This is a genomic window from Undibacterium sp. TC9W (assembly GCF_049339865.1).
Lineage (GTDB): Bacteria > Pseudomonadota > Gammaproteobacteria > Burkholderiales > Burkholderiaceae_D > Undibacterium.
In genome coordinates, this window is the sequence record NZ_JBMPPJ010000035.1 from 1 (window position 1) to 43300 (window position 43300).

43 protein-coding genes are annotated in these 43300 nt (G+C 51.3%); 31 read left to right on the plus strand and 12 right to left on the minus strand.

The annotated features are described in order from the left end of the window. The first annotated feature begins 184 nt into the window (after positions 1-184). Entirely contained in the window at positions 185-592 is a 408-nt protein-coding gene (locus ACO0LN_RS28620; protein WP_422979869.1) for a hypothetical protein, read from the plus strand. 24 nt (positions 593-616) lie between these two features. Further along, complete coding sequence (locus ACO0LN_RS28625) at positions 617-1135, plus strand: hypothetical protein (RefSeq protein WP_422979871.1); 519 nt, start codon at positions 617-619, stop codon at positions 1133-1135. 72 nt (positions 1136-1207) lie between these two features. Here ACO0LN_RS28625 and ACO0LN_RS28630 read toward each other — a convergent pair whose 3' ends face one another. Then, entirely contained in the window at positions 1208-2398 is a 1191-nt protein-coding gene (locus tag ACO0LN_RS28630; RefSeq protein ID WP_422979873.1) for an MFS transporter, read from the minus strand. Positions 2399-2506: 108 nt separating this feature from the next. On the opposite strand from ACO0LN_RS28630, the gene ACO0LN_RS28635 reads away from it, so the two are divergent. From ACO0LN_RS28635 to ACO0LN_RS28675, 9 genes are all read left to right on the plus strand, one after another. Then, positions 2507-4198: an ABC transporter substrate-binding protein gene (locus ACO0LN_RS28635; RefSeq protein WP_422979875.1), complete on the plus strand. Its 1692-nt coding sequence runs from the start codon at positions 2507-2509 to the stop codon at positions 4196-4198. A gap of 288 nt (positions 4199-4486) precedes the next feature. Further along, positions 4487-4885, plus strand: coding sequence for a hypothetical protein (locus tag ACO0LN_RS28640; RefSeq protein ID WP_422979877.1), 399 nt, complete (start codon positions 4487-4489; stop codon positions 4883-4885). A 166-nt stretch (positions 4886-5051) separates the two neighbouring features. Further along, complete coding sequence (locus tag ACO0LN_RS28645; RefSeq protein WP_422979879.1) at positions 5052-5396, plus strand: hypothetical protein; 345 nt, start codon at positions 5052-5054, stop codon at positions 5394-5396. A gap of 190 nt (positions 5397-5586) precedes the next feature. Continuing rightward, the gene (locus ACO0LN_RS28650; RefSeq protein ID WP_422979881.1) at positions 5587-5997 is read left to right on the plus strand and encodes a hypothetical protein; all 411 of its coding nucleotides are present in this window, start codon (positions 5587-5589) and stop codon (positions 5995-5997) included. A gap of 36 nt (positions 5998-6033) precedes the next feature. Then, positions 6034-6888, plus strand: coding sequence for a hypothetical protein (locus tag ACO0LN_RS28655; RefSeq protein ID WP_422979883.1), 855 nt, complete (start codon positions 6034-6036; stop codon positions 6886-6888). A 26-nt stretch (positions 6889-6914) separates the two neighbouring features. Continuing rightward, positions 6915-7142, plus strand: coding sequence for a hypothetical protein (locus tag ACO0LN_RS28660; RefSeq protein ID WP_422979885.1), 228 nt, complete (start codon positions 6915-6917; stop codon positions 7140-7142). A 255-nt stretch (positions 7143-7397) separates the two neighbouring features. After that, entirely contained in the window at positions 7398-7634 is a 237-nt protein-coding gene (locus tag ACO0LN_RS28665; RefSeq protein ID WP_422979887.1) for a hypothetical protein, read from the plus strand. Beyond that, positions 7627-7863 (plus strand): hypothetical protein, encoded by a 237-nt coding sequence (locus tag ACO0LN_RS28670; RefSeq protein ID WP_422979888.1) that lies wholly within the window; start codon positions 7627-7629, stop codon positions 7861-7863. The genes ACO0LN_RS28665 and ACO0LN_RS28670 overlap by 8 nt, the downstream gene beginning before the upstream one ends. Positions 7864-8105: 242 nt before the next feature. Beyond that, on the plus strand, positions 8106-10052 hold the full coding sequence (locus tag ACO0LN_RS28675; RefSeq protein ID WP_422979890.1) for a PDZ domain-containing protein: 1947 nt from the start codon (positions 8106-8108) through the stop codon (positions 10050-10052). A gap of 288 nt (positions 10053-10340) precedes the next feature. On the opposite strand, the gene ACO0LN_RS28680 is transcribed toward ACO0LN_RS28675, so the two are convergent. The 3 genes from ACO0LN_RS28680 to ACO0LN_RS28690 all read right to left on the minus strand — a co-directional run bounded on the left by ACO0LN_RS28680 (position 10341) and on the right by ACO0LN_RS28690 (position 12834). Then, complete coding sequence (locus ACO0LN_RS28680) at positions 10341-10721, minus strand: hypothetical protein (protein ID WP_422979892.1); 381 nt, start codon at positions 10719-10721, stop codon at positions 10341-10343. Positions 10722-10873: 152 nt separating this feature from the next. Further along, positions 10874-11710 carry a hypothetical protein gene (locus ACO0LN_RS28685; protein ID WP_422979894.1) on the minus strand — a complete coding sequence of 279 codons (837 nt, stop codon included), beginning with the start codon at positions 11708-11710 and terminating at the stop codon, positions 10874-10876. 224 nt (positions 11711-11934) lie between these two features. Beyond that, positions 11935-12834: a LysR substrate-binding domain-containing protein gene (locus ACO0LN_RS28690; protein WP_422979896.1), complete on the minus strand. Its 900-nt coding sequence runs from the start codon at positions 12832-12834 to the stop codon at positions 11935-11937. Positions 12835-12951: 117 nt separating this feature from the next. On the opposite strand from ACO0LN_RS28690, the gene ACO0LN_RS28695 reads away from it, so the two are divergent. The 3 genes from ACO0LN_RS28695 (at position 12952) to ACO0LN_RS28705 (ending at position 15895) form a co-directional block, all read left to right on the plus strand. Then, positions 12952-13965 carry an MBL fold metallo-hydrolase gene (locus tag ACO0LN_RS28695; RefSeq protein WP_422979898.1) on the plus strand — a complete coding sequence of 338 codons (1014 nt, stop codon included), beginning with the start codon at positions 12952-12954 and terminating at the stop codon, positions 13963-13965. 88 nt (positions 13966-14053) lie between these two features. Next, positions 14054-15298 (plus strand): hypothetical protein, encoded by a 1245-nt coding sequence (locus tag ACO0LN_RS28700; RefSeq protein ID WP_422979900.1) that lies wholly within the window; start codon positions 14054-14056, stop codon positions 15296-15298. Positions 15299-15391: 93 nt separating this feature from the next. Next, a complete protein-coding gene (locus tag ACO0LN_RS28705; RefSeq protein ID WP_422979902.1) occupies positions 15392-15895 on the plus strand; it encodes a hypothetical protein in 504 nt (167 codons plus the stop codon). A 172-nt stretch (positions 15896-16067) separates the two neighbouring features. Here the strand turns inward: ACO0LN_RS28705 and ACO0LN_RS28710 are convergent, their stop codons facing one another. Further along, on the minus strand, positions 16068-17786 hold the full coding sequence (locus ACO0LN_RS28710; protein WP_422979952.1) for a PHB depolymerase family esterase: 1719 nt from the start codon (positions 17784-17786) through the stop codon (positions 16068-16070). 578 nt (positions 17787-18364) lie between these two features. Between ACO0LN_RS28710 and ACO0LN_RS28715 the strand changes: the two genes are divergently transcribed. The 5 genes from ACO0LN_RS28715 to ACO0LN_RS28735 all read left to right on the plus strand — a co-directional run bounded on the left by ACO0LN_RS28715 (position 18365) and on the right by ACO0LN_RS28735 (position 21705). Further along, positions 18365-19459, plus strand: a complete 1095-nt coding sequence (locus ACO0LN_RS28715; RefSeq protein ID WP_422979904.1) for an alginate lyase family protein — start codon at positions 18365-18367, stop codon at positions 19457-19459. Between the two features lie 86 nt (positions 19460-19545). Next, the gene (locus ACO0LN_RS28720) at positions 19546-19782 is read left to right on the plus strand and encodes a hypothetical protein (protein WP_422979906.1); all 237 of its coding nucleotides are present in this window, start codon (positions 19546-19548) and stop codon (positions 19780-19782) included. A gap of 86 nt (positions 19783-19868) precedes the next feature. Next, the gene (locus tag ACO0LN_RS28725; RefSeq protein WP_422979908.1) at positions 19869-20297 is read left to right on the plus strand and encodes a hypothetical protein; all 429 of its coding nucleotides are present in this window, start codon (positions 19869-19871) and stop codon (positions 20295-20297) included. Positions 20298-20340: 43 nt separating this feature from the next. Further along, on the plus strand, positions 20341-20805 hold the full coding sequence (locus tag ACO0LN_RS28730; RefSeq protein WP_422979910.1) for a hypothetical protein: 465 nt from the start codon (positions 20341-20343) through the stop codon (positions 20803-20805). 120 nt (positions 20806-20925) lie between these two features. Beyond that, positions 20926-21705, plus strand: a complete 780-nt coding sequence (locus ACO0LN_RS28735) for a hypothetical protein (protein WP_422979912.1) — start codon at positions 20926-20928, stop codon at positions 21703-21705. Positions 21706-21791: 86 nt separating this feature from the next. Here ACO0LN_RS28735 and ACO0LN_RS28740 read toward each other — a convergent pair whose 3' ends face one another. Then, positions 21792-22442, minus strand: coding sequence for a DUF1877 family protein (locus tag ACO0LN_RS28740; RefSeq protein WP_422979914.1), 651 nt, complete (start codon positions 22440-22442; stop codon positions 21792-21794). Positions 22443-22997: 555 nt separating this feature from the next. On the opposite strand from ACO0LN_RS28740, the gene ACO0LN_RS28745 reads away from it, so the two are divergent. From ACO0LN_RS28745 to ACO0LN_RS28755, 3 genes are all read left to right on the plus strand, one after another. After that, positions 22998-24236 carry an HD-GYP domain-containing protein gene (locus tag ACO0LN_RS28745; protein ID WP_422979916.1) on the plus strand — a complete coding sequence of 413 codons (1239 nt, stop codon included), beginning with the start codon at positions 22998-23000 and terminating at the stop codon, positions 24234-24236. Positions 24237-24399: 163 nt separating this feature from the next. Continuing rightward, positions 24400-26094 carry a PAS domain S-box protein gene (locus tag ACO0LN_RS28750; protein ID WP_422979918.1) on the plus strand — a complete coding sequence of 565 codons (1695 nt, stop codon included), beginning with the start codon at positions 24400-24402 and terminating at the stop codon, positions 26092-26094. A gap of 2 nt (positions 26095-26096) precedes the next feature. Continuing rightward, positions 26097-27590: a chemotaxis protein CheW gene (locus tag ACO0LN_RS28755; protein WP_422979920.1), complete on the plus strand. Its 1494-nt coding sequence runs from the start codon at positions 26097-26099 to the stop codon at positions 27588-27590. Positions 27591-27607: 17 nt separating this feature from the next. On the opposite strand, the gene ACO0LN_RS28760 is transcribed toward ACO0LN_RS28755, so the two are convergent. Next, positions 27608-28117: a Crp/Fnr family transcriptional regulator gene (locus ACO0LN_RS28760; RefSeq protein ID WP_422979922.1), complete on the minus strand. Its 510-nt coding sequence runs from the start codon at positions 28115-28117 to the stop codon at positions 27608-27610. A gap of 340 nt (positions 28118-28457) precedes the next feature. Between ACO0LN_RS28760 and ACO0LN_RS28765 the strand changes: the two genes are divergently transcribed. Continuing rightward, positions 28458-29765, plus strand: coding sequence for a tetratricopeptide repeat protein (locus ACO0LN_RS28765; protein ID WP_422979924.1), 1308 nt, complete (start codon positions 28458-28460; stop codon positions 29763-29765). A 131-nt stretch (positions 29766-29896) separates the two neighbouring features. Here the strand turns inward: ACO0LN_RS28765 and ACO0LN_RS28770 are convergent, their stop codons facing one another. Then, entirely contained in the window at positions 29897-30811 is a 915-nt protein-coding gene (locus ACO0LN_RS28770) for an AraC family transcriptional regulator N-terminal domain-containing protein (protein ID WP_422979927.1), read from the minus strand. Positions 30812-31089: 278 nt separating this feature from the next. On the opposite strand from ACO0LN_RS28770, the gene ACO0LN_RS28775 reads away from it, so the two are divergent. From ACO0LN_RS28775 to ACO0LN_RS28785, 3 genes are read left to right on the plus strand one after another with little or no spacing between them, the layout of a single operon-like run. Beyond that, entirely contained in the window at positions 31090-31548 is a 459-nt protein-coding gene (locus tag ACO0LN_RS28775; protein ID WP_110258299.1) for a (2Fe-2S)-binding protein, read from the plus strand. A 14-nt stretch (positions 31549-31562) separates the two neighbouring features. Further along, the gene (locus ACO0LN_RS28780) at positions 31563-33809 is read left to right on the plus strand and encodes a molybdopterin cofactor-binding domain-containing protein (RefSeq protein ID WP_422979930.1); all 2247 of its coding nucleotides are present in this window, start codon (positions 31563-31565) and stop codon (positions 33807-33809) included. Between the two features lie 50 nt (positions 33810-33859). Beyond that, positions 33860-34906, plus strand: a complete 1047-nt coding sequence (locus ACO0LN_RS28785) for an XdhC family protein (RefSeq protein WP_422979932.1) — start codon at positions 33860-33862, stop codon at positions 34904-34906. An 87-nt stretch (positions 34907-34993) separates the two neighbouring features. Here the strand turns inward: ACO0LN_RS28785 and ACO0LN_RS28790 are convergent, their stop codons facing one another. The 3 genes from ACO0LN_RS28790 to ACO0LN_RS28800 all read right to left on the minus strand — a co-directional run bounded on the left by ACO0LN_RS28790 (position 34994) and on the right by ACO0LN_RS28800 (position 37515). Next, positions 34994-35302, minus strand: a complete 309-nt coding sequence (locus ACO0LN_RS28790) for a hypothetical protein (protein ID WP_422979934.1) — start codon at positions 35300-35302, stop codon at positions 34994-34996. A 132-nt stretch (positions 35303-35434) separates the two neighbouring features. Further along, entirely contained in the window at positions 35435-36373 is a 939-nt protein-coding gene (locus ACO0LN_RS28795; protein WP_422979936.1) for a hypothetical protein, read from the minus strand. A gap of 203 nt (positions 36374-36576) precedes the next feature. Next, entirely contained in the window at positions 36577-37515 is a 939-nt protein-coding gene (locus ACO0LN_RS28800) for a hypothetical protein (RefSeq protein WP_422979938.1), read from the minus strand. Between the two features lie 519 nt (positions 37516-38034). Between ACO0LN_RS28800 and ACO0LN_RS28805 the strand changes: the two genes are divergently transcribed. Beyond that, positions 38035-38667, plus strand: coding sequence for an MlaC/ttg2D family ABC transporter substrate-binding protein (locus ACO0LN_RS28805; protein ID WP_422979940.1), 633 nt, complete (start codon positions 38035-38037; stop codon positions 38665-38667). 28 nt (positions 38668-38695) lie between these two features. Here ACO0LN_RS28805 and ACO0LN_RS28810 read toward each other — a convergent pair whose 3' ends face one another. Next, positions 38696-39145 (minus strand): hypothetical protein, encoded by a 450-nt coding sequence (locus ACO0LN_RS28810; RefSeq protein ID WP_422979942.1) that lies wholly within the window; start codon positions 39143-39145, stop codon positions 38696-38698. Positions 39146-39715: 570 nt separating this feature from the next. Here ACO0LN_RS28810 and ACO0LN_RS28815 point away from each other — a divergent pair. The 4 genes from ACO0LN_RS28815 to ACO0LN_RS28830 all read left to right on the plus strand — a co-directional run bounded on the left by ACO0LN_RS28815 (position 39716) and on the right by ACO0LN_RS28830 (position 42918). After that, complete coding sequence (locus ACO0LN_RS28815) at positions 39716-41272, plus strand: tyrosinase family protein (protein WP_422979944.1); 1557 nt, start codon at positions 39716-39718, stop codon at positions 41270-41272. A 23-nt stretch (positions 41273-41295) separates the two neighbouring features. Then, positions 41296-42042 carry a DUF2182 domain-containing protein gene (locus ACO0LN_RS28820; protein WP_422979946.1) on the plus strand — a complete coding sequence of 249 codons (747 nt, stop codon included), beginning with the start codon at positions 41296-41298 and terminating at the stop codon, positions 42040-42042. 86 nt (positions 42043-42128) lie between these two features. After that, a complete protein-coding gene (locus ACO0LN_RS28825; RefSeq protein ID WP_422979948.1) occupies positions 42129-42344 on the plus strand; it encodes a VF530 family DNA-binding protein in 216 nt (71 codons plus the stop codon). Between the two features lie 94 nt (positions 42345-42438). Continuing rightward, on the plus strand, positions 42439-42918 hold the full coding sequence (locus ACO0LN_RS28830) for a DUF2947 family protein (RefSeq protein WP_422979950.1): 480 nt from the start codon (positions 42439-42441) through the stop codon (positions 42916-42918). The last annotated feature ends 382 nt before the right edge of the window (positions 42919-43300 follow it).

A 43300-nucleotide genomic window follows, 5' to 3' on the forward strand; every position in this document is an offset into this window, starting at 1 on the left:
GCACCAACCTGACCGCCTCAATCTTGAATTCCTGCGAATAGCGTGCTCGTTTGTTTTGTGACATGCTTCTCTCCTTAACTGAATTTTAAACCCTCAGTAAGGGATACGTTTTATGCGGGCAAGCTCACTTTCGTGATACAGATGCGCATCATTTCACTTCTCTTATCAGCATTTCAGGATAACTATGTCACAGGCGATAGAAACAATTTTCTCACTGATCCTTGGCTTTTTCATTTGGATGATAGTAATCGTCCTATCCAAGGGAGCTTATCCGTTTGGGAGTAGTGGTTTTCTTGAATGGATCATATTTTTTCCATCAATTATCATAGCTGTGGCTCCAGCCGCTTTAAAAAGAATAGAAAAGGGGTCGGTAGCAACTGGTATATTCTTACTGGCTATTTCCCCTATCTTTGGCTTGTTGAATTGTATCCCTTTCTTTTTTTTGGTTTACTTCGGGGAAATGATATATGGAAAAAATGGCTATACAGCCTTTTATTTCGCAGGTATTGTCAATACGCTTCCATGGCTGGTTTTGCTAATTCTCAAATTAAGAAATGCTCAATTACAACATGGGCCAGACGATCAAAACTAACCTACAAAAATAAAGAGAAATCAAATGCTGCAGGCTATCGGTACGATTATTTCACTCATCATCGGTTTTTTTGTTTGGAAATTTACCACGATACTTGGGCAGATATTAGGTCAGGGCATATATCCATTTGGCGCTACGGGAAAATTGGAATACGTCATTTTCTTTGGCCCAATCGTCTTCTTTGCATTTCCAATTGCTATCCTTAGCATTATTAAAAAGTCTCCTGCAAAAGGATTTTTTATATTAGCGATTTCGCCTATTTTAGGGTTCATGAATTTCATTCCCCTGTTTATTATCACTTACATGCTAACGAAAATTTTTCGTCACAACCCATATATTGATTATTATTCAGTTCTATTGTGTCAATTAATCTGGGTCTGCATCTTTTGGGTCAATTTGAAATTAGCTGACAATGGACCTAAGCCTGAGAACCGTACTCTATCAAATCAAGAAACGAAAAAAGCAAAGGACTATTCTAGAATTTTGCAAGTAATAGGATTAGCATATGCTTGCTTTATCGCATATTTTTTGTTCAAACTATGAATTATTTTTACCGTTCTATATCGCTACTTTTCCCATTCCTCACCACCTTAAAATTGATCAAATAACCTCTTCCTACTCCACCCCATAAACCGCCGACACCCGCGTCCCCACCACCAGCAAAAAATGCGTTCCCGCACAGGCACTCAATATCCAGGCCAGCGGCAAGTCACCCACCAATGCGCCGGACAATACCAGGCTCACTGGCATCAGCAGTTTGAATAGCGAACCAGTCAGGCCGGATATGCGGCCTATGTAGCGGCTGTCTGTACTCTCCTGGCGGTAGCCCCAGATACAGACGTTACCGATGACGGTACAAAAGCTGTTGATGGCCAGCGCCAGCAGTAGCAAGGGAATGCTGCTGCCCCAGGCCAGCAAGAGCATGGAACAGGCTTCGACACCCAGTTCCAGTGCCAGCAGGCGGCCCAGGCCAAAGTGCTGGCGCAGGCGGCTGGCGAGCAGGCCGCCGATGACGCCACCTGTGCCTGCCACGCCATACATGAGGCCGACTTCGGCTGCGCTCAGTTGCAACTGGTCACGGGCACGGAACAGGAATAGTACATCCACCACGCCCGCGCTGCCATTGATGATGACGACCAGCCAGGCCAGGTGCCATAGCGGTTTATTGGCGACCAGCACGCGCCAGCCATCGCGCCATTCATTCCAGAAGCCATCTGCATCTGGCTTGCGCACTGGCAGTTGCAAATCCCTGAGCAGCCAGGCGGCCAGCAGCATGGCAAGCATGGGCAGCCACAGGCCCAGGTCCATACGTATGGAGATCACGGCACCAGCCAGCGCCGGGCCAAGGATGCTGAACACCTGGCTTAACACCGTCAAATGGCCTGTGGCAGGCAAGAGCATTTGTTCAGGCAGCATTTCCTTGAGCATGCCCATGCGGCAGATCGCATACAGATAATGCAGGGTCATCAGCAGGAAGGCGGTGATAAAGAAAAAAGACAAAGCCCGCGCACCATTCTCCAGCAACACTGCCTGCATGCCAGTCAGTACGACGATGCCGACAATGGCAAAGCGTGCCCAGCGACCACGGTCTATGCGATCTACCCAAACGCCAATGAACATCGCCAGCAACAGGTTGGGCAGTAATTCAACCGCACGCATGCCCGTCATGACCCCGGCAGATTGCGTCAGTTGATAAAGGATCAGCGGCATGGCAAGCTGGTAGATTTGCGTGCCCAATGAAAAGCTGATGGTCGATGCATACAGGCGGCGAAAGTTGGGATGTTGCCAAAGCGAGGGAGTGGACATGAAGAATATCAAGCAAGGTTGAACAATGCCCACTAGCGTATATCAAAGGCGGAAACACAAAAACGGATAGAATCTGATATTTCTTTCCCCCTTTATTACCGGACAAAGATGCGCCTGCTTGATCACTTCCAGCGTCTGGCCGAATGGCACCCCAGCGCCCATGCGCCCGACCTGGCCCAGATCGCTGCCGCCCTGTGCTGTAGCGAACGCAATGCCCGCTTGCTGCTCAAACGCATGCAGGAACAAGGCTGGATAGACTGGCAACCAGGCAATGGGCGTGGTCATCGCTCACGCCTCGTCCTGTTGAAAGATCATGAAAGCCTGCGCCTGCAAAGGCTGCATCACTTGCTGGCTGACGGCAAGCTCGAAGCCGCCTTTGATGGCCTGCCAAATGCCGGGCGTGAACGCCTGAAGCAATCGCTGCCCGGTTACCTTGGCAGTGGCCGTGCGGGCACTTTGCGCATGCCCTTTTACCGCCCCCTGCATGCACTGGATGCCATCCACATCAACCGCCGTACAGAGCAGCACATCATCATGCAGATTTGCGCTGGCCTGACGGAGTATGACCGCGCCAGCGAACAGATCATCCCGGCACTGGCGCACAGATGGGATGTTAGTGCCGATGGTAGTCACTGGGAATTTATCTTGCGGCCCGGCCTGCAATTCCACGATGGCCGCCCGGTGCGCGCCGAAGATGTGGTCTATACCCTGCAACGCGCCCGCGATACAGACGGCCCCTATCGCGCCATGTTTGCCCACCTGACCAGCGTCAGCGGCACAGAGCGCAGCGTGAAGCTGCAACTCAACAAGCCGGATCATTTACTGCTGCATCTGCTGGCTCACCATGCTGCCGTGATCGTACCGATGGATGATGCGCAGCGCGCAGATTTTGCCACGCTGCCCATAGGTGCCGGGCCTTTCCGGCTGATACGCAATAATGAACACCGGGCCACGCTGGCAGCATTTGATGGTTATTTCCGCGAGCGTGCCCTGCTCGATGAAATCGATTTATGGGTCGTGCCGCATGGCAGCCCGCTGCCGGAAGTCGATCTGCACCTGGCCCATGCCTCGCCTGAAAAAGTACCTGCACCAGCTGATAGCTGGTCGCAGATACGCGCCCTCGAACAAGGCTGCGACCTCGTCATGCTGAACCCGGCACGCGCAGAATTTGCTACTCCTGCCGCACGCCTCGCCATCGGCGCATGGCTGCGCCCCGCAGCGGCTGAACTGGCCGCCAAAGAAACCCGCCCCATGGCCTTTGGCATGCTGCCGCAATGGCGGCATTTACCTGAGCAAACTACGACGACAGCACCCACCCTGCCTGCCCACCTCGACGTGGTGACTTATGAACTCGACAGCCATATCGCTCTTACCCATTGCGTAGCAGACAGATTGCGCGAGGCAGGCGCCGATGTCACCATTCACATCCTGCCCTTTCCCGAATTTGGCCCCTACAACTGGCGGCACTGGGCCGACGTGGTGATTGCCGGTGACGTGCTCGACAATGACATGGAATTTGGCCTGTATAGCTGGCTGGCCGGAGAATCACTGGTCAAGCAGATGACAGACAAAACTACCCGCAACTGGTTGGCGCTAGCCAGCACAAAAATCGCCGCAGAGGCAGACGTGACCAAGCGCGCAGCATTCATCGAAGCCTGCTTCGCCCGCATGGTAGAACAAGCCTGGATACTACCCATGCGCCACACCCGCCACGGCATAGACTATGGCCCGCAACTCGGTGGCGTGACCCTCGCCCGCTGCGGCTGGATGGATTTTCGCAAGCTGTGGTTGCGGCCTTAAAAAATTACAAGTAGGGTGCGCCGTGTGCACCGTTTTTTCAGGGAAATTTATTTTCCCGTCATATCAAACGCGGTGCGCACGGCGCACCCTACCAGCGTGATCACAGGCACATATATCAATAACCCATACGCTGTACATACCAAACATGTAGCAAGCACACACGCATAAGTAAAACGTATCAACCTACAAAGATATCCTGATGATTGTGATCTGGTATTGAATGTGCAATTTTTTAATGCCATGTTAAGCTATGTACATCTTCTCTGATTTGTACAGGCTGTATTCTCCATGACAAACAACGCCGACCTCATCGCCGCAGGCAAACAACGCCTGGCTTATCTTGATATTCTCGACCTCGCTTCAGCGGTTGAAGAAGATGAATTTCGTACCATCACTTACACCTTCACGACACCGGTGGCGACGATACAGCTCATTGATTCAACTCTGGATGGCGACGTGGCCGTCAGCGTTTTTGTCGCAGGTCAGGATACACCCTTATTTCATCTTGAACTCATAGACTGCAAGAACATCAGTGCGGTCGATGACAAGCGCGGCAAGTATCTGGAATTTTTAGGGCGACTGGCGATAGGTGAATATTCACGCGGCAGCTCAAAGAAAGAAGCAGGGTTCAGGCTTTATCTTGAGCCTTTTGTGCGCCTGGAACCTTACTTCAATAGTGGAGCATGATTTTTCGATCAAAAAATAATATGCTCTCTCGTTTGGAAATAAAATGCACCTTTGGTTTTGAGCGTTTACCAGAAATCGTGCGTCACATCCTAAATGCCAATAACAAACATAAAAATCACGCAGGGAATTCCATAGGTATGCCTATCTTTCAGGATAATTTTTCTTCATGAAAAACAATTACAAAGTCACTGTTTTTTTTCTATTATTTTATATAGCAGACGTCCTGCTCCTGACAAACGGACAGCTGATTGGTGTGCATTGGTCTTTCTCTGAAAAAACTGCATTTGGGCGCATGTTGCTACACCCTGAACTGGTGCAGGTCCATTTGTTATTTTCAGCCAGTTTACTATTTTTACTCTTGCTCAAGAATGAAAAAACATACAAGCTTATGTTTGGTATTGCGCTGGCAGCCTGTATCTACGGTTCATACATCAGCTACCATTTTATGATTGGTATAGATTTGTCGTTGATGCTCGTTGCAGGCCAAGTAATCCATACAGTGCGCCGTTAGCGTTTCAAGGTGTTTTCAGTATTTTTTCCAAACCCATTCGTCGTGCTGCTAAAGATGGAAAATAAGCTGGCTCTATTCCAAGATCTATCTGGAAATCGAATTTCAAGTGTATAGATAACTGTAAGGGTTGAAAGCAAACTCCGAAATAGCAACCGGCAATTACAGTGCGAAATTTTCAAAATCAATCCCCATGAAAAAATTTTACAAAGATGCCGTGTTTTTCTTGCTGCTGCATATTGCCTTCATCCTCATCATTGAAGGAACCCGGTTGCTGAGCCTGGACTGGTACTTCGACGAGAACACTGGCCTGGCACGTTTGCTGGCCCACCCAAATGTGGCAGCAGTGCAACTGGCCCTTTCCGGCAGTCTTTTACTCTTGCTGTGGTTCCAGCATGAGAAAAGCTGGAAACTCATGTTTGCCGTTGCCCTGGCAACCTGCATCTATGGTGTATATATCACTTTTGTCTATGCCACAGGCGCGGACTTTTTATTGCTGTATGGCGCAGGTAGAGTCATCGCTTACAGTGCACCTTTAGCGTTTCCAAACGGCCTGGGCATATTTACCAAACCCATCCATCGTGCAGATGAAGATGGAAAATGAACCTGGCCTACACCATGCAATAACCCGAATACCCAGATGCAGGAAAAAACACATTACCGTCACGGCTATCACATCATCGTATGGACAGATATCTTCGATCCCTCACTGACAACACTGATCCAGCGTTGCCCTGAACTGGTTCTCGGGCGGCAAGTAGCAATTGCTGCTTGTGATGGCGGCTCTTACCAGCCTGATCAGGCAAAAATGGCAAGAGACTGGGTAGTGCACAATACACTGGCTGTCAGTCCGCGTGTGCAAGACATAGCCGATTTGCCGACGCCGGGTTTTGATGAGTGGTATGTGTATGAGGCTGAGCCACCTCGTGAGCAGCATGCGGTATCGGTGAATCACTTTGGATTTTCAGTATTTGATGAGCAAAGTGAGCAAGCGCGGGTTTTCTGGTCGCAAGTCGAGAGTTTCCAGCCTTTGCATGTATTGGGGGCTGGTGCAGGTTCCATGTTTGTGCTCAGCCGTGATGAGCAGATTCACAGGCAATTACAAAAGATATTCATCATGCACACTGACATACCAGATCCCGCAGCGTTTTTTCTCGCGCTTGGCGGGCTGCATGATGCCCGGTTTCATGCAAGCGCAAATCCATCTGACAAGACACTGACCTTAGAGGTAGATGACATCAATGCCAACTTGCTAGGTCTGCCTGAATATCCGGGAAAAGAGCTGGCCCTCTTTATTTTCTCAAATGTGGCAGACGTAGATATGGATTATGATGTTGACGATGTCAGCAATTGCCGTATCTACGACATGGAAATAAAAACAGAATGGGATGCACGCAGAAGCACAATGAACATCGCCATATCCCCGGGTGGCAGGCTGTCTTTTCTATTTTCAACTGTAAAACGCGTAGCATACTTCAGCAAGTTTCCGCTTTGAACATTCGCCATACAGAAAAAATCTACATGGAAAACGCCCGCAGCAAGGCACTTATATTTTTGTCGGTTCACACGGTCGCAACCCTGGTATTGAGCCTGGGGCAGATGATGGATGTGCACTGGTTCAACCTGGATGAACATCGACTCAATAAACTTCATCTACATCCAGCGCTTGCAACAGCATCCATCTCAGTGTCGTTGATACTGCTGCTCCTGCTATGGCTGAAAAACGAGCGAACCTACCGCTTCGCGTAAGTCCTGGCACTGGCTGGCTGTATTTTTGGAGCCGTGCTGGCAATAACGAACGGCATACTATTTGGCTTCATGCTTGCTTACGGTGCGGTTTGCATTATTCACCTGTATGCGCCCTACGGTTGGCCTGGTGTGAACAAGATGTTTGCCCATCCTGGCCATCGTACTGATGGAGATGAAAAATAAGCGTGCCTCACATCAGAGTGAAAGAAGCAGATACTTTCACATTGCTGTTATTGAACACGGATAAAAAACTACATGGCCGAGCTATTCCACTGCATTAATGCGACTCCCGTAAAACTGGTTGCTAGCAGCATTGCTTATGAACCGACACCTGTCATCCATATTGATATCTGCGAAGGTGAGCAGGTCGTAGCCGCTGCCCGTATCATGCCTCCTTACCATGGCAGCATGCTGGACAGCAGCATCAATAAAGCAGAAGAAGAGCTTGAGCTGGCTGGCCGGAGAATCACTGATCAATCAGATGATGGATAAAGCAGCCCGCACCTGGCTGGCGCAGGCCAGTGCAGAAATCGCCGCAGAAGCCGATGCAACACAACGCGCCAGCCTCATCGAAACCTGCTTCGCCCGCATGGTAGACCAAGCCTGGATACTACCCATGCGCCACACCCGCCACGGCATAGACTATGGCCCGCAACTCGGCGGCGTGACCCTGGCCCGCTACGGCTGGATGGATTTTCGCAAGCTGTGGTTGCGGCCTTGATTGGCAGTCTCCCAAAAAGCCGTAGAGTGCGCCGTGCATACCGTTGCCTGAGCTAATTTACAGTGACCTGTCTGCTAAGGCTAACTTCCACCTGTCCTAAATAATCGATTTCAGCAATATCTTATAAAGTCGAAAAACAGGCGATCCATTAACAATCGTAATGGACATCATTATATTTATTCGATATCCCCAGGCGTCTCGCCAAGTTATCCTGCTGGTTTATTTCAATATTTGGGCGCATGATGAAACTGGCAATCCGACCACTTGTTATCTTTTTATCCTTAGGTATCGTGCCATGTTCTGCGGCGCTGGCTGCTGATGCCAAGGCGCAAACATCTATCAGCCTGAATGTTGATATGCGCGATGTAGACAAGAAGATAGTACATGCGACAGAAACCATCACCGTGCGCCCCGGCAAGATGACACTGGCTTACCCAAAATGGATACCCAACGAACATGCCTTCGCCGCCATAGACCAGCAAGTGAACCTGCGCATCAGCGGAAACAATAGCGATGTGGGCAAAGCCACGCAAACGATTCCCTGGCGGCGCGATGCGCTTGATTTGTATAGTTACCATATAACGGTACCCGAAGGTGTCAACACGCTGGAGATCAAGACCGATTTCATTACTACGCCCAATGGCGAAACTGCAAAAGGCAGCGCCAGCAATGACCTGGCAGTGTTAAGCTGGAATAACTTGCTGCTTTATGCCTACCCCACGCCAGATACCCAGGTTGCAGACATTACCGTCATGCCCAGTCTGTTTTTGCCTGCAGGCTGGCGTTATGCAAGTTCACTGGAAACTGTCCGTGGCACGCCAGCCGTTGCTGCTGACAGTGCTTTAGTATTCAAACCAGTATCGCTGGAAATGCTGGTAGACGCACCCGTCATTGCCGGAAAAAACTTCAAGGAAATTCCGCTAGCGCCGGGAACGAGGCAGCCGCATTATCTGGATATGGTGGCAGATACTCCCGCCAATATGGACATTAGCCCGCAGCAAATTGAACAGTTAGAAAAGATGATTACGCAGGGCGGCCTGATGTTTGGCAACCGGCATTATCGGTCTTACCATCTTTTGCTCAGCTTGTCTGACCAGATAACTGGCCTGGCGGGAGACCATCATGAATCGCTGGACAGCCGCAGGCCAGCCCGCTTCATGACCGACCCCACCATGCGCCTGGCTTTCGGTGGCTTCATACCACACGATTTTGTCCATAGCTGGAACGGCAAATATCGCCGCCCCGCCGGGGCTGCTACTCCCAATTTCCAGGTTCCGCAAGATGGCGGTGGTTTGTGGGTACATGAAGGCCTGACCGATTATCTGGGCAACCAGCTCACTGTACGCGCTGGCATATGGACACCAGAACTATACCTCGATGCGCTGGCAGAAACCGTTGCACGTTTTGACCAACGTCCGGGCAAGACCTGGCGCAATCTGCAAGACACAGCCACCATGGCAATGATTTTGTGGAATAGCAGTGGCAGCTACAACAGTCTGCGCCGCGATGGCTTTGATTTTTACGGAGAAGGTGGCCTGATCTGGCTGGATGTGGATATGACCATCCGCAACAAAAGCGGGGGTAAAAAATCACTGGACGACTTTAACCGTCTGTTCTTTGGCAATGGTGGTGACACTGACGCCAAGGTCGTACCCTATACCATACCCGAACTGGTCGCCGCTTTGAACTCAGTCGTGGCGGCAGACTGGCAACAATTCTTTGACGAGCGTCTGCTGTCCCTCAGTCCCAACGCACCGCATGGCGGCCTGACTCAGGGCGGTTACCGGCTGGTCTATCGCAGCACGCCCAATACCTTTGCGGCTTTACGTGGCAGCAATGGCTTCCTGTATTCCATTGCGGCGGCGATTGATGGCAACGGCATGGTCAGCGACGTGCTAGCTGATGGCCCGGCTGCACGCGCCGGTCTGGTACCCAACATGAAAATCACTTTGGTCAACGGCAAGAATTATTCCAAGAATGCCATGCAAGAAGCGATACGCCAGGCGCAAGGCACGGCGGAGACCATCACTGTAACAGTGCAAGATGCTGGTAACAGCCGCATAATCAATCTCGATTATCACGACGGCGAGAAATTTCCAGCATTGGAAAGATTGGCTGGAACGACAGACCTCATCACAGAAGCGCTCAAACCACTGGCTGAAAGCAAGAACAGGGATGCCCGTGGATAAACACTCTGCCGGAACTTTTATTTTTCAAATATGAGGTTCATGTTCTCCGGCAGATCTTGGAGGACAAGTTAAGCCGTACAACGCGCTGACGGTTCTCACGCTTCGACGCGGTTACCGTCAGCACGCATATATTATGGCGCACCGCATTAACCGTTTCATTGAAACGCAAAATTTCAGAAAAATAACTGATACATGCGTGATGTATTTTGTCCAAATCGATAAATTTATTTATCTTCCTGCGAAGGATGTTTTACAACGCACCCAAGATACTGAAATTGCATCAAAAAATCAGTCTCTTTTCTTACTCCCCATCAACATGGAAAAATAGGTAATCACTGCCATGACCAGCCAGAAATAAAAGGAACCGCGCACATCCCGCTTCTCTCCTATCCAACGCGTTGTTTCAGGTGCAGTACTCAGATATTCAATATCGACCTGATCATGCTTTTGGTATTTTTCCAGAATGTCTTTTGGCAGTTTTTTATTGACGCTGATTTTTTGATTGTCTGCCGTCGTGAAATTGATCATGGCTTCGTTTGTCACGGTCACATCAGGACTATGTCCACGCGATTTTCGTGTGTGAACGCTTTGCTCATATTTCCGGATTTGTTCAGTCTCGGCGACTTTCCCATGCTTGCTGAAGCTACGGTTTTCGAAAAAACCTGACACAGTCTCATAGCTACTATATGCCAGGAGGATGAGTATGAAAAAATTTGAAAAGAAGCGCGTGAACATAGAATTGATTTTCGATATGGACTAAAGCATGCAAGGCCCATTATCTTACGGTATTTTATTAAGTTCTAAAATGAGTGGCGCAAATATTAAGTAATCACCTTCTCACTTAGCTTCTCACTTAGCTTCTCACTTACTTCGGCCTGCTTCAAAGCCTTTGCCGCCGCCACATATTTGGGCCGCCAGAACCAGAACAGTATCGCCCCCATTGGGAAACCTGCAGTCAGCACGCACGGCGCATATTTGCTCATCGTCATCAAGGCTGCACCAAACAGCTGGAATTGCAGCAGATTCAAACGATATTCGCCAGATGTCCAGTTCATTTGAATTGCGCCTATGCTCAGGATGATGAAGACGATCCACAGCCACTTGCGTTTGGGGATAGGCGTCTTGATGCAGGTGATCAGTGTGACGAGTATGAACAGGGGAATACAGACGGTAGCAATCAATACCAGGTAGTGCAATACCGATTTGCCAGACAATGTGAAGCGGTTCAGTTCTTCTTGCGAGCCATTGGCCTTGTGAACGCTAAAGGCGGTCACGATTAACTGAGTGTCGATGCGTTTCAAGGCCACAAATCCTACGGCCCAGCCATACTTCGTATGGTATTCGACAGTGAAATTGCCGGTCCAGACGCCATTGATGATATTGACTTGTGAACCGATCAGTTCAGTCGATAATATCTCACCACCAGGAAAATAAGCACTGATGCGCAGTAAATTATCGTCAGTCACGGTTGGCAGCAATTCTGGATCCAGCTTACTCTTCACATAGGCAAAATCATTGTCATGCACATGCTGGAGATAATCTTTTGCGAAAGCAGATTCTTCTTTGGGTATCAGCTTGTCTTCAAGAAAACCTGCTGATGCAAATGCAGAGATGCTTAATAATGCCATCAGCAGAATGGCTTTGATGAAATTGCGCATGAGTTTGTCTTTTTGCCGGAGGAAAAGGAAATTGGTTTGCAGCCTATTCTAAAACAAAAGATGCGACATCAATTTATTTTAAGTATCCGCCGGATGTGATTTCTGCATGCCGCGCTCATCCCACTTTGCCGTATGCGCAATTTGCATGCGGCGCATCACAATGCACCTGCCGTTGCGACTACATCACGGCTTTGATCCGGCATTTTTTTGATGCCGCCTTCCTGCTAATTAACGCCTTCCACCCGCAAGAATGCAATCAAGGCCTGCAAGGCTGCCGTCATGTGGCGTCTGCTGGAGTAGTACAGATAAAAGCCCGCTCGCATAGTTGCAAAATCAGGCAGCACTTCTTGCAGGCGTCCGCTTTGCAGGTAAGGGCGTACGTGGTCTTCTGCCAGGGCGGCAATGCCTGCGCCGTTCAGGGCGGCTGCCAGGGCGAGGTTGGCGTCATTGACGATGAGATGGCCTGTAACCGCAATCTCCAGTGACTGCCCTTTGTCCATGAAAGCCCAGGGGATATGCACTTCGGTGCTCGGACGCTTGATGCGTATGCATTCATGCTTTTGCAAATCACGTGGGGTATGCGGCGTGCCGTTTTTGCTGAGATAGCTTTTTGCAGCGACACAGACAAAGCGGCGCTCGGGGCCTATGCTGACGGCGATCATGTCTTGCGCCAGCAATTCTCCCTGGCGTATGCCTGCGTCGTAGCGGCCCTTGGCCAAATCCACGGTTTTATCTTCTACCGAAATATCCAGCACGATATGCGGGTAGGTTTTGTGGAATTCTGCCAGCCTCGGCGCGAGCAGCAATTCTGTCGCGACGCGTGGCGCGGTCAGGCGCACTGTGCCCGCAGGCGTATCGCGAAAGTCATTGATAGCTTCTGTCGCCTTCTCCAAGCCTTCCAGTACGGGGCGCAAATGATCGAGCAATTGCTGGCCAGCCTGCGTCAGCGAAACGCTGCGTGTAGTGCGGTGCAAGAGCCGCACACCGACACGGGTCTCCAGTTGCCGCATCACCTGGCTCAGTGCAGATGGTGTGACTTCCAGAAAAGCTGCCGCCCTGGCGAAGCTCTGCCTCTCTGCTATGGCCACGAAGGCCTTGAATTCTGCAAATTCACTCGCACGCATCAGTTAATCCAATTCATTAGTATTACTACATAGTTCAATAAGATATTACTACATTATTTCATCATAATAGCTCTCTATACTGAAGCCCTGTTCAACATCAGACGAAAAGGCTTTATCATGCAAACCACCATCAAAACCGCTCTCATACTTGCCAGCACGCTGAGCCTGGCAATAGCCATCTCAGGCAATGCCAATGCGCAGGCCCAGGTGCCAGAAAAAAACCGGGCAGCAAGACCCATGGCCAAGTTCCAGGCACCCGGTTTTTACCGCATGATGCTGGGCAGTTTTGAAGTCACAGTGTTGTCAGACGGCACAGCAACCCGCCATGTCGATGAGATCATGAGCAAACCTGAAGAAGTGCGCGCAGCCTATGCCCATCACCATGAAGAGCTGCCTGCTGAACTATCAATCAACACCTATCTGATCAACACCGGCAGCAAACTCTTGCTGGTCGATACCGGCGCGGGCGAGTTGTTTGGTGCTGCCAGCGATGGCAGTGGCAGCAGCAACCGGCTGCTGCGCAATCTGCGCGCTGCCGGTTACCAGCCTGAGCAAATCGATGCGGTCTTGCTCACGCATATCCATGGCGACCACTCGGGCGGCCTCTCTGCTGGCGGTAAACGCCTGTTCCCGAATGCTGATGTGTATGTTGATCAACGTGACGCCAGCTACTGGCTCAGCGAGGCCAATGCCAAGGCTGCACCAGAAGCAAAGCAACTGACGTTTACCCAGTCACGCGCCACGGTGAACCCGTATGCCGACGCTGGCCGCCTGAAAACCTTCAACGGTGCGCAAGAACTGTTTGCCGGTATCAGCAGCCTCCCCTCTTACGGCCATACACCGGGCCACACCGCCTACCTGATCAGCAGCCAGGGCAAAAACTTGTTGCTGTGGGGTGACCTCATACATGCCGGTGCAGCCCAATTCAAGGACCCAACGATTACCATCGCCTATGATGTTGATGCTGCGACTGCGGTCAGGTCACGCCAATATTTATTGCAACTGGCGGCAAGCAAGGGCTATCTGGTTGGCAGTGCACATATTTCATTTCCTGGTTTGGGGCATATAGGCAGCACGACCACAGGCTATGAATGGCTGACTGCGCCTTATCAGATTCAGGGGACGTATTGATTACGGGGGCCAGTTGGCCACAGTAAATTGATGGGCGGGAAAGCGCTAATCTGCTACCATGACCGGGCTATCCACCACTGTCTGCGCCATGAAAAAAACCTTGCACCTGTGCCTGTCTGCCGCCCTGACCATGGTCTGTCTGCCAGCCATATCGCAAACCCTGGCAGAAGCCGATGCGGCCTATGCGCGCCAGGATTTGAAAGCCGCTTTTGAGATGTACCAGAAACTGGCGGATGGAGGCGATGCTGCGGCCCAGTACCAGGTCGGCCATTTTTATGAGAGTGGCCGTCATGTTGCACAAAGTTTTGACATGGCCGAACCCTGGTACAGGAAATCTGCCGTACAGGGTTATGCGAAATCGCAAGCCAATCTGGCCTGGCTGTATGTGAATGCCAAAGGTGGATTGCCCAAAGATATCGTGCAAGCAGTGCTGTGGTATGAAAAAGCGGCAGCCCAGGGTGACATGGAGTCACAGGAACGCATAGACAATCTGTACAATTTCTATCCAGATTTGATGGCCTCAGTCAGAAACTATAAAGTCGCCATACTGGACAAGCAACGCCAGGAAATCGCAGCACAGCAACAAGCTGCATTTGATGCCGAGTCTGAAAAGAACATACAAGAATCCCGCGCCTGTCTGAACAAACTCACTGAGGATGCCAGGACAAAATCCCTGGCCGGCAAATTCTCTCCCTTTGGCAGCAACGCCGTGCCTATGGAAATGCTGGCCAATACCAGCAAACCCAATGCCAAAGAAAAAGCGGCCTTGTCCTATGTTGTGGCCGAATGGGAAAAATGCATAGACATACAGGCAGAGCCGCGCAAGAAGTATTTGCCGCCAGAGGCCAACAATATCATCAGCAGCTACCGCCTCGACTTGCGTTCTGGTTTCGCTGATCTGTATAGCGGCAAATCATCGTATGGCGATACAGCCAGAATGCGCGCAAAGCTGGACATAGAATTCAAACAGAAAATAGATACCCTGAGTGCCAAAATCCAGGCGCAGGAATTTGCCGACGCCAAGCAAAGACAAGAAGCCGAAGCACAAAAACGCTTTGCCGAGGCACAGAGCCAGCAACAGCGTGAAGCAGAAAAACAAAGACAGGCGGAAGCACGCCGCATGCTGAACATGCAAGAAGCCCAGGCACGTGCGCAACTGGAGCAGAACCGTCAGTTGCAAAGGAATGTCGATTTCTTGCAGGGCATGCAAATGCAGCAAATGTTCAGGCCACCTCCACCACCACAACCCGTGATCATACAGCAGGCACCGTCTTACCCAACAACCTGCAAATCCACGCGCTTTGGCAGCACAGTAACGACGAATTGTTTTTGAGTTCCAAGGATTTGCATTGGCAATTCATGGCACTCTGCTAAACAAATACTGTACCTTGCCCCGGTATTTTTTAAATCAAGCAAAGACTCTATTATGCATTGGCGCGATCACCCTGCTCTGAAAAGCAAACTGCATCCTGAATACCCTGACGATTTACAAGTCATCGTGCACGACGGCGGGCCACGCTTGACAGAGCGCCGCCCGGAACTGGTCTGGGTCAGGATAAACGGACTCGAAAATGAAGTGCTGAGTGGCACGGTCTTGAATGCGCCAACACAATTACAGTCGGTGCGACAAAATCAGCAGATACAATTTGCGCTGGCTGGGGTCGAGCATCCAGTCATGCTGACTGCAAAATACCTGCAAGAAAAATCTGCCTGGAATATCCAGCCTTGTGACAAGTGCGGTTTTACGCACATGTTTGATGCGCCGTCAGACTTGATTAAAGTCATTTTTCCCAACATACCAGCAGATGCAGAGATGGATGGTTTTACCAGCTTTTGCCCTCTTTGTGGCGGGGTACAAATCATAGAATCCAAGACCATTGCACCACTGGCTGAAGTCAAACGCCCATGGTGGAAATTCTGGTCATCCTGAACGCAAATGCCAGGCGTGATATCTGAGCAGCAAATACATCAGTTAATCGCTTGCATTTTCTTGCATCAAATTAGAGCGCTACACATCAATGACAAAGTAAAGGCGCACTAGCAGACATGCTTGTCCGGCATGCCTGCTACTGCCTACTCTCACCTTGCAACGTCAATCCGACTCAAGGGCAATTACCAATGATGTAATAGCCAGCTGCCGTCTGTGCCAGCGTCTTGGTATAGAACAGGTTATCCAGCCCCATGTTCTGGTTGGAGCCATTGGCCAGCGCATAACCGCCACTGTCATGCGCCCGGCCTGCCTGTACGTGGGCATAGTTGCTGGCGGTGACCGCGCTGCACGTCCAGCCAGATGCAGTAGTGACACTGACGGCTGAGGATAAGGCACTCTCACCACTGCTGCCCACGGCAGAAACGGCAAAGCTATAGCTGGTGCTGGCTGTGAGGCCGGTAACGGTGTAACTGGTAGCACTGAGCGGGGATGCAGTGATCTTGCTGCCATTGCTATACAGGTTATAACCAGTGGCACCGCTGACTGCATTCCAGCTCAGCCTTACGCTGGTGGCCGTGGGTGTGCCAGCGCTCAAGCCACCTGGTGCCGATATCACTGGCGCAGTGCCCACCAAAAATTGCGGGATAGCGCAACTGGCCGACACCTGACCAAGATTGTCAGTGGCCTTGACTGTGCCTGTGTAATAACCGCTGGCGAGGTTATAGCTTTTGCCAAAGCTGCCGCCACTTCCTGCTGCGGTATCGTTGACAATACTAGGGCCGCTGAGGTTAACCGTATAACTGGCGATGCTGCCGCTGGCAGTAGCAGCACCATTGATAGTCGCACTGGTCGCTGTGATGCCTGAGCTGGAGCAACTGCTCATCACCGGTGCGGGTACGGTCAATGCACGCAGATTATTCCTGAACCAGAAGTCCATCAAAAACACCGGATAGTTGATCTTCGTGCTATCAACATAATGGCTGTTCTGGCCGCCACTGCCCGCAGGCCATGCATGGCCCATGCCGCTGACGGTAATCTCATGCGTGCGTACTTTGCCATTGGCATCGGTATAGGGGATATTGTTGCCGCCAGTCGCGATGCTGACGCTGCTGCCCTGGGTGAAGGTACCGCCATACACCTGGCGCATGGCGGCCACATCCATGGGGCCATAGGCTTGCGCGACTGTATAGTCACTGGTACCCCAGACTGCACCGGCAATCTGGGTCGCAAATTTTGTCGCATTGCTGCCCGCCATGGCCTGGCATTTGCTGGCTGCGGTGGTAGCAGTATAGCCTGAGGGTACGGCACCAATTTGCAAGGTAGTGGTGCCGGGTGGTGGGCCAGCATTGATGCCGACACCGGCAAATACATCAGGTGCCAGGCAAGCCAGTACCATGGCCTCGCCACCACCAGACGACAAACCAGTGACGTACACCTGGTTGGGGTCAATCGCATATTGTGGATTAGTGACAAAGCGGTTGACCAGGTCAAGCAAGATTGCATCATGCCCGGCCGCGCTGCGGGTGTGGGTAGTATTGGCATAGTCCCAGCAATGATTGCTATAGACGTTGCCAGTCGCATTCGGCGCGAGGATGACGGCACCATATTGCTCAGCCACCGCTTTCCAGTTAAAGCCCTTGTCGCTGGTTTTATCAATCACGTCACCAGAGGCGGTCTGGGTGCAGCCGTGCAGCACCAGCACCAGTGCGCGTTTGCCTGCCAGCACTGGCTGTGCGGCAGGCCAGTAAAAATAACCTGTGAGGTTGCCGCCATTAACGCTGTCAGCCGCCCAGGTTTGCTGACTACTCCAGCTGCCTGGCCCGGCTGTGACTGCATGGGCTGTCAGGCTGGCCAGCAATGTGCAGGCGAGCAGCATGACTGCCCGCAACATGGTCTTGATATGGTTCATTGATGTCTCCGTTATTTTATTTATATAATTTGAAGCAGTTTGCGGGCCCTGTTTTTTGCACACCAATCGCTTTGCATTTATACGGCGAAGATACGGCGAAGATACGGCGAAGATACGGCGAAGATTAGCTCAGCAAAGTGTTCCCCCAAAGGCCCGGCAACCAGGGTGGTCATACTTCCGTATTCCTGGCCTTGTTTTGGTGATGAACGCAATACGCATGCACGTGCGCACCAGCTCAGCAAGCAAGTGCGCGCAAGCTCAAAAATGAGCCAGAAAATAAAGCAGTTGAAATTTTTGTCTCCTGATTTTTTTGGAATTCCATCTGGGCAAGCGCGGGCCAAACCAGATGCAGACCTGTACAGGTAGCAATCATGGTAAATCATTATTTTGCGATTACAAGGCGAACAGGCTGTGCAAATCTGCACATTTGGCTGGAGAAAAAAACGCATGCTTTTTTGTATCAATGTGAGCATTAGCCCACCCGCAATTTGCTACAACAATCGCTACGGCATATGAGCAGAGCTGTCCTTTATCACCTCGCCTTGCCAGGACACGGTATCATGCCGATCATATCCAGCTCGCTTATCGTCAACATGAAAAATAATCCAGGCCGCATCATATCCAGTCTCGTTCTGGCCTTGCTCGCCTTCCCCTGCCATGCGCAGAGCAGTGTCACACCCGCACAACCCTTGATGATCAGTGCAGAACGCTTTACCGTCTTGCGACAAGAACCCGCACGCTGGGCAGCATTGCGCAAGCGCTGCGATAAAGAATTGACGCAACCCACCCACGCCGTGGCTGATTACAGCCCGGCACGCCATTACACGGCTGACGGTGTCAGCCACGACCCCAGCGGCAAATACCTGAACACAGATGCCGGGGTAGCTTATCGCGCGGCCCTGTGCTACCAGCTCAGTCATGACAACGTCTATGCGCGCCACACCCAGCAAATCGCCGATGCCTGGGGCAAGACGCTGACACATGCATCAAAAGACCAGGGCGCAGCCGAGCTCAATTTCAATATCCCGCAACTGGTGATCGCCGCCAGCTGGGTACGCGATGCCAGCCCCTGGGATGACAGCGCCTTCATCAGCATGCTACAAAAAGTGGCGCTGCCGCTGTCACATGCCGACAAGGCCAATAACCACGGCAATTGGGGCGTGCTGATGGATGCCAGCATTGCCGCCTATACCGGCAACAACAAGCAACTGGAACGCGCACAACAACGCTGGCAAACCCTGTTATTAAACCAGGTTGCAGAAGATGGCAGCATGCCGCTGGAAATTTGCCGCAGCAACACCAATAATTTTTGCGGCGGCCCCGACAAAGGCATCAACGGTATCAGCTATACCCATTACACCCTGCATCCCGCCACCATCACGGCAGAAATTTTTATGCAACTCGGGAAAAATTTATACCAAACGGACGCAGGCAAGAAACTGTCTCTGGCTTACCAGCGCGTTGCACAATGGACGCGTTACCCTGAACGATTCCCCTACTATGCCAGCAACCAGGGCAAGCTCAATGGCATCAATAACACTGCCTATTTCCTGATCCTGCAAGCTCACACCATGAATGACGACGCCGCAGAAGTCATCAAGCAGGGCAAGCCGGGTTCAAACAGCATGGAACTGGTGCTGTTATATGGTCAATGAGGCAGAGCACCTGACCATCGCTCTTAGTGTTAAGTTACAATATCCCCTACATACCGCATAAGCCCCCTCCCTCAGGAACCCACCACATGAACACCGTATTCGCCGCCCCCGTCTTTGACACCACCGTGATTTTTGAAGGCAAGGAACTATTCAAAGGCAAAAGCGCCGCCGAGAACTGGGCAAAAAAACTTGGTGCAGAACTAGAATGCGCCACCATCGTAGAAAAGATAGGCACAGGCTGGGCGATAGTCGGCAATGTTGATGGTGAGGATTGTGTCTGGGCGATTTTGGGACAGAGGTTGAAGAGGATTAATGGTGAGTGATAGGTAGGTGCGACACCTCTTGTTGGGCACACTACAATAAGCTATATATTGGTGTTGCATGCCGTGGTAAATTAGCATTGCAGTATATGCTACGCACATACTGTACATTGCAGCGCAACCTACTCACTGATTCACATTTTATGCAAGTTCTTGGCACGATCATTTTTCTCATGGCGGCTTGCTTCTCATGGTGGCTGGCATTCCAATTCTCATCAATCGCCGGAGTATACGGAGCTTTGATTTTTCTGGCGCCCATATTGCTGATGATAGTCCCCATTGCGGTCCGCGCTTTTAAAACAAAGTCTGCTACCTTAGGCGCATTTCTGCTGGCTATCGCCCCGGTTCTGGGTGCATTAAATTTTTTACCCTGGGTGATATTCTGCGAAATCGGCGAACTCTTGCTAGGTAAGAATGCAGATAATGTAGTAATTTTTGCGCAGGTATTTACAGTGCTGCCGTGGATTTTTGTCGCCTGCTCTATCTTGATACCGACAAAGAAAAGTGGGCAAATCTGATCAGAGTGCACGCTGAAAATAGCCATCAATAAACAACAATATCATGACAACAGAATTACAAGCAGCAGTACATAAACTGGAAGGATATTTGCTGGCTGTTGCAGCATTGAAAGCAGATGGCAGCAGTTTTTCATGTTGCTACCTTGGTGAAATACCATTGGAAAATGCACTATCACCTTTGGGCGTTTTCCTCAGAATAGAAAAAGACAGGCTGCAGTTTTATCCACCAGACACGCTGACTTTATCTGGGCTGCCAACTTCATTGCGCCAGTGGCTATGTTCACGCAGGAGAATATATGAAGTGGATGATACAAAAGAAATCGATATCCGATTATTTGATGGCTTTGTCGAAGAAATGAACGAGTTGCTTGGCCGACCAGAGCAATGGATGCTGGCAGGTGTAGGTCGGGCTTATCTGCCGCCAATTGATCTCGGGGCAATCTGGGACGTATATCTGTTTTCTGCAAGGGGCCATGCTTATGCAGTGCATTGCTCCTGGGACTCGTAGTTTTTTCAATATGTGTGCGTTTCTACTTTGCCGATCGCACCTGCACAGCTAAGTTCATAAAATCAACACATGCATAACTGTCTATCCACATTGATTTTGTTCTTGCTCCCCTTATTCTCAATGAATGCATGGGCTGGCAATTACTTTTTCTACGATGGGATACCTCTGTTTAAACTGTCGGACGCTGGTAAATTCGAAATGTTCAGCCTGTTGCAGCAAGATGCAGCTACAAAGCAAGTTCAGTTGAATCAAAACCTCTACCAGCAAATACCCTATGTGTGGTCTTACCATGCCAAAGGCAACGCTGTCAGGCACGCGGTCAGCAAGCTCGATTTTGATGCTACCCCTGATGCGTGCGTCCCCCGAGAAACCATCATATTGAAAGACGCGAAGTCTGAGGGCTTGATGACTACCTTGCCTTTGCCAGCTAAAAGCAGGGCCACGCAGGTGATAGTTGCTGACGAAAGAAGAGAGGCCGCGCTAAAAATACTGGATGCAGCCTTGGTGAAGCGGCGTGTCACACCAGCATGGCGCGCACGCTTGCTGGAGATGGCATCAGTGCATGAAATCCAGTTGCACAATAACGATACCGCGACCCTGCTCGTGCAATTGCATGACGACTGGAAGCAAAGAAGTATCTCTGTCCTGCTACTGCTAACGAAAACTGAGGAGAATATTTACCTGGCTGCCTACTCGGAAATAAATATAGGCGGGCCATCTGGCTCAGAACCAGAGGCTGCCCGCATCGTCTTTATCGATCACCTGGCCACAGAACAAAATGACAGCAAGGTCGTCTTGCTGCGCCGCGAAGGCTATGAAACGACAGACTGGCTGTTACTCAAACAAGCTGGCGTGAAAAAACCCTGGCAAGAAATAGCAAGGCGAGAGACTGGGTGCTGATATCAGGTGTCACCATATAACAGGCAAAAAAATTGATGTGTTTGCCTCCACATGTGGCGCATTGCAATGCACTTGATGACTACTCATTAATTATAAATCACCAGCACATAATTCTGCGCCTTGGCGGCAGACTGATAAAACTGGCTGACGGCGCGGTAAGATGGCAGCAGGAAGTCTTCATAGACGCTATCTTTTTCTTCTTTCCAGGACATGCCACCTACATCATATTTTGCCATTGTGACGCGGTTGAATTGCGACTTGATCGCAGATTCTTTGGTAAGTGCAAAGGCATCTGCAATTGCCTTGACTTCAGTTGGTGCATAAACGCAGGGGCCACCCAGGCCAAAATTGATCGCCGTATCACGTTGCGCTTTATCACAACGCCCTTCTATACCCTTCAATAGCGGGTCGGTAGGCATGGCGTCAGTATCTTGCGGCTGATTACCCATCTTGCGCATTTCTTGCTCGACGGCTTTTTTAAAAGCTTCTTTATCTGTCTTTTTTGTACCGCGTTCTTCACGGTCAAGCACATGCATGCGGGCCACATAGTCTTGCTGCTCAAGACGTTTTTTGGGCGAAGCCAGCCATGAAATCACTTGCCAGTCCTGATCGACGTCCAGCATGGCGGCTTTGGCAAAGCGTGCATCATTTTTCATCTGCCACAAGAGCACAGGTTTTTGTCTGAGCAGTTGTAGTTGTTCAAGGGAGACCTGTACGTAGTAGGCAACGATGCTCATGAGCGTAGTAAGTTGATTGTTAAGCAGTGGGCAATATAGTGACAAGGAAAAGACCCGTCAAGCAGACTTCGGTTCAATTGTTGATTGCGTGGGTAATATTAGAACTCATTTCATCAATGGGGTGAGATGCGTTTGCCTCATAACGTGGGCTGGCAAGGCGGACGAGGCAGTCAATAGCTTTGCCTGTTGATAACGAGTCGATTTGTCAACCCCCGCAGTCTGGCAAGTTATGAGGCAAACCCTCAGTGAACTGACGTTTTAGGCGCATTGCAGCGCGAAATTTATTACCTTGCCATCGCTAAGGCACCAGCCTTAGCTGCAGGCCACGCCTTACACTGCATCCCAAATCGTCTCGTTCGCACTCATCCTGTTGATGAAATGAGTTCTAAAAACGATGTCATACCAAAAGTGGTACACCATTGAATACGATTTACCACCTGTATTGCACCTCCCTTGGATTTGCGGTTACACTCATTTGTCATAAGCCAAAAGTTTGTTCGATCCAGACCTGGCGTTTGCCAGACCAGGCTAGTAGAGTTCACAGGTAGTGCCGTCATGCTTAAAAAAATCAGTATCACTCAATTGCGTCCTGGAATGCATGTCCACGAACTTTGTGGTTCCTGGATCGATACCCCTTTTTGGCATAAGTCATTTACGGTCTCTGACGACGACGACCTGAAAAAAATCCGTGAAAGCAGTATCAAAGAGGCGTGGATAGATACCAGCAAAGGCGAGGATATCGAAGAGCTCGGCCACGTGCATAATACCAAAACCTCGGACACCAGTCCTTCGACAGCAGCGCAGCAGACGCGTGCTTCGGGTGAGGATCAAAAAATCAAGTCCACCAGTTTGCAGGAAGAATTTGGGCGTGCAAGCCGTATAGTCAGCCGATCAAGAGAAGCTGTCTTTGCCATGTTCAATGAGGCCCGCATGGGAAAAGCGGTCGATGTCTCTGAAGCCAAAAGTCTGGTCGAAGAGATTTCCCTTTCTATCATGCGCAATCCGTCTGCACTGATTGGTCTGGCGCGTCTTAAATCGACTGACGATTATACGTATATGCATTCGGTGGCGGTGTGCGCCCTGATGGTGGCCCTTGCGAAACAGCTTGGGCTGAGCAAAGAGCAAACCCGTGACGCTGGCATGGCAGGACTGATGCATGACATCGGCAAAATGGCGGTGGATCAATCAATTTTGAACAAACCAGGGCGTTTGACTGACGAAGAATTTGTCGCCATGAAACTTCACCCGCAGTCTGGTCATCAGATTCTGCTTCAGGCGGGCATCACCAATGAAACCGTTCTCGAAGTTTGTCTGCATCATCATGAAAAAATAGATGGCACCGGATATCCCCATGGACTAAAAGGCGACGAGATCAGCTTATATGCCCGCATGGGCGCCATCTGCGATATCTATGATGCGATTACCTCAGATCGCGCGTATAAAAGCGGTTGGTGCCCTGCAGAGTCCTTACGCAGAATGGCGGAATGGTGCAATGGTCATCTGGATGAAAAGGTGTTTCAGGCCTTTGTCAAGAGTATAGGCATTTACCCAGTCGGCACCTTGGTTCGCATGACTTCAGGGCGTCTTGGCATCGTTGTCGAACAACAAGCGCACAAATCACTGCTCACGCCCAAGGTAAGACTGTTTTTCTCTTCAAAATCAATGACTTACATTCCACCCGAATTGATTGATCTGTCGCATCCGTCAACACAGGACAAAATTGCTGGCCATGAAAACGCCTCAAAATGGGATTTCAAGGATATGAATCGCTATTGGCTGGAGCAGCAGGAGTAGGTTTTGAGAAATGCAGGCTTTTTTGCCTTGTCCTGCAAAACCGCCTATTGTTAATCAATGTTGCATCGCGATGATCTGCAACAATGATTAATGATTGAAATAATTTCCTCATGGAAACGCACAGTATGATCGCTTAACTTTAAAGATAAGGGTTCGAATTGCCATGAATGCACTAGATTCTGCACACCAAACCGCCCTGGTTGAAGCCTTGAGTCGTATTCAGGCGATCATAGAGTTTGATCTGGGCGGGAATATCCTGTACGCAAACGAGCTGTTCCTCAAGGCCATGGGATATACGCTTGATGAAATCGAGGGCCAGCATCATCGTATTTTTTGCGACGCTGCCTACGCCAACAGCATTGAGTATGCGAGCTTCTGGAGTGAGCTTGGCGACGGGCTTACTTATTCTGGTGAATTCAAGCGCTATGGCAAAGAACAACGACCGGTCTGGTTGAACGCCTCATACAATCCTGTGCTTGGAGAAGATGGCAAGCCAAGCAGGATAGTCAAATTTGCCACCGACATTACTGAATCCAAGTTGAGGAATGCAGAGTACCAGGGGAAAATCGATGCCATTGACCGTGTACAGGCCGTCATTGAATTTTCACTTGATGGCAAAGTCATCAACGCCAATCACAATTTTCTGAGCATCTTTGGCTACGGCATTGATGACGTCAATGGACAACATCACCGGATGTTTTGTACACGTCAAGAAGCAGGTTCGCCTGAATACCTCTCTTTCTGGGAACGCCTGGGGCGTGGCGAATTTGATGCGGGCGTCTATCGGCGTGTCAATGCAAAAGGTCGTGATGTGTGGATACAGGCTTCCTACAACCCGGTGTTTGACCCGGAGGGCAAACCCTATAAAGTGGTTAAATTTGCGACGGATATCACGGCCCTGCGGGCGCACCAGACAGAAGTCGAGGGGATGCTCAGTGCGATAGACCGTTCGCAGGCTGTCATTGAGTTTGATCTGCAGGGCAATGTCCTGAACGCGAATAATAATTTCTTGCGTGTGATGGGCTATACCAGCACAGAAATAGTTGATCAGCATCACAAGATGTTTTGCGAGCCTGATCTTGTTAAATCTGCCGCTTACCGTAATTTTTGGGCTGATCTTTCTGATGGTCATTACAAGAGTGGCCGTTTTAAGCGTGTTGGCAAACACGATGCTGAAGTGTGGATACAGGCGACCTATAATCCCATACTTGACCTTCACAAAAAGCCTTACAAAGTCGTCAAGTACGCAGTCGATATCACTGAGCAAGTCTATCGCGAAAAGGAAATCTCAGAAAAAGTCGATGGTATCGCAAAGATACTCGACGAGCTTTCTGCGTCCATCGACAGTATCTCGAACAGCACTGAACAATCGACTGACCTGGCTGAAAAAACGCAGGAAAGAGCAGAAGACGGGATGAGCATATTGAAGCGCTCTCAAGACGCCATCAAAGCCATACAGCAATCGTCAAAAGACATTAACGAAATTATCAACACCATTGCCGACATTGCCCGTCAAACAAATCTGCTCGCATTTAATGCTGCCATTGAGGCTGCCAGAGCAGGCGAACAGGGCCTGGGTTTCTCTGTTGTCGCAGACGAAGTGCGAAAACTGGCTGAAAAATCGACCCTGGCAGCAAGAGAAATCGCGAACCTGATTACTCAGACGGTAGGCAGGGTTGATGAGGGTAGCCGCCTGTCAGAACAAGTCAGTGACTCATTTGTGAAGATCATGGCTTCCATGCGTGACACTGCCAGCTCTATTGAAATTATTCATTCAGCGACAAGCGAACAAGTGACTGCAACAAGAAATGTCTCCAACATTCTCAATCAGCTTAACCAGACTGCCGAGCGAGTTTAGCAATGCCGCCGCTGAGTGTTGAGCCTGACTCGTATTTCAGTTTTGTCTTTTGTGAGCTCAACGGCCTGCAATTTGGCGTGCGCCTTGACAATGTGGTGCAAGCGGTTCCGCGACAAGAGAATCTTCAAGTCTTGCCGCGACGGGATCATGCCATTGAAGGATTGTTCATTTTCGGTCATGAGGCAATTCCGCTCATAGACTTGCGCCGCTGGCTGCCCTGGCCGGGAAACGCTCAACAGGCATTCTCGCAAGTGCTCATTCTGAATCACGCCGGCCATACTGTGGCAGTAGGCATACATGCTGTTCATGGATTACAAAAAATAAAGAGCACGGCCATTCAGCAGCATGTTCATCATGTAGTTGAGCATGAGCTGTTCCATAGCACAGTGTTAGTACCAAAGAAATTGGGCAACTCTGGTCCAGAAGATCATCCAGAAACCGCATGTGGGCTACTCGATGTACCTGCCTTGATTGCATTGTGCAATACCTGGGTAGCATCTTCCGTCGGTATTGAGTCAGGCAATAACAAAGACCTTGAAATCGAAGATGCCAAACACCGTGATGCTGCGGCAGATTCTTATGCATTTTTTGAATTGCAGAACAGAATAATCGCAATAGACGCCAGCAGCGTTGCCGCCGTGGTGCCCATGCCGCACGTACAAAACATCCTGGGCTCAGACAGTGAGGGGCTGGGCATCGCCAAGTGGCGCGAAAGGGATGTCCCTGTGCTGGCCACGCTGGAGACACTGGAGATTAATCCGGCTGGAACGACGAAGTCGCTTGCCAAACTCCTGGTTATTGTCAGCAGCAATAGTCAATGCGTAGGCCTGCCTGTGGATGAAATTCAGGCAATCAAGCGCGTCTACGCCGATAAAATTCAATCACCTGCGAGTGCTGGTTATCCTGTCAATTCCCTATTGACGGGCATCTGCAATGAGGTTGATGATCAGACGATTTTTCTGGTCGATGGTGCGGCACTGGTAAAGAGCTGTCCCATGAGTTCTTTAAGTGTGATCGACGAAACGCAGAAAAAAAACACGAAACTCTCCAGTGAAACCTTTGTCGTTATCCAGGCTGGAACCCCCTTTGCCATTGCCTTGCACTGGCTGGAGGAGATCGTCGATGTACCTGTAGATGTTGACCGCATTAACACGACAAGCCCGGCACAAATAGGAAGCTTCAACTGGAAAAACCAGTCACTCCCTCTATGGGATTTACAGGCACTCAACACAACGATAGCAACCACAGCAAGCAAGGATAACCGTATCCTGATCGTCAAACTGAACAACATCCTGCTGGGCCTGCTGGTCGATCAATTGCTGCTACTGCTACCAGCCAGAAGTGGCCAGGTCATGAACTTTTCCACGCATGACTCGGACACATCACAAATCATCATGACCGAGCAAGCCGGGCATGTCAAAAGCTATCGCATACTGTCGCCGATGTCCTGGTTACCGCTGCAACAGGCCATCATGCCTACTGAACCAGGCCAGTGAGGCAAACTCACTCCCTTTCACAAAAACTCCACCAGTTGCCCGCTCACACTGCGCAGGCGCTGGCTCATGAGTTTGGCCAGCCGTGCCAGGATTTGTACTGCCAGTGCTGGCTTTTCGCGGATGATGCGCTGGTAATTGTCCTTGGTCAGCAGGAGCAGGATACTGGTTTGTGAGGCGAGGCAGGTGGCGGAGCGTTTTTCGCCATCGATGATGGACATCTCGCCTATGGTCTTGCCGTGGCCTACCGAGACGATGCGGTGCGGCGTGCCGTCGAGATCAGTCTTGAGTATCCCGACTTCGCCCTTGACCAGCAGGCCCATGTAGGAACCGGCTTCGCCCTCCCTGAAGATGGTCGTGCCTGCCGAGACTTCATAGCATTGCAGATAGGCCGCCAGGGCCTCAATGTCTTTCCAGTCAAGGTCGGCAAACAGTTGCGATTCAGAGACCATATCGCAGATATCACGCGACTGAAAAGTCGTGCCTGCGCCGACGAGACGAAAACCTGGCAAAGCTTGATCTGGGTTCATTTTTTACTCGCTGTCGTGAATTTTCCTGCTCGCAATCGTTTGAGTATATGGGTCGGCACGCGAAACCACCACCCTATTTTCGCTCGTAGTCACTAGTTTATCGCAATCCACACAATTGCGACAAATACACCATTGCATTCATCACTCAGGGGCGACAAACCCTGGTCCAAGATGAATTATCGTCTCAAGACAAGGTCTCAGAGTACATCAATCGAGTATAATTTTTCATTGCGATATCGGCAATTTATCTAAAATCACATGGCCCCAATAAATCCCTATGGGCACACTTGCCAATACGGTATGTAATTTCCCCCGGCATTTACACTCATACAAGAATCAGATGAAACATTATCTAAGCGCAGCATTATTTTCACTCACTTTCGTCACGGCTGCATCTGCAATTGCCCAAAACAATGAATGGGTAAGCCTTAACACTAAAGCCGCGTCACTTGCTCAACAAGGGAATTATGCTGATGCTGTAACGACAGCCGAGAAAGCTTTAACACTTGCAGAAAAGCGTGGGCTTGATCATTTTGATGTTGCCGTCAGTTTAAGCAATCTTGCTACGTTATACACAAATCAGGGTAGGTATGCTGAAGCCGAACCTTTATTTAAACGCAGCCTGGCAATCGCAGAAAAAAAATTGGGTCCATCCCATGTTGAAGTAGCGGCATGTCTGAATAATCTTGCTGAACTATACAAAATCCAGGGTAAGTACAGTGAGGCTGAGCCCTTATTTATACGTTCACTGGCAATTAGAGAGATGAAGGGCAAAGAAAGTACTGATATAGCAACAGGCCAGAACAATCTGGCAGAGCTGTACAGAATGCAAGGCAAATATGCGCTTGCTGAACCCCTATATTTGAGTTCGTTGGCCGTACGGGAAAAAGCACTTGGCGCTGCTCATCCTGACGTTGCCCAAAGTCTCAACAATATTGCATCTCTCTATAAAACGCTGGGAAAATACGTAGAAGCACAATCTTTATTTGAACGGGCATTGTCAATCTGGGAAAAAGCGCTTGGCTCGTCCGACACATATGTAGCCACAGGACTCAACAATCTCGCAGAGGTGCTCAGGATGCAGGGCAAGCACGCGGAAGCAGAGCGGTTATATAAACGCTCACTGGCAATAAAAGAAAAAATATTTGGTACTGAACATCCCACGGTAGCTGTCACTCTGAGCAACCTGGCTTTATCTTTTGAAGAGCAAGGCAAATATGCAGATGCCGAACCCTTATATATACGTTCATTACGTATTACGGAGAAAGCACTTGGGCCTGATCATCCCTCAGTCGCATCAATATTAAATAATCTGGCTGAGTTGTATCGTGAGCAAAATAAGTATACTGAAGCTGAGCCTGTATGCAAACGCGCTTTGACAATCAGGGAAAACACACTCGGTCCCGAGCATACAGATGTAGCGTTGAGTTTAAACAATCTCGCAGCACTCTATGCCAATCAAAGCAAATATGCAGAGGCGCAAACCTTGTGTCTGCGCTCTTTGTCTATACTGGAAAAAGCATTTGGCAAAAATCATCCAACTACCGTGCGCGCACTCACCAACCTGGCCTTCCTATACCGGCAAACAGGCAGAGAAAACGACGCCCTGGAGCTGGAAAAACGCATGACCAAGCCAAGTCAAGGTTGAAGAAAAGACGCAGGCTGCGATCTCTTGCGCTGCATGCATTCAAGATACATGCAGCGCACCCGCAAATGTGGCTATCGTTCTATAAACCGCATGAAGCCGGGCTGGCTAAATTAATTGCCCAGCTCTGCCCCTCACATCGCCATGCGCATACGCCTGATATCGCGCAATGGCGGTTCACCAAACAGCCGTGTGTATTCACGGCTAAACTGTGAGGCGCTTTCATAGCCCACTCTTAATGCTGCACTGCTGGCGTCGATGTCTTCAATGAGCATGATCTGGCGGGCGTTTTGCAGGCGCAGGTGTTTCAGGTATTGCAAGGGGCTCATGCCTGCCACGGTGCGGAAGTGCAGCCTGAAGGTGGAGGCGCTCATGTGGGCCTTGCTGGCCAGTTCATCAATGGCAACGTCCTCGGTGTAATTCTGCTTGAGCCAGGCGATGACGCGGGCAATTTGCTGGCCCGTTGAGCCAGCGGTGACCAGGTGGCGCAAGACCGGGCCATGCTCGCCATTGAGCAGGCGGACGATGATCTCTTGCTGTATCAGCGGGGCCAGCAAGGGGATGAGTTGCGGTTCATCAAGCAGGCGTACCAGGCGGGTGATGGCGTCAAGCAAACCCTCGTCCATATTCACGACAGACATCGCCAGCGAGGATGCGGCCTTGAGCGGTGCAGCGAATGTCATGCCAGCGGCGCACTGGGTGATGGTATGGGCATCAAGTGTCAGGTACATGCCCAGAAATGGTTGCGTGCTGCTGGCAGTGGTCACATAAGACACCACCGGCAAATCGACTGAGGTGACCAGGGATTGTCCTGGCACATAATCAAATACCTCTTCCCCCAGGTTCACGCGCTTGCTGCCTTGCACGGTAACACCCAAGCCCAGGCCATAGAAACAGGGCATGGGGTCGGTGACCTTACTACGCCTGACCATGATCAAGCCTGGTACCTGGGTGGTACAGTCGCCGTCTGCCTGAATGATGTTGCCGACCATGTCAGCCAGGGAGGGGCTGGATGATGGATAGGCGGCGGTCTGGTGTGAGGTCTGCATGTGACGAGGTTAGATTTTTTAACTGTAGGTTTTTGAACTATCGTTAGCCTACCATTTTCAGGGTGGGGATTTCAATTTCTGCCGGGCATTCATCGAAATAGGCAAGAAATACGTCGAATCAGGCAAACGCTTTATTGGCGGGAGAGCTGACAATAGCCGTCAATTAAGATTTTGCAGCGGCTACCTGTACATGGGCATGGCCGCCGCCATTAACCTGGCACTAACCCGGCACCACGCCGGCATCAACCACATATCGTCACCCCATTTTGGAGGTTTTCATGATCAACTCAACTATTAATGGCAAGAATACCAGCGTCGATGTCGCGCCCGACACGCCTGTGCTGTGGGCCCTGCGCGATACACTGGGCCTGACCGGTACCAAGTTTGGCTGCGGTGCCGCCTTGTGCGGTGCCTGCACCGTGCATTTGAACGGCCAGGCGATACGCTCTTGCGTGACACCTATCTCTGCCGTTGCGGGCCAAAAAATCACCACCATAGAAGCCATGAGCCAGGACAAGGTCGGCAAGGCCGTGCAGGCTGCCTGGGTCAAGCATGACGTGGCCCAATGTGGTTACTGCCAGAGCGGTCAGATCATGAGCGCTACCGCCCTGCTCAAAACCAACAAGAAGCCCAGCGATGCCGACATCGACAGCGCCATGGCGGGCAATATCTGCCGCTGTGGTACTTACGTCCGTATCCGCGCCGCCATTCATGACGCCGCATCCACCTTGGCCTGATCAGGAGAACCACCATGCATTTTGAAGCCCGTTTGAATGAACTGCCACGCCATTTGCAATCCCTGTTGCAATCCACCAGCCCCGAAACCAGCGCAGCCGGCCTGAGCCGCCGCAGCTTCTTGAAGATGGCAACTGCCGGCGGCTTTGCCCTGGGTTGCTACCCCATGCTGGCGATAGGCCAGGACGCCGCAGCCAAGGCACCCGCCGGTTTGAAACCGACCGAGCAACCGGGTGCCTTTGTCCAGATTGCCAAGGATGGCACGGTCACAGTAACGATTAACCGCCTGGAATTTGGCCAGGGCGTGCAAACCGCCCTGCCCCTGATACTGGCAGAAGAGCTCGATGCCGACTGGAGCAAGGTCAAGTATGCCAATGGTAGTAATCACCCCGCCTATGCCGATCCGGCATATGGCATGCATTTGACAGGTGGCTCGAATACCATCGCCCATTCTTATACCCAGTACCGTGAGCTGGGTGCACGCACCCGTGCCATGCTGGTACAGGCTGCGGCAACGCAATGGGGTGTCGATGCCTCTGGCCTGCGTACAGAAAAAGGCGTGGTCTTTGGTCCAGGCGGCAAAAAACTGACGTATGGCGAACTGGCTGAAGCGGCCATGAAATTGCCGGTGCCAGAAAAAGTCGTGTTGAAAGACCCAAAAAGCTTCCGCCTGATCGGCAAACCCACAGGCCGCCTGGATGCCAAAGCCAAATCAACTGGTACCCAGGACTTTGGAATTGATATGCACTTGCCTGGCATGCTGACAGCTGTTGTCGCGCGTCCGCCGGTATTTGGCGCCAAACTCAAGTCTGTCGATGATAGTGCCGCCAAAGCCATCAAGGGTGTCAAGGCCGTGGTACGCGTACCGGTGGATCGCGGTGGCGAAGGCGTGGCCATTATTGCCACAGGCTACTGGCCAGCCAAGCAAGCGCGCGACGTTCTGAAGCTGGAATGGGATCTGGGCAGCGTAGAAAAAGTCGATAGCGTAAAACAACTGGCCAGTTACAAAGAATTGGCCAAGCAGCAAGGCGCATTGAAGTACAACGACGATGTATCAAAAATCGCCACCGCGCCGCACAAACTGAATGCAGAGTTCAGCTTCCCTTACCTCGCCCATACCCCAATGGAGCCATTGAACTGCACAGTCTCCATCAAAGGCGACAAGGCAGAATTGTGGGTAGGCACACAAATGCCTGGTCTGGATGGCTTTGCCGCATCCGCCGCGCTGGGTTTGAAGCCAGAAAACATCGCTGTCCACACCCAGATGGCCGGTGGCGGTTTTGGTCGTCGTGCCATTCCTACCAGCGATTATGTGGTGGAAGCCTGCAATGTCACCAAGGCAGCAGTCGCCGCTGGCCTCGATGCGCCGGTGCGCACGCTGTGGAGCCGTGAAGATGACGTCAAGGGTGGCTACTACCGCCCCATGCATGTGCACAGGGCCGACATCGGTTTTGATGCGCAGGGCAATATCCTCGGCTGGGACCATGTCATCGTCGGCCAGTCCATCGTCAGCGGCACGCCGTTCGAAGGCATGATGGTCAAGAATGGCGTCGATGCAACCGCCGTGGAAGGCATGAAAGAACCGTATGACATGCCGATGCGCCTGTCTGTCCATCACCCAAAAATCAATGTGCCGGTCTTGTGGTGGCGCAGTGTGGGCTCTACCCATACCGCCTTTGTGATGGAGACCCTGCTCGATGAAATTGCCGAAACCACCAAGCAAGACCCGGTTGCCTATCGCCTGAAACTGATGGGCGACAAGCATCCACGTCATAAGGCAGCCCTGGAACTGGCAGTAGAAAAATCTGGCTACGGCAAAAAGAAATTGCCTGCAGGGCGTGCCTATGGTGTCGCTGTGCATGAATCCTTCTCGTCCATCGTTGCCTATGTGGTAGAAGCATCCATCAAAAATGGCCAGCCCAAATTGCACAAGGTCACGGCTGGCGTGCATTGTAATCTGGCGGTCAATCCCAAAACGGTGGAAGCACAGGTCCAGGGTGCGGCACTGATGGGCTTGTCGATGTGCCTGCCGGGTGCTGCCATCACGCTCAAGGATGGTGTGGTCGAGCAAAGTAACTTCGGTGATTTTGTCGTGCCACGCATTACCGACATGCCGCAGGTTGCCGTGCACATCGTGCCTAGTGCAGATGCACCTACCGGCATGGGTGAACCTGGCTTGCCAGCCTTGGCCCCGGCATTTGCGAATGCCGTTGCCAGGGCAGGTGGCAAGCGCTGGCGTGAACTGCCATTCAAGGCTGGTTAAGCTCCATTAAGCTTAAATCAGTTAAGGTCAACTCAGTAAAAGTCAAAGCAATGGAAGATCTCGATACCCTGGTCCTGCGCACTGCGCTGAACTGGCACACGCAGGACTTGCAAGTCATCCTCGTCACGGTGGCACGCACCTGGGGTTCTTCACCACGCCCGCCAGGGTCGCTGATGGCGATCAACGGGCGCGGTGAAACCGTGGGCTCGGTATCGGGTGGCTGCATAGAAGATGATCTTATCCACCGCATCCGGGAAGAAGGCGTGCAGGCCGTCTGCACGGGCAACCTGCCGCTGGTGCTACGCTATGGCATCTCCGCCGACCAGGCGCACCGCTTTGGTCTGCCCTGTGGTGGCACGGTAGAACTGGTGCTGGAACCTGTCTCTGCGCACAGCCGCCTTGATGAATTGCTGCTCGCTTGCGAACAGCGCCGTAGCGTAGAGCGCACGCTGGATTTGCAGACCGGCCATGCCCAACTGCAGGCAGGCAAGTACGACGGCATGCCGCGGCTGGATGATCACAGGCTCATCACTTACCTTGGCCCGCAAGCCCGCATCATCGTCATCGGTGCCAGTGACCTGTCGCGTTACCTTTGCCAGTTTGCACTGAGCCTGGGTTTTGCCGTCATCGTCTGCGACCCGCGTGAAGAATACCGCGCCAGCTGGCAATTGCCAGGAGTAGTCGTCAGCGAAGAAATGCCGGACGACCTGATACTGCGCCTGCAACCCGACAACCGCACCGCCGTCATCGCCCTCACCCACGACCCCAAGCTTGATGACCTTGCACTCATCGATGCCCTGCAATCAAATGCCTTCTATGTAGGCGCCATCGGCTCACGCCGCAACAGCCAGCAAAGACGCGAACGCCTGCACGTCCATTTCGATATCCCGGAATCTGCCTTGCAGGCCCTGCATGGCCCAGCGGGCCTGTACATAGGTAGCAAGACTCCGGCAGAAATTGCCCTGTCCATCATGGCAGAAATTGTCGCGATCAAGAATGGCATCGCGCAGCCCGCCAGCACACCTGTCGTGCTTGGCAAGGCGATCTATGAAAGCCAGCCGCAAGAAGAGATACACAACTACTCTTGTGCAATCTAGTCAATGCCACCCAACCGCCTCTATCGCATGGCGAGCCATAGCCACACTCCGCCACTCATGCGCCTGACTTGAGCCACAGACCTTGTGTCACTCGATCTGGGCATCGTAAGCAGACAGGAGTGACATTACCGTCTTGTCGGCCTTGTACTTGCGCTTTAGCGCTGCTAGTTGCGCATCACTCCCCTTGCAGGCCTTGTCAATTCTGGCGTCAAAAGCCGCCCTGTTTTTACCTTCACCCGGATCCTCGCCGCGCAGGTGATCGCAGGTGTCACGGCGAACAACAAATTCACGTACATCAGCCGGCTGGGCAGGCGGCGCAGCATGGGCAACATCGACCATCATCACACCAGCAACCAGACAAGGCACTGTTGCAAAACCAAAAATATTTTTTAACATGGACAACACTCCAAATTGAGAAATTGAGAATACTGCGGGTACTCATGCAGATGACCAATCACATCGCGCCATTGGCACTCAGATCGACTGAATATCCCTGATATCAAATCAGTTGCAAAGCGTTACCTGACATCATGGTTGCAAGGGCAACCAGACTGCAGCCGTAGCTCCTTTAGCGCTGTAGATCACATGGCCGGTCTTGAGATCGACCACCTGTGGATCAACACCTTCCAGCTCACCGGCAACCAGGGCAAGATTGCCCAGCATCGTGACTTGTAGATAGGGTGGTGTCTTGAGCGCAGGCTGTTGCAATTGACCGTCAGCCCGCTTGACAACAAAAGCGGGGGCCGCAAGGTGCGGCGTATCGCCCATCATTGTACCGAAGCCCAGGTAGTAAGGCGTAGCACCAGGATCGGCAAATGCTGCTGTTTCAAAATTTTTGTCGGCCTTCAATAATGCCTTGCCGGCTTGCTCATGCTTTGGGTCATCCTGTGCGTCACAGATGCTACCTGCTGTTGCGCACTGCCCGCGCGCCATCAGGAAGGCAGTAGACACTGAGCCAGTGGCAGGCCGCAGTTTGCTCATGAAGCTGCTGCAGTCTTCATCACCCGTAGCCGATTTTGCCGCTGGTTTGTCGAGCTTGCGCCAGCGCCCTTCTTTGGACGGCTCGTACAGGGCGCATTGCAAGGTTTTTCCCTTGCCAGTTGTAGCCACGACTTGCAACTGGTTACCGTCCTTACCCAGCCAACCATCAATCGGTGTGACACCAACTGGCGGCGCTTCGCCGACCGTATTGGTTTCTGCTGGTTTAGACTGGTAACGCAATTGATGGATACCTTGTTTGCCCACGGCCCAGGCTTCAGGTCGGTCGGTGCGCCAGACAACCACACTCGGTGCTGTCGGGTTCGAATACAGGCTGAAAGCAGACTTGTCCACCGGGTTGACCAAACGCAGTTCGACGCTACCATTAAGGGGCTGCAACAGTGCCAGGCGCGGCCCTTGTGCATAAACCGAAGAGACTGAAAACGCCAGTATGCAGAGCAAAGGAGCAGATCGAATATTAAATTTCATGGGTCTGATCAAAAGAATTCCGAACCCATAATCTTAGCAGAAGGCGCGAACGCGAAAGCTTGTGAGAACTGTAACAGTTGCAACAAAATTGTCCCAACAAGGTGTCTGCAACGACGGCCATACTTTGGCAGAGAATTTTACTAACTGCAGAATCCCCAACGCTGCCGGGACAGTTTTGTGTAAGTCCTTTATTCAAATAAATTCTAGTAAGGCAATCGCTTGATCATTTCATCCAGAGTCACATTATGCATATTACGTGTGTGGCCGGTTTCTGGATAGACAGCAGCCACCTCCCATTGCTGCTGCTCGTTTAAGCGGAACCAGATATCGCAGATAAAGAAGTCGCTGTCGGGCGCACCGCGGTTACCGTCATAGTAATTACTGCGAAAGTGGATGAGTGATGCCCCATGCCGATTAGTCATGCGGGCGAGACGGCCATTGGCCATCAGTTCCATGCGAAGTTCGCCAAACTCAGACAATGGAACCAGACGCAAACGTGGTGGGAGCCTGCCGTCTGCCAGGCGTTTAACCGGTGGATGATTACTGGGCGCATCATAGACCATACCCGCGCCAGCATAACGGTCACCGCGTTTTGCAGCTTTGGCGAAATACACCTCTGGATCTTCGTCGCCGGGCATCTTGAGATGGGTAGCGACATCGACCAGCGTATCAAGCGCACGATAGCTTTGCCCACGCAACTCGCTGGCACGAATGAAGTCGGACGACGTAGTACGCACGACATTAAGCCATTTGACACCAGAATCCCCGCCCGCCATCGCTTGCAGTGACTGCCAGGTAGATTCCACCGTAGCTTTCAATGAATTGCGGTTCACATCGGTATCGGCGATCGCCGCATCCTGTGTCCATTTCCAGACCGGGATTGGTTGCCTCCAGTCAAAGGAGCCCGTCAGGTTCGCGGGCAGGCTTGCTGCGGTGATCTGCGTACGCAGTTGCAGCACGTCTTGTACCGGAAAAACCGTCGCATAAGGCTGATCTGCCGTATAGACTAGGCTGGTGATACGGACATCAAGTTCTGGATTGGCCTCCATTTCGTATGGTCTTTCGCAAGACACGCGCAACTGATTACCTGTAGCACGCAAGAAGTAAGGATGAATGACGGCATAGTCCTCCAGCTTCCCCATGAAGCCAGGCGCCTCTTTGTAATAATTGGAGGCGCCACTACCGAGCCAGTTGCTCGAAAACCCATTAATCCAGCTTGTGGGACAAGACCTAGGGCTGGTAATGACGCGCAACAATGGAAGCTCGACACTGGTCCTATGCTTCTGATCGGCCGCCGCCTGACCAGTAGTAGACTGTAAAAGAAGCAGTGCGAGCAAGCTGCCCGCCAAGATAGTTTTTTTCATCATTAAATAACGAGAGTAGTCAGAGCGCTTCCTTAATCAGAGCTCAATTGACGGCGACATGCCGCCGCTGGATTCCGATGCAAAATATTATGTTGAGTAAGCATAGCGATAAAGTTTACTACAGACCTACGAAAAGGAAGCATTTTGCTTCCTGCCACGCTATCGAACGCAGCAAAATACTTGAATTGCGCCCGACTTGCTGGCCCTCTGCATCTACCGTAAAAGCAAATGCTCAGGTCAGTGTCCAGGCTGTTCTATAATAAGCTGCATCTTTATAACACAAGGGCATCGGGCCCCATGCTAAAGCAACTTCTTATACCTGTAACGTTTATCCTGGCCCTAAGTACCCAGGGTGCAGCACATGCTTACGATACTTCCTCCCCTGAAGGTTTGATCAGGGAAATGTCAGCTGATATCCTGGATACCATCAATTCAGATGAAGCCATCAAGGCAGGAGATACCAGCAAGCTAAGCGCACTGGTCGAAGCCAAGCTCATGAGCGGGCTTAACATTGAGCGGATGACCTCCAGTACTTTAGGTCGCAACTACCGAGCGCCAACACCCGAGCAGCTATTTCGTCTGCAAGAAGAATTTAAAGTTCGAGTCGCGCGCTTATATGCAGGTGCCATATCACGCGTGAAGGCAAATGCTACCATCAAACAAAAATCGCGCCTCAGAGAAGGGCACGAGATTGACCTCGAAGTCTATACCGAAATCCAGAACCAGGATCAAACTGACGAACCCATAGAAATTAAATACCGCTTGGGAATAACGAACAATGGCTGGAAGATTATCGATATAAAAATCCTCGACTCCTGGCTGTCCCGCCTGTACGGCGCTGCTTTTGCCGCCCAGATCAATGCAAGTGGTGTTGAAAGTCTGATCAACAGACTTGCGTCCATGAACAAGAGGGCGCTCGACAACAATTGAAAAAGAACACAGGATGAACGGCACCACTTCAGCGTTTGGCTTTGGTTGGCGCTGCCAACTCATAGTTGTAAGTACCGCAGCTATCCGCCCCCGTGCTGGTGGTTGGAGCCGTCTCGCCGGACGAGAAAGCCAGGCCGAGCGGTGTCGAATCGCCCGGCAAGGCCTCTGGCGTCCAGGCCAGAACCCAGCGCACTGGGCGAGCAATCTTGCCTCCGCACAGACGGTTGCCTTTTTGCAGCACCAGATCAACGGGCTGCAGCACTTTATAAACCTGTGCATGCACCACATCGCCGTCGGCTTTAAAGCCCTTCTGTTTTCCTTGCAGAGCCAACTCCAAGGTTTGTCCTCCCTGGAAGCGTAAGCGCACAGGAGAAAACTCAATATTGCCAGTGATAGATGCAGCAGTATTGCTGACAGCGTCCCAACGCTCAGAACCCGCGGCTTGCACCATACTGCAATTGATAGCCATCAAAGTCATGGCAGCAAGCAAAACTGCAGCCGACCGGATTCGTTTGGTGTTGCAACTCATATTCATATTTATATCTTTTCCTTTCTGGATCAGACCGATCAAGCTTGACAAGACAACGCATTTGCCAGCTTGGCTGGCTGCCTAAAGTGTTGCACTTGCCCAGGCTGTCAAGTCACATTAAAGATTTCAGAGATACCAATCTCTTGATCATAGAGCAGTATATAGCAGCCACCGCTGTATGCATCGGCCACTCCTTGCGCAAGCACGGTTGCACTCAGCTCCAGCTACCTCGGGCTGAGCGTTGGTGTAGCCACCGTTGCTGGTCACAAGCTGAATGCTTCCGAGCTCTATCCTGACATTGATGTTATCAGATGGCGTGCCCTCAGCCGATACGGATAATTCCCGGCTAAGTCCAAATTCCTCACTAAGTCCTGCTTGACGGCAGAGCAACTGCATCCCAAATGCCCATACAACTGCCCAGCAGCAATCCCTCTTGAATAAACAATTGACAATAAATGAATAATATTGCAAGATTTTATAGCAATATTTTTGCATACCTGATCATCTCAAGGAGGATGTATGACATTTGAACGCAAGGACGTATCAAAACTGGATTCTGACTGGAACGATACGCTGGTCTGGTATGCAAAGGCAGTGGGCAAGCTGCAGGAAAGGCCGCTGGCATCGCGCACCAGCTGGCGGTTTCTGGCGGCCATGCATGGCTTTAATGAAGAGCTATGGTCGGCCCATGGCTATTACAGTAGTGGCGAGGCCCTGCCCTCAGACAGTGACAGGGCCAGATTCTGGGATCAGTGCCAGCATCAGAGCTGGTATTTTTTGCCCTGGCACCGTGGTTACCTCGCATCATTTGAAGCCATCGTGCGCAGTGCCGTGGTTGAGCTTGGTGGCCCGGCGGACTGGGCGCTGCCTTACTGGAATTATTTTGATCCCGATTCACGCTCTGTGCCACCGGCTTTCCTGCAAAAAACCATGCCGGACGGCTCACCCAATCATTTGTTTGTCGAAGCCCGCTATGGTGATGGCGACGGCAACTTCATCATCCTGGCTGAAGATATCTCGCTGAATGCCCTGAAAGACCATGCCTTCGTCGGCGGCAACACAGGTGGTCATCCTGGTTTTGGCGGGCCAGAAACCGAATTTTGGCATGGCAAAGGTGTCAACGGTCATCTGGAGTTTGACCCGCACAATACCGTGCATGGCCTGGTGGGGGGCACTGCCGATACGGCACATCCAACCAACCGAGCCGCCTACGGCCTGATGTCCACCCCCGCCACCGCCGCGCTGGACCCCATCTTCTGGCTGCACCATGCGAATATAGACCGCCTGTGGGAAGTCTGGCGCAAGCGCGACCCGCACAATCTTGACCCCGATCAGGAGACCTGGCTCAAAGGCCCGGTTGACCGCAAGTTCATCGTGCCTGACGCCGATGGCGAAGGCATCACCTTCACTGCATCACAAATGCTTGATACCACTGCAGCGCCATTGAACTACACTTATCAGGACACCAGCGACCCGCTGGCTGGCAGCACGCGCAAAAAAGTCAGGCTGACAGGTTTGCGTCTCCTGAGCGATGCGCCTATGGTGAATTTTCTGGATATCAAATCCGCAGGAGGCCAGGTGGCGACAGAATTATTGGGTGCCAATGCCAGCACCATCAAACTGGCAGGCGGCGTTTCACAAACCAGGGTGACGCTGGACAAAGCCAGCGCTGACAAAGTCAATAACAGCTTCGACAACGTCAAACTGTTCAGCACCACGCCCAAGGAACCAGACCGCGTCTTTTTGAACCTCGAAAACATACGCGGTAAAAATGATGCAGCCGTCTTCTACGTCTATGTGAATGTGCCCAATGGTGACAACCCGCAAGACCATCCTGAAAACAAGGTCGGCGTGCTGTCGTTGTTTGGTGTATCCGACGCCAGCAAGACAGACAGCCCACATGGCGGTGCAGGCATCACCCAGGTGTTTGAAATCACCAGCATCGTCGATAACCTGCAACTTGATGAAAGCCAGCTCAGCGATACCCTGCAAGTGCAATTCGTAGCACGCAATACCGTCAAGCCTGAGCACGACATCACGGTAGAACGCGTCAGCGTGTTCCGCGAAAGCTTGTAGCGAACTGCAAAAGCCTACTAGCCATGTTGTTCGCCATCTTGCGTGCGGCCCTGCTGAGCTGCCCCCGCCCCCTGCTGTTGATCAGCCTGGCGGGCTGGCTGGGTTTGGCTACGCTGCAATTTGGCGTGCGTGTGCCAGAGTACTGCGGCAGCCTTGCCAACATAGACCTGGCTTATCTCGCCAATATCGGCGATCGCCTGGTCTTTGTCTGGCACACCAATTCAAGGCCCACCATGATGGCCAACTGGCTGCTGATGCTGCTGGCCATGATGTCACCCCTGCTCGCACAAGAAGTGACTTACCTGTGGCAACGCAGCCTGGCGCGCCGCCGCCTGCGCGCCTTGCTGCTGTTTGCCATCGCCTATTTACTGATATGGAGCCTGGCTGGCGCATTCATCATGCTGGCCTCACTGCTGCTGCGCCTGGCCATAGGCGACATGCGCTGGTGCTTTGCCATGTTGCTGGCACTTGCCCTGCTATGGCAAATCAGCCCCGCCAAACAATACTGCCTGAACCGCTGTCACAGCCGCCCCCGCCTCGCCGCCTTTGGCTGGCAGGCTGACCGCGACAGCCTGCGCTATGGCCTGCAAGCCGCCGTCTGGTGCGGCGGCACCTGCTGGGCCTGGATGCTGGCCGCCACCGCAGCCGGCCCCGCCCACTTCCCCTTCATGCTGATCACCTCAGCCTGGCTCCTGATAGACCGCCAGGCCCCGGGCCGCGTGCCTGCATGGCAATTGCCCTACAGCCTGCGCTGGTACCGCCCCGCCTGATACCACCCGCGCAGCCCCGGTGATATCATCCGTATTACCGAAGAACCAACGTGAATCTGAACAAGATCACCGACATGAGCACCAGCATGAACACACCAGCCCCCCGCAGCCTCAACGGCATCACCCTCGAAAAAATCCTCGAACAACTCGTCGCGTATTATGGCTGGGAGCAAATGGGACAGATGATAGACATCAACTGCTTCAAGAGCGACCCCAGCATCAAATCCAGTTTGAAGTTTTTGCGCAAGACACCGTGGGCACGGGTCAAGGTGGAGGAGTTGTATTTGGGGATGCCGGGGTGAAGATTTTTGTCGTAGCTTGTAAAAACCTGTAGATCGTTTTCAAGGAAAAATATGATGGCTATATCTTTGCGAGCCAAGCTGATCAGCAACTGACATGAAAAATATTCTCAACTCTTCTCTAGCAATTTTCTTTTCAGACATCGATTTGGCTGATGCAGAAAAAATAAAAGATTTGTATAGCCTTGAGTTAAATGAAACCCAAGAAATCTGGAATTCACGCTTTCAATATGACGTTTCGGACTTTCATAAATTACCGAAAAGCTCGTGGCTATATTCGACTAATTGGAAAAACATTGGGCGATGGCTTGAGCCATACAATGAGCCAAGCCGCTTTCATGAGGTGTTAGACTTAATTCGGGTTAATTCAGGGTGGACTGGCGAGACTAGATTAATGTTAATCCAATCGAAAAAATGCATGATTGAACTCTCTTTTTTTCATTTATGTGAATACTGGGAGGAATTATTTTGTATATGCGATGATGGTCCAATTTTAATGAGTAAATCTCCCGAATCTTCCCAAGTATTTCAATTTTACCCACTAGGTAATCTTGTTACAGCAAATGTGCAATTTTGAAGCACGTACTTAAGACATTAAAAATCAAAAAAGCGATGAAATTGAAAATATCTCAGGGTGAAGACTTTTTTGACTTATTCGAATATGAATTGTCAGACGATGCAAAAATTCTGCATATAAATTATCGCAACGAGAAGCACATTGTTCATTTACGAAAATTCAAGATGAATTTTGAAAATATGCCGCCTGAACTTTGGTTACTTTCAGATCAGGATGTGATGGATTTATTTAAGGAAAAATTCATGGCATATCATCTTAAGGAATCTCTGATTAAGTCCCCGAGCACTGATTCAGAAACGGTAATATAAGCTTATTTTCCATTGAATCATAAATACCATGAGACAGACAACATTTGCCGAAGGTGGCTTTGAACGCTATGCCA

Coding starts and splice junctions, on each gene's coding strand:
- ACO0LN_RS28810 (WP_422979942.1), bottom strand. CDS start 39,145: ATGACTTTGATGGCTATCAATTGCAGTATGGTGCAAGCCGCGGGTTCT.
- ACO0LN_RS28790 (WP_422979934.1), bottom strand. CDS start 35,302: ATGTTAAAAAATATTTTTGGTTTTGCAACAGTGCCTTGTCTGGTTGCT.
- ACO0LN_RS28750 (WP_422979918.1), top strand. CDS start 24,400: ATGAATGCACTAGATTCTGCACACCAAACCGCCCTGGTTGAAGCCTTG.
- ACO0LN_RS28645 (WP_422979879.1), top strand. CDS start 5,052: ATGAAAAACAATTACAAAGTCACTGTTTTTTTTCTATTATTTTATATA.
- ACO0LN_RS28700 (WP_422979900.1), top strand. CDS start 14,054: ATGAAAAAAACCTTGCACCTGTGCCTGTCTGCCGCCCTGACCATGGTC.
- ACO0LN_RS28760 (WP_422979922.1), bottom strand. CDS start 28,117: ATGAACCCAGATCAAGCTTTGCCAGGTTTTCGTCTCGTCGGCGCAGGC.
- ACO0LN_RS28730 (WP_422979910.1), top strand. CDS start 20,341: ATGACAACAGAATTACAAGCAGCAGTACATAAACTGGAAGGATATTTG.
- ACO0LN_RS28775 (WP_110258299.1), top strand. CDS start 31,090: ATGATCAACTCAACTATTAATGGCAAGAATACCAGCGTCGATGTCGCG.
- ACO0LN_RS28630 (WP_422979873.1), bottom strand. CDS start 2,398: ATGTCCACTCCCTCGCTTTGGCAACATCCCAACTTTCGCCGCCTGTAT.
- ACO0LN_RS28635 (WP_422979875.1), top strand. CDS start 2,507: ATGCGCCTGCTTGATCACTTCCAGCGTCTGGCCGAATGGCACCCCAGC.
- ACO0LN_RS28650 (WP_422979881.1), top strand. CDS start 5,587: ATGAAAAAATTTTACAAAGATGCCGTGTTTTTCTTGCTGCTGCATATT.
- ACO0LN_RS28825 (WP_422979948.1), top strand. CDS start 42,129: ATGAACACACCAGCCCCCCGCAGCCTCAACGGCATCACCCTCGAAAAA.
- ACO0LN_RS28740 (WP_422979914.1), bottom strand. CDS start 22,442: ATGAGCATCGTTGCCTACTACGTACAGGTCTCCCTTGAACAACTACAA.
- ACO0LN_RS28690 (WP_422979896.1), bottom strand. CDS start 12,834: ATGCGTGCGAGTGAATTTGCAGAATTCAAGGCCTTCGTGGCCATAGCA.
- ACO0LN_RS28820 (WP_422979946.1), top strand. CDS start 41,296: ATGTTGTTCGCCATCTTGCGTGCGGCCCTGCTGAGCTGCCCCCGCCCC.
- ACO0LN_RS28670 (WP_422979888.1), top strand. CDS start 7,627: ATGGATAAAGCAGCCCGCACCTGGCTGGCGCAGGCCAGTGCAGAAATC.
- ACO0LN_RS28800 (WP_422979938.1), bottom strand. CDS start 37,515: ATGGGGAAGCTGGAGGACTATGCCGTCATTCATCCTTACTTCTTGCGT.
- ACO0LN_RS28685 (WP_422979894.1), bottom strand. CDS start 11,710: ATGCGCAATTTCATCAAAGCCATTCTGCTGATGGCATTATTAAGCATC.
- ACO0LN_RS28780 (WP_422979930.1), top strand. CDS start 31,563: ATGCATTTTGAAGCCCGTTTGAATGAACTGCCACGCCATTTGCAATCC.
- ACO0LN_RS28735 (WP_422979912.1), top strand. CDS start 20,926: ATGAATGCATGGGCTGGCAATTACTTTTTCTACGATGGGATACCTCTG.
- ACO0LN_RS28675 (WP_422979890.1), top strand. CDS start 8,106: ATGAAACTGGCAATCCGACCACTTGTTATCTTTTTATCCTTAGGTATC.
- ACO0LN_RS28655 (WP_422979883.1), top strand. CDS start 6,034: ATGCAGGAAAAAACACATTACCGTCACGGCTATCACATCATCGTATGG.
- ACO0LN_RS28695 (WP_422979898.1), top strand. CDS start 12,952: ATGCAAACCACCATCAAAACCGCTCTCATACTTGCCAGCACGCTGAGC.
- ACO0LN_RS28725 (WP_422979908.1), top strand. CDS start 19,869: ATGCTACGCACATACTGTACATTGCAGCGCAACCTACTCACTGATTCA.
- ACO0LN_RS28770 (WP_422979927.1), bottom strand. CDS start 30,811: ATGCAGACCTCACACCAGACCGCCGCCTATCCATCATCCAGCCCCTCC.
- ACO0LN_RS28745 (WP_422979916.1), top strand. CDS start 22,998: ATGCTTAAAAAAATCAGTATCACTCAATTGCGTCCTGGAATGCATGTC.
- ACO0LN_RS28785 (WP_422979932.1), top strand. CDS start 33,860: ATGGAAGATCTCGATACCCTGGTCCTGCGCACTGCGCTGAACTGGCAC.
- ACO0LN_RS28715 (WP_422979904.1), top strand. CDS start 18,365: ATGCCGATCATATCCAGCTCGCTTATCGTCAACATGAAAAATAATCCA.
- ACO0LN_RS28660 (WP_422979885.1), top strand. CDS start 6,915: ATGGAAAACGCCCGCAGCAAGGCACTTATATTTTTGTCGGTTCACACG.
- ACO0LN_RS28665 (WP_422979887.1), top strand. CDS start 7,398: ATGGCCGAGCTATTCCACTGCATTAATGCGACTCCCGTAAAACTGGTT.
- ACO0LN_RS28805 (WP_422979940.1), top strand. CDS start 38,035: ATGCTAAAGCAACTTCTTATACCTGTAACGTTTATCCTGGCCCTAAGT.
- ACO0LN_RS28755 (WP_422979920.1), top strand. CDS start 26,097: ATGCCGCCGCTGAGTGTTGAGCCTGACTCGTATTTCAGTTTTGTCTTT.
- ACO0LN_RS28815 (WP_422979944.1), top strand. CDS start 39,716: ATGACATTTGAACGCAAGGACGTATCAAAACTGGATTCTGACTGGAAC.
- ACO0LN_RS28620 (WP_422979869.1), top strand. CDS start 185: ATGTCACAGGCGATAGAAACAATTTTCTCACTGATCCTTGGCTTTTTC.
- ACO0LN_RS28765 (WP_422979924.1), top strand. CDS start 28,458: ATGAAACATTATCTAAGCGCAGCATTATTTTCACTCACTTTCGTCACG.
- ACO0LN_RS28795 (WP_422979936.1), bottom strand. CDS start 36,373: ATGAAATTTAATATTCGATCTGCTCCTTTGCTCTGCATACTGGCGTTT.
- ACO0LN_RS28720 (WP_422979906.1), top strand. CDS start 19,546: ATGAACACCGTATTCGCCGCCCCCGTCTTTGACACCACCGTGATTTTT.
- ACO0LN_RS28640 (WP_422979877.1), top strand. CDS start 4,487: ATGACAAACAACGCCGACCTCATCGCCGCAGGCAAACAACGCCTGGCT.
- ACO0LN_RS28710 (WP_422979952.1), bottom strand. CDS start 17,786: ATGTTGCGGGCAGTCATGCTGCTCGCCTGCACATTGCTGGCCAGCCTG.
- ACO0LN_RS28705 (WP_422979902.1), top strand. CDS start 15,392: ATGCATTGGCGCGATCACCCTGCTCTGAAAAGCAAACTGCATCCTGAA.
- ACO0LN_RS28625 (WP_422979871.1), top strand. CDS start 617: ATGCTGCAGGCTATCGGTACGATTATTTCACTCATCATCGGTTTTTTT.
- ACO0LN_RS28830 (WP_422979950.1), top strand. CDS start 42,439: ATGAAAAATATTCTCAACTCTTCTCTAGCAATTTTCTTTTCAGACATC.